At 36.4% G+C, this 57671-nt stretch carries 55 protein-coding genes (2 of these 55 only partly in view); 8 read left to right on the plus strand and 47 right to left on the minus strand.

Translation table 11 applies throughout. The features are described from left to right. The 3 genes from IGL15_RS09620 to IGL15_RS09630 all read right to left on the minus strand — a co-directional run. Positions 1 to 1380, minus strand: partial view of a peptide chain release factor 3 gene (locus tag IGL15_RS09620; protein ID WP_002298237.1) — the 5' portion only. 201 nt of this gene lie to the left of the window's left edge; 1380 of the gene's 1581 nt are visible here — the first part of the coding sequence; the start codon lies at positions 1378 to 1380; its stop codon lies off the left edge, out of view. Between the two features lie 400 nt (positions 1381 to 1780). After that, complete coding sequence (locus tag IGL15_RS09625) at positions 1781 to 3157, minus strand: hemolysin family protein (protein WP_002295395.1); 1377 nt, start codon at positions 3155 to 3157, stop codon at positions 1781 to 1783. Positions 3158 to 3284: 127 nt separating this feature from the next. After that, positions 3285 to 4403 carry an AI-2E family transporter gene (locus tag IGL15_RS09630; RefSeq protein WP_002290821.1) on the minus strand — a complete coding sequence of 373 codons (1119 nt, stop codon included), beginning with the start codon at positions 4401 to 4403 and terminating at the stop codon, positions 3285 to 3287. 141 nt (positions 4404 to 4544) lie between these two features. Here IGL15_RS09630 and IGL15_RS09635 point away from each other — a divergent pair, with 141 nt between their 5' ends. Further along, the gene (locus tag IGL15_RS09635) at positions 4545 to 4979 is read left to right on the plus strand and encodes a GNAT family N-acetyltransferase (RefSeq protein ID WP_002290819.1); all 435 of its coding nucleotides are present in this window, start codon (positions 4545 to 4547) and stop codon (positions 4977 to 4979) included. A 77-nt stretch (positions 4980 to 5056) separates the two neighbouring features. On the opposite strand, the gene ntdP is transcribed toward IGL15_RS09635, so the two are convergent. From ntdP to recX, 3 genes are all read right to left on the minus strand, one after another. Then, positions 5057 to 5590, minus strand: a complete 534-nt coding sequence (gene ntdP / locus IGL15_RS09640) for a nucleoside tri-diphosphate phosphatase (RefSeq protein WP_002290817.1) — start codon at positions 5588 to 5590, stop codon at positions 5057 to 5059. A 93-nt stretch (positions 5591 to 5683) separates the two neighbouring features. Continuing rightward, positions 5684 to 6862, minus strand: coding sequence for an A/G-specific adenine glycosylase (gene mutY, locus IGL15_RS09645; protein WP_438767413.1), 1179 nt, complete (start codon positions 6860 to 6862; stop codon positions 5684 to 5686). Then, positions 6855 to 7652: a recombination regulator RecX gene (gene recX / locus IGL15_RS09650; protein WP_002326064.1), complete on the minus strand. Its 798-nt coding sequence runs from the start codon at positions 7650 to 7652 to the stop codon at positions 6855 to 6857. Before recX ends, mutY begins: the two co-directional genes overlap by 8 nt. Before the next feature lie 106 nt (positions 7653 to 7758). On the opposite strand from recX, the gene rlmD reads away from it, so the two are divergent. After that, complete coding sequence (gene rlmD / locus IGL15_RS09655; RefSeq protein ID WP_002295399.1) at positions 7759 to 9141, plus strand: 23S rRNA (uracil(1939)-C(5))-methyltransferase RlmD; 1383 nt, start codon at positions 7759 to 7761, stop codon at positions 9139 to 9141. A 173-nt stretch (positions 9142 to 9314) separates the two neighbouring features. On the opposite strand, the gene IGL15_RS09660 is transcribed toward rlmD, so the two are convergent. After that, a complete protein-coding gene (locus IGL15_RS09660) occupies positions 9315 to 9893 on the minus strand; it encodes a lytic polysaccharide monooxygenase auxiliary activity family 9 protein (protein ID WP_002292856.1) in 579 nt (192 codons plus the stop codon). 321 nt (positions 9894 to 10214) lie between these two features. Between IGL15_RS09660 and IGL15_RS09665 the strand changes: the two genes are divergently transcribed. Then, entirely contained in the window at positions 10215 to 10685 is a 471-nt protein-coding gene (locus IGL15_RS09665) for a TspO/MBR family protein (protein ID WP_002292857.1), read from the plus strand. Between the two features lie 107 nt (positions 10686 to 10792). Here IGL15_RS09665 and IGL15_RS09670 read toward each other — a convergent pair whose 3' ends face one another. The 5 genes from IGL15_RS09670 to IGL15_RS09690 all read right to left on the minus strand — a co-directional run bounded on the left by IGL15_RS09670 (position 10793) and on the right by IGL15_RS09690 (position 15232). Continuing rightward, positions 10793 to 12019, minus strand: a complete 1227-nt coding sequence (locus IGL15_RS09670) for an LCP family glycopolymer transferase (RefSeq protein ID WP_002295400.1) — start codon at positions 12017 to 12019, stop codon at positions 10793 to 10795. A 753-nt stretch (positions 12020 to 12772) separates the two neighbouring features. Beyond that, positions 12773 to 12973 (minus strand): cold-shock protein, encoded by a 201-nt coding sequence (locus IGL15_RS09675; protein WP_002292860.1) that lies wholly within the window; start codon positions 12971 to 12973, stop codon positions 12773 to 12775. Between the two features lie 133 nt (positions 12974 to 13106). Next, the gene (locus tag IGL15_RS09680; protein WP_002298541.1) at positions 13107 to 13715 is read right to left on the minus strand and encodes a superoxide dismutase; all 609 of its coding nucleotides are present in this window, start codon (positions 13713 to 13715) and stop codon (positions 13107 to 13109) included. Positions 13716 to 13799: 84 nt separating this feature from the next. Beyond that, positions 13800 to 14270 carry a GtrA family protein gene (locus IGL15_RS09685; RefSeq protein ID WP_002292862.1) on the minus strand — a complete coding sequence of 157 codons (471 nt, stop codon included), beginning with the start codon at positions 14268 to 14270 and terminating at the stop codon, positions 13800 to 13802. Between the two features lie 47 nt (positions 14271 to 14317). Next, a complete protein-coding gene (locus IGL15_RS09690; RefSeq protein ID WP_104765421.1) occupies positions 14318 to 15232 on the minus strand; it encodes a cation diffusion facilitator family transporter in 915 nt (304 codons plus the stop codon). 145 nt (positions 15233 to 15377) lie between these two features. Here IGL15_RS09690 and IGL15_RS09695 point away from each other — a divergent pair, with 145 nt between their 5' ends. Both IGL15_RS09695 and IGL15_RS09700 read left to right on the plus strand, forming a co-directional pair. Beyond that, a complete protein-coding gene (locus IGL15_RS09695; RefSeq protein ID WP_002328609.1) occupies positions 15378 to 16181 on the plus strand; it encodes a DUF1189 domain-containing protein in 804 nt (267 codons plus the stop codon). 178 nt (positions 16182 to 16359) lie between these two features. Then, the gene (locus tag IGL15_RS09700) at positions 16360 to 17307 is read left to right on the plus strand and encodes a phosphoglycerate dehydrogenase (RefSeq protein WP_002328610.1); all 948 of its coding nucleotides are present in this window, start codon (positions 16360 to 16362) and stop codon (positions 17305 to 17307) included. 68 nt (positions 17308 to 17375) lie between these two features. Here IGL15_RS09700 and IGL15_RS09705 read toward each other — a convergent pair whose 3' ends face one another. From IGL15_RS09705 to mltG, 7 genes are all read right to left on the minus strand, one after another. Beyond that, positions 17376 to 17669, minus strand: coding sequence for a HesB/YadR/YfhF family protein (locus tag IGL15_RS09705; protein WP_002318627.1), 294 nt, complete (start codon positions 17667 to 17669; stop codon positions 17376 to 17378). Positions 17670 to 17696: 27 nt separating this feature from the next. Further along, positions 17697 to 18362 carry a potassium channel family protein gene (locus tag IGL15_RS09710; protein ID WP_002289151.1) on the minus strand — a complete coding sequence of 222 codons (666 nt, stop codon included), beginning with the start codon at positions 18360 to 18362 and terminating at the stop codon, positions 17697 to 17699. Positions 18363 to 18501: 139 nt separating this feature from the next. Then, on the minus strand, positions 18502 to 19134 hold the full coding sequence (locus IGL15_RS09715) for a response regulator transcription factor (protein WP_002295404.1): 633 nt from the start codon (positions 19132 to 19134) through the stop codon (positions 18502 to 18504). A gap of 6 nt (positions 19135 to 19140) precedes the next feature. After that, complete coding sequence (liaS, locus tag IGL15_RS09720; RefSeq protein WP_002318624.1) at positions 19141 to 20208, minus strand: two-component system sensor histidine kinase LiaS; 1068 nt, start codon at positions 20206 to 20208, stop codon at positions 19141 to 19143. Then, entirely contained in the window at positions 20205 to 20936 is a 732-nt protein-coding gene (gene liaF, locus IGL15_RS09725; protein ID WP_002295408.1) for a cell wall-active antibiotics response protein LiaF, read from the minus strand. The genes liaS and liaF overlap by 4 nt, the downstream gene beginning before the upstream one ends. 167 nt (positions 20937 to 21103) lie before the next feature. After that, positions 21104 to 21583: a transcription elongation factor GreA gene (gene greA, locus IGL15_RS09730; RefSeq protein ID WP_002295409.1), complete on the minus strand. Its 480-nt coding sequence runs from the start codon at positions 21581 to 21583 to the stop codon at positions 21104 to 21106. A 135-nt stretch (positions 21584 to 21718) separates the two neighbouring features. Then, the gene (gene mltG / locus IGL15_RS09735; RefSeq protein ID WP_002295410.1) at positions 21719 to 22894 is read right to left on the minus strand and encodes an endolytic transglycosylase MltG; all 1176 of its coding nucleotides are present in this window, start codon (positions 22892 to 22894) and stop codon (positions 21719 to 21721) included. A 164-nt stretch (positions 22895 to 23058) separates the two neighbouring features. On the opposite strand from mltG, the gene IGL15_RS09740 reads away from it, so the two are divergent. Then, on the plus strand, positions 23059 to 24219 hold the full coding sequence (locus tag IGL15_RS09740) for a serine hydrolase domain-containing protein (protein ID WP_104765420.1): 1161 nt from the start codon (positions 23059 to 23061) through the stop codon (positions 24217 to 24219). A 39-nt stretch (positions 24220 to 24258) separates the two neighbouring features. Here IGL15_RS09740 and IGL15_RS09745 read toward each other — a convergent pair whose 3' ends face one another. The 27 genes from IGL15_RS09745 to map all read right to left on the minus strand — a co-directional run bounded on the left by IGL15_RS09745 (position 24259) and on the right by map (position 54984). Then, positions 24259 to 25206 (minus strand): NAD-dependent epimerase/dehydratase family protein, encoded by a 948-nt coding sequence (locus IGL15_RS09745; RefSeq protein WP_002295412.1) that lies wholly within the window; start codon positions 25204 to 25206, stop codon positions 24259 to 24261. A gap of 201 nt (positions 25207 to 25407) precedes the next feature. Beyond that, positions 25408 to 26832, minus strand: a complete 1425-nt coding sequence (locus IGL15_RS09750; RefSeq protein ID WP_002328616.1) for a lipopolysaccharide biosynthesis protein — start codon at positions 26830 to 26832, stop codon at positions 25408 to 25410. 10 nt (positions 26833 to 26842) lie between these two features. Further along, positions 26843 to 27814, minus strand: coding sequence for a glycosyltransferase (locus IGL15_RS09755; RefSeq protein ID WP_002295415.1), 972 nt, complete (start codon positions 27812 to 27814; stop codon positions 26843 to 26845). A 65-nt stretch (positions 27815 to 27879) separates the two neighbouring features. Beyond that, a complete protein-coding gene (locus IGL15_RS09760; protein ID WP_002295416.1) occupies positions 27880 to 28704 on the minus strand; it encodes a LicD family protein in 825 nt (274 codons plus the stop codon). 35 nt (positions 28705 to 28739) lie between these two features. Then, entirely contained in the window at positions 28740 to 30173 is a 1434-nt protein-coding gene (locus IGL15_RS09765) for an O-antigen ligase family protein (protein WP_002330257.1), read from the minus strand. Between the two features lie 66 nt (positions 30174 to 30239). Beyond that, positions 30240 to 31211 (minus strand): glycosyltransferase family 2 protein, encoded by a 972-nt coding sequence (locus IGL15_RS09770; protein WP_104765419.1) that lies wholly within the window; start codon positions 31209 to 31211, stop codon positions 30240 to 30242. Then, on the minus strand, positions 31204 to 32271 hold the full coding sequence (locus tag IGL15_RS09775; RefSeq protein WP_104765418.1) for an NAD-dependent epimerase/dehydratase family protein: 1068 nt from the start codon (positions 32269 to 32271) through the stop codon (positions 31204 to 31206). The genes IGL15_RS09770 and IGL15_RS09775 overlap by 8 nt, the downstream gene beginning before the upstream one ends. A 7-nt stretch (positions 32272 to 32278) precedes the next feature. Next, positions 32279 to 32980 (minus strand): IspD/TarI family cytidylyltransferase, encoded by a 702-nt coding sequence (locus IGL15_RS09780; protein ID WP_002297058.1) that lies wholly within the window; start codon positions 32978 to 32980, stop codon positions 32279 to 32281. Next, positions 32977 to 33849 (minus strand): LicD family protein, encoded by an 873-nt coding sequence (locus IGL15_RS09785; RefSeq protein WP_104765417.1) that lies wholly within the window; start codon positions 33847 to 33849, stop codon positions 32977 to 32979. The genes IGL15_RS09780 and IGL15_RS09785 overlap by 4 nt, the downstream gene beginning before the upstream one ends. A gap of 179 nt (positions 33850 to 34028) precedes the next feature. Next, the gene (locus tag IGL15_RS09790) at positions 34029 to 35069 is read right to left on the minus strand and encodes a glycosyltransferase family 2 protein (RefSeq protein ID WP_010777076.1); all 1041 of its coding nucleotides are present in this window, start codon (positions 35067 to 35069) and stop codon (positions 34029 to 34031) included. Between the two features lie 19 nt (positions 35070 to 35088). Continuing rightward, on the minus strand, positions 35089 to 36480 hold the full coding sequence (locus tag IGL15_RS09795; protein WP_010727881.1) for a sugar transferase: 1392 nt from the start codon (positions 36478 to 36480) through the stop codon (positions 35089 to 35091). Positions 36481 to 36773: 293 nt separating this feature from the next. Then, positions 36774 to 38912, minus strand: a complete 2139-nt coding sequence (locus IGL15_RS09800) for a glycosyltransferase family 2 protein (protein ID WP_104765416.1) — start codon at positions 38910 to 38912, stop codon at positions 36774 to 36776. A gap of 38 nt (positions 38913 to 38950) precedes the next feature. Next, positions 38951 to 40537 (minus strand): class I SAM-dependent methyltransferase, encoded by a 1587-nt coding sequence (locus IGL15_RS09805; protein ID WP_104765415.1) that lies wholly within the window; start codon positions 40535 to 40537, stop codon positions 38951 to 38953. Then, the gene (locus tag IGL15_RS09810; protein WP_002289079.1) at positions 40527 to 41747 is read right to left on the minus strand and encodes an ABC transporter ATP-binding protein; all 1221 of its coding nucleotides are present in this window, start codon (positions 41745 to 41747) and stop codon (positions 40527 to 40529) included. Before IGL15_RS09810 ends, IGL15_RS09805 begins: the two co-directional genes overlap by 11 nt. Before the next feature lie 11 nt (positions 41748 to 41758). Further along, positions 41759 to 42565 (minus strand): ABC transporter permease, encoded by an 807-nt coding sequence (locus IGL15_RS09815; protein ID WP_002289081.1) that lies wholly within the window; start codon positions 42563 to 42565, stop codon positions 41759 to 41761. Positions 42566 to 42774: 209 nt separating this feature from the next. Further along, entirely contained in the window at positions 42775 to 44055 is a 1281-nt protein-coding gene (locus IGL15_RS09820; protein WP_010726385.1) for an EpaQ family protein, read from the minus strand. A 43-nt stretch (positions 44056 to 44098) separates the two neighbouring features. Next, complete coding sequence (locus tag IGL15_RS09825) at positions 44099 to 46132, minus strand: DUF7657 domain-containing protein (RefSeq protein ID WP_104765414.1); 2034 nt, start codon at positions 46130 to 46132, stop codon at positions 44099 to 44101. Positions 46133 to 46166: 34 nt separating this feature from the next. Next, positions 46167 to 47018 (minus strand): dTDP-4-dehydrorhamnose reductase, encoded by an 852-nt coding sequence (gene rfbD / locus IGL15_RS09830; RefSeq protein WP_002294531.1) that lies wholly within the window; start codon positions 47016 to 47018, stop codon positions 46167 to 46169. A gap of 97 nt (positions 47019 to 47115) precedes the next feature. Then, on the minus strand, positions 47116 to 48144 hold the full coding sequence (rfbB, locus tag IGL15_RS09835) for a dTDP-glucose 4,6-dehydratase (RefSeq protein ID WP_002294532.1): 1029 nt from the start codon (positions 48142 to 48144) through the stop codon (positions 47116 to 47118). A gap of 21 nt (positions 48145 to 48165) precedes the next feature. Then, on the minus strand, positions 48166 to 48738 hold the full coding sequence (gene rfbC / locus IGL15_RS09840) for a dTDP-4-dehydrorhamnose 3,5-epimerase (RefSeq protein WP_002286442.1): 573 nt from the start codon (positions 48736 to 48738) through the stop codon (positions 48166 to 48168). 13 nt (positions 48739 to 48751) lie between these two features. After that, complete coding sequence (gene rfbA / locus IGL15_RS09845) at positions 48752 to 49618, minus strand: glucose-1-phosphate thymidylyltransferase RfbA (protein ID WP_002286449.1); 867 nt, start codon at positions 49616 to 49618, stop codon at positions 48752 to 48754. Between the two features lie 99 nt (positions 49619 to 49717). Continuing rightward, the gene (locus IGL15_RS09850) at positions 49718 to 50425 is read right to left on the minus strand and encodes a glycosyltransferase family 2 protein (protein ID WP_002286451.1); all 708 of its coding nucleotides are present in this window, start codon (positions 50423 to 50425) and stop codon (positions 49718 to 49720) included. A 4-nt stretch (positions 50426 to 50429) separates the two neighbouring features. Then, positions 50430 to 51257, minus strand: a complete 828-nt coding sequence (locus IGL15_RS09855; RefSeq protein ID WP_002286453.1) for a glycosyltransferase — start codon at positions 51255 to 51257, stop codon at positions 50430 to 50432. Continuing rightward, entirely contained in the window at positions 51257 to 52057 is an 801-nt protein-coding gene (locus IGL15_RS09860) for a glycosyltransferase (protein WP_002286455.1), read from the minus strand. Before IGL15_RS09860 ends, IGL15_RS09855 begins: the two co-directional genes overlap by 1 nt. Then, positions 52050 to 53189, minus strand: coding sequence for an MraY family glycosyltransferase (locus tag IGL15_RS09865; protein ID WP_002286457.1), 1140 nt, complete (start codon positions 53187 to 53189; stop codon positions 52050 to 52052). The genes IGL15_RS09860 and IGL15_RS09865 overlap by 8 nt, the downstream gene beginning before the upstream one ends. 75 nt (positions 53190 to 53264) lie before the next feature. Beyond that, positions 53265 to 54188 carry a YihY/virulence factor BrkB family protein gene (locus tag IGL15_RS09870; RefSeq protein ID WP_002286461.1) on the minus strand — a complete coding sequence of 308 codons (924 nt, stop codon included), beginning with the start codon at positions 54186 to 54188 and terminating at the stop codon, positions 53265 to 53267. Positions 54189 to 54219: 31 nt separating this feature from the next. Then, positions 54220 to 54984, minus strand: a complete 765-nt coding sequence (gene map / locus IGL15_RS09875) for a type I methionyl aminopeptidase (RefSeq protein ID WP_002294533.1) — start codon at positions 54982 to 54984, stop codon at positions 54220 to 54222. 157 nt (positions 54985 to 55141) lie between these two features. Between map and IGL15_RS09880 the strand changes: the two genes are divergently transcribed. Then, positions 55142 to 55582, plus strand: a complete 441-nt coding sequence (locus tag IGL15_RS09880) for a flavodoxin (RefSeq protein ID WP_002297963.1) — start codon at positions 55142 to 55144, stop codon at positions 55580 to 55582. Positions 55583 to 55759: 177 nt separating this feature from the next. Here the strand turns inward: IGL15_RS09880 and IGL15_RS09885 are convergent, their stop codons facing one another. Next, positions 55760 to 56329: a TetR/AcrR family transcriptional regulator gene (locus IGL15_RS09885; RefSeq protein ID WP_002286467.1), complete on the minus strand. Its 570-nt coding sequence runs from the start codon at positions 56327 to 56329 to the stop codon at positions 55760 to 55762. Between the two features lie 255 nt (positions 56330 to 56584). On the opposite strand from IGL15_RS09885, the gene IGL15_RS09890 reads away from it, so the two are divergent. Beyond that, positions 56585 to 57671: the 5' portion of an aminopeptidase gene (locus IGL15_RS09890; RefSeq protein WP_002286469.1), read on the plus strand. 146 nt of this gene lie beyond the right edge of the window; the window shows 1087 of its 1233 coding nt (coding positions 1–1087); the start codon lies at positions 56585 to 56587; its stop codon lies off the right edge, out of view.

Below are 57671 nucleotides of genomic sequence, written 5' to 3' on the forward strand. Positions count from 1 at the left end.
GTTATACTCATTTAACATACGATATTGGAATACTTCGAATTGTAGCTGACCAACAGCTCCAATGATATATTCTTCCGTTAGATATGTTTTATAAAGCTGAATCGCTCCTTCTTGAACTAATTGATAGATTCCTTTGTGGAAGGATTTTTGTTTCATGACATTTTTTGCAGTCACTTTCATAAACAGCTCTGGAGTAAATGAAGGGAGTTCTTCATAAGCAACTTTTAGTTTTCCTTCGAACAATGTATCCCCAATCTGATAATTGCCTGTATCATATACACCGATGATATCGCCTGCTACTGCTTTTTCGACGTTTTCTCTCGAATCTGCCATAAATTGTGTGACATTGCTTAATTTCAGTTTTTTATTTGTACGTTCCAACCAGACATCCATTCCTCGTTCGAATGTTCCAGAACAGATTCGGACAAAAGCGATTCGGTCACGATGGGCTGGATTCATATTTGCTTGGATCTTGAATACGAAACCTGAAAATTCTTCCTCATAAGGACTTACCATCTGATCATCTTGTGTTTTGTGTCCATAAGGAGCTGGTGCCAATTCAACGAAAGTCTCTAAAAAAGTCTGTACACCGAAGTTAGTCAATGCAGAACCAAAAAATACTGGTGTCTGATCGCCACGAGCAATTTTTTCTTGATTAAATGCATCTCCAGCCTCTTTGATTAGTTCTACTTCTTCTAAGACTTGTTCATATAAGGAATTTTCAGTTAGAGGATGATTTTCGGGAAGCAGTCCATCTTCATCCAATTCTACTAATCGTTCATCCTGATAATTTTCCGGACGATAAAACTCTACACGATTATGGTAGATGTCATAAAGACCTTCTAGCCCTTTACCCATACCGATTGGCCAATTCATCGGATAAGATTCGATATCTAATAGCTCTTCTAATTCTTCTAACAATTCCAATGGTTCACGACCATCACGATCTAGTTTGTTGATAAAAGTAAATATCGGGATGCCACGTTTTTTTACAACTTGGAATAATTTCTTTGTCTGTGCTTCGATCCCTTTTGCACTATCGATTACCATGACCGCACTATCCACGGCCATCAAAGTACGATAAGTATCTTCAGAAAAATCTTCATGTCCTGGTGTATCCAAGATATTTACTCGTTTCCCTTGATAATCAAACTGCATAACAGAACTAGTAACAGAAATCCCACGTTGTTTCTCGATTTCCATCCAGTCTGATTTGGCAAAATTACCTGTTTTTTTGCCTTTTACGGTCCCGGCTTGACGGATAGCCCCACCAAACAATAGTAATTGTTCTGTAATCGTTGTTTTCCCAGCATCCGGATGGGAAATGATCGCAAAAGTTCTGCGATTGTCCACTTGTTGCTTTAATTCTGGATTATTCATAACCTAACTCCATTTCTTCCATTCAATTATTTATATTTTCTCTAGGCACAGATTGTCCGATCTCTTAAAGAAAGACAATTTCATATAGGGCTGTGACAAAAGCCGTGTAGCAGTCTCTTTTTCCGAGTAAACGGCGTTCTAGAGACAGCCTATCAGCAATAAGCCCACCCAAGCCAAAAATACGAAAAGCTGTTTTTGCTTGGCTGCTCTTATTACTTAATGCAGGATAGCTTTTTCACAACCTTTGTCAACTACTACAACTGAATCAGTATAGCATGGATTCAGCGAATGAAAAAGCCACCAAACCATAAGAGTCAAATATTTTTTTGTCAGCTGACTAAAAGAAAAGACGTGTTGCTTGTTTATTCAAGCAACACGTCTTTCATAACCAAGTTTCCAATTATCTTCTTGGCTCGTCATCTTCGAATTCTTTTCTGAAGTATCTTCGTTCTTCTTCAGGTTCCGCTTCTGTTTCTTCCGGATCATGAAAAATGACACGGATTTTAAGGATTCGAGAACCTTCCATTTCTTCAGAAACCAGCGTAATATTATCGACATCAAACGATAACTTTTCGCCTTCATCCGGAATCATGCCTAATGCTGTAATCAAATAACCAGCCATCGTATCTACATCACTCATATGCAGATCGCTGTCAAAAGCTTCATTGAACTCATCAATCAGCATACGTCCTTGGATGATATATTCGTGTTCATCGATTTTTTCATAAAGATTCTCGACTTCATCTGATTCATCATCGATTTCTCCGACGATTTCTTCTAAAAGGTCTTCTAGTGTTGCTAACCCAACGACGCCGCCATATTCATCTAATAAAATAGCCATCTGATTCTGCGTCTTTTTCATTTCATATAACAGATCATCAATAAAGACCGTTTCAGGAACGAATAAAGGCTCCTGCATGATTTTCTTGATATCTAAATTATCAAAGCCGAATTTATGGGCAGCTTTTAGTAAATTCTTTGTATGAAGGATTCCGACTACTTTATCTTTGTCTTCGTTATAAACAGGGATTCTTGAATAGTTTTCGGATAAAACTTCATTCACATTTTCTTCCACAGTGTCGTTGATATCAATCATAAATGCATCCGTTCGTGGGACCATGACTTCTCGGGCAACTTTCGTATCAAGAGAAAAAACCCCTTGGAGCATTTCTAATTCTTCATTATTCAATACGCCTTCGTTTTCAAGCATATAACGCATTTCATCTCTGGTCATTTTTGAATCTTCATCATCAAAAGTCATCGGCGTGATACGCGCCAATAAACTTGTGGAAGCAGAAAGCAGCCAGACGAAGGGCTTAGCTACTACACCAATCAAGCGTATCAGCCCTGAAGTGAACTTTGCGACTTCTTCTGATTTATTTAAAGCAATACGTTTAGGGTACAATTCTCCAAAAACAATCGATACATAGGTCAAAATAGCCAGCACAATGATATTTGCAATATTTTTTGCCGCTGTGCCGCCACCTAATACCGGAGCTAACCGTTCCGATAAAGTATTAGCTAGTGAAGCACCAGACAAAATGTTGACCAAAGTGATTCCTACTTGGATTGTCGATAGGAAATTATTTGGATTCTGCAATATTTTTAAAAGCTTTTGAGATTTCACATCTCCTTCATCAGCTTTTTGCTCGATTCGATTCTTATTGATCGAAACAACAGCAATTTCGGAAGCTGCTAAAAAAGCATTGATCAATGTCAAAACGATCAATAATAAAATCTGCGCTAACAGCGACTGACTCTCAGGGTCAGCATTCATAATCGCATTCTCTCCTTATAAAATTAATTTTTAGTTTACGATAGAAAAAAACGTGGCACTATAGCCACGTTAAAATGGTATCACAAAGCAATTTTCTTTGCAATAAAAACAAGTGTACTAAAACTACCTACGAGGTCGTAGCAATTTTCTTCTTGTTTTCATTTTGCTTGTCTTCTTTGACGATTTTGATTATATAGGAAATGATCGTCTTGCAGATTGCGTAAAAAGGAACACCTAAGAAGATACCAAGCAATCCGGCAATATTTCCAGCTACTAGAAGAACGATAATGATCGTTAATGGATGGATTTTCAGTGATTTCCCAATTACATTAGGATAAATGATATTCCCATCCAACTGTTGAACGATTAGCACAACCACACAACAAAGTAATGCTTTTACCGGATCATTGAAGACTGTTACTAGAAATGCAGGTGCTAGTCCTAGATAAGGTCCTAAATATGGAATTAGGTTTGTCAATCCCGCAATGACCCCAAATAAGAAAGCATAATCCACACCAATTACCATATATCCTAAAAATGTGAAGGTACCAACGAATAAACATTCGATTGCTTGTCCGCTAATGTAATTAGCCAATGTTTTATTCAGTTGCCCCAATAACTCCACAATTTGGTTTCTTCTTTTTTCTGGGAAAAACTGTTGGATGTTTGGGACTAGTTTTTCTCCGTCTTTCAACATATAGAACAAGATGAATGGTGCTGTAATGATTACTACGGTTGCCGAAGCGATCGTTCCAACGATCGAACCTAAACTATTGGATACTCCACTAAGGAATTGCTGAATGATTGTCCCGTAAGAAATGTCTAATTGCTCAAAATATTTATTGATATCTACTTCCTTGAACAAAGGCAATTCGGCTACCTCTTTTAACCAGCTTTCTACCTGTTTGATGAAATCAGGCATATTAGATGCCAATGAGGAAATTTGCTGTACTAGACTTGGGATGACACTAAGTAAAATCCAAATAATTGCTGCAACTAAAAGGAGCAGCACAATTGCGACAGCCCATATTCTTTTGATTTTTGCTTTCATCAACAGCTTGACAATAGGATTCAATAAATAGTAAAGAAAGCCTGCAATCAGTACAGGTGCAAATAACGTGGAAAAAAATGTCCCGATCGGTTCGAAAATAAAGTTTATTTCTGATGAAATCATGATCAATGCAGCTATGATCAATAATTCAAGCGACCAAAACATTAGTTTAGACTGTCTAAGTTTTTCAAACAATAGATTTCCTCCTTTCTTTCTTACTAGTATATATTATATTCGTTAAAAATTCTTTTATTCTTTTTTTATTTTTGAAAACTTGCCATACTTTTTATTTGTTTTATTTTCCAGTATACTATACGAAAGGAAGGTGGCTAGACCATGAAAGTTGTACAAACAAAAGATACAATGAGCAATATTTACTTAGATGCTGTACGGATCAGGCATCAAGTTTTTGTAGTCGAACAGGGTGTGCCTTTGTCTCGAGAAATAGACAAAGATGAAGCCCATTGTATCCACTTCGTCCTGTACTCAGATAAAAAAGAACCGCAAGGAACTGTACGTCTTTTGCCTTTAGAAAACGGAAAAATGAAATTACAGCGGATGGCGATTCTTTCTGAATACAGACACCAAGGGTTAGGAAAAATATTGATTGAAGAAGCAGAAAACTTTGCTAAGAATCAAGGCTATAATACGATTTTATTAGGGGCACAGTCCACAGCTGAAACTTTTTACGAAAAACTAGGATATACAGCTTACGGCGATCCTTTTGAAGATGCTGGCATGCCTCATATTTATATGAAAAAGACTTTATAAAAATTTATTTCGAAAAAAGCAAAAAACAGCAAGCTTTTGAGAAAAATCTCTCACTGGCTTACTGTTCTTTTTTGTGTTTACTTACGCGACAATTGCTTGTAACGGTTATACCAAATATCAATATAGCCTTCCGAGAACGGGCCATCTCCATTATTGATCCAGTCAACCAGAATCTTCACATTTTCTTTTAGGATGAAGTCAATATCGTTCGGATAATTCATCATTTTGCTGTGCATCTCATATTCATCGACATCCAATAGTCGTTTCTCGCCGTCAGGAAATACCTTGATATCCAAGTCATAGTCGATATATTTCAAGGCCTCATCGTCCAGCAAAAAAGGTGAAGCTAGATTACAATAATAGGAAACCCCCTTTTCTCTGATCATTGCTATTACATTGAACCAGTATTTTTTATGAAAATAAACAATCGCTGGTTCGCGCGTTACCCATCGGCGTCCATCAGATTCAGTGACTAATGTGTGATCATTCACGCCGATCATAGAGTGTTCGCTTGTTTTTAATACCATGGTATCTCGCCACGTTCGATGCAATTTGCCGTCGTGCTTGTAACTTTGGATCGTCACAAACTCTCCTTCTTTTGGAACTCCCATAGCAACCCTTCCTTAAGCAGCATTTTGTGCTTTGTGTTTGGGTGTTCATTACACCGACATCATAATTATTATATCAATAAAAATGAGCTTTGCCTAGAAAGGATTCCTATTGTTTCGATTTTTCTCTAACTGATCTACCAGTTTCATTTGGACCTTAGGAAAAACGACCGAATCAAATGCATCAGGCTTCAACCACTTCGAAGTTTTGTTCTCGGTAAATTCTTGTTCTGCTCCCTCGGTTGCCCGTCCGTAAAAAAGGAGAACATGCCATTTCAGATGACTAAAAATATGAGTAACTTCTCCTAAATGTCGTGTCTGCCAAACAAAGAGTTCCTGCTTTTCAAATGGGAGATTTTGCTCTTCTTCTGCTACTAGGTCATCAAACAGATCGATTTCTGGCTTTGTTTCCCATTCTTTTTTCAATCGCTCATACTCCTCTTGTGTCACTTCCATCATTGGAAATGTCCACATATTCGCCAGCAATTTTTGGCTATCTCTTTCTTCAAAATAATACGCTCCAGAATGATTTTGAAGAGCCGCACTGATATAATAAACGTCTTTTGGCTTTGCTTTTTTTGTTTTTACAGGAAAACTCGTTTTGATTCCTCGTTTGTTAGCTAAACAAAAGGCTTGGATCGGACAAGTCTCACACTTTGGAGAAGTTGGTGTACAGATAGCTGAACCTAGATCCATCATTGCTTGGTTGAATTCACCTGGATGCTTTTCATCAATGATTTTCCGCATCGCTTCATCAAAGATTTTCCTGCTAGAAGCTTTTGCGATGTCTGCTTCAATGCAAAACAATCTGCTGACTACTCGCATCACGTTGCCGTCAACTGCAGGTTCTGGAAGTCCAAATGCGATACTTGCAATCGCGCCTGTCGTATATGGTCCTATTCCCTTCAATGAGCTAATTTCTTCAGGCGTTTGCGGCATTTCCCCATCAAATTCTGACATGATCTGTTTAGCAGCAGCTTGGATGTTCCGGGCTCTTGAGTAATAACCAAGGCCCTCCCATGCTTTTAAAAGCTTTTCTTCTGGAGCATTTGCTAGCTCTTCAATTGTAGGAAACCATTCCATGAAACGATAAAAATAATCGATCACTGTGTCTACTCTGGTTTGCTGAAGCATGATCTCAGAGATCCAGATACGATAAGGATCACGATTATAGCGCCAAGGCAGGTTTCTTTTTTCTTGTTCATACCATTGAATGAACTGATCTTGAAATTCTTTTGTTTCTTTATCTGTCCATTTTTCCCATTCTTTATTCACTTTCCTCTTCCTTTTCCGTAATGAATCGCTGGATCATATCCAAATCAAATCCTTTTTGATATAAGCTTTGCTTTACTTTTAGATTTCTTTTTTTAGGTTCAAACCTTAAATTTCTTCGCCATAGTTTATCTCCTTGTTTGACTAAATAATCATATTCTATTTCTTGATCTGCTTCTTGCGGAAGATCAGCCATCGCTTGTTGGATCACTTCTTGAGAAAAGCCTTTCGTCATCAATGTTTGTTGGATTTTTCTCAATAATTCTTTTTGGCTTTTTCCGTGATTTTTTCCAAACGCTTTTTCGGCTGTCTGATGTGCATTTTGAACTTGGTCTTCAAATGTATATTGGCTGAGCGCTTGTTCAATGATTTCAGGTTTCAAACCTTTTTGCTGCATCTGCTGCGCTAATTTCTTTGGTCCTTTGTCACTTAAGCGCATATTTGTGCGCACATAACTTTCCCCATAGACCAAATCATCGACAAGGTCCAATTCTTTTAAGCGGGCTACGATTTTATTTCGATCTTCTTGAAGGATTTCCTTTTCTTTTAAGTATGTTCGGATTTCTTTTTCCGATCGCAACTGATAACTTAAGTAATTCATTGCTAGGTGAAAACCGAAATCAGCTCCGCTACTCTTCTTGATCTCTTGGATAGTTTCTTCGTCTAATTCCCGTCCTTTTAATAATCGATAGCGTACTAATACATCTTCAGATACTTGTAAAGCTTCTCCTTCAGATAAATCTACGCGATAGAAAGGGCCTTTGCCTTTACTGATTCTCGTAACGGTTAACATAAACATCCTCCTCGAACATATATTCTCTATCATACCACAGAAAATCCCCGTAATCAGGTATTATATGTTAGAATAAACCACAGAAAAAAGAAAAAGGGAGATACTTATGGCAGAAACAATTGTCAAAACTGGACAAACGGTTCCTTTGAAAATCAAGCGTTTAGGCATAAATGGTGAAGGAATCGGTTATTTCAAACGGTTGATCATATTTGTTCCATATGCACTACCAAAAGAAGAAGTACTAGTGAAAATCACGAAAGCAACTCCTCGCTATGCAGAAGGAGAATTAATAAAAGTCAAAAAAACAAGCAAAGATCGCGTAGTGGCACCATGTCCTGTTTACTATGAATGCGGTGGCTGTCAATTACAACACTTAGCTTATCAAGCTCAATTGGATTTTAAAAAGGATCTGCTTTTGCAAGCATTGGAAAAATTCAAACCAGCAGGCTTTCGATCTTATCAACTTTTGCCGACGATCGGGATGGATGAGCCTTGGCATTATAGAAACAAAGCACAATTTCAGTTACGAAAAAATAAGCAGACTCAAAAAATTGAAGCTGGTTTATACGAAGCAAACTCTCATCAGTTAGTCCCTATAACAGACTGCTTGGTTCAAGAACCTCGAACACAAAAAGTAATGAATACTGTTGTTCAACTATTGAATAAATTTGATGCACCCATCTATGATGAACGGACAAACAGTGGAATCTTCCGCACAATCATGGTTAGAATCGGTGTCAAAACTGGGGAGTTACAAGTTGTTTTTATTACTCGCAGTAAAAAATTCCCGCAAAAAAACGCAATGATCCGTGAGATCAATGAACGACTGCCCGAAGTTGTTTCAATCATGCAAAATGTCCAGGCACAAAAAACGTCTCTCGTGATGGGGGATGAAACGATCCACTTATGGGGAAAAGAAGCCATTGAAGAACAAATCAATGAAGTGACTTTCGATCTTTCTCCTCGTGCCTTCTTTCAACTCAATCCTCAGCAGACCGAATTGCTTTATGGCGAAGGAATCAAAGCATTAGATGTCCAGCCTAATGAAACGATCGTGGATGCTTATTGCGGAGTTGGGACGATCGGCTTAAGTGTAGCAAAACAAGCCAAAGAAGTACGGGGAATGGATACCGTTCCTCAAGCAATCGCTGATGCAAAAAAAAATGCGGAAAGATTAGGATATCACAACACTCGATATGAAGTAGGGACAGCAGAGCAAGTTCTGCCTAAATGGTTGAATGAAGGTTTTCAGCCTGATGGTATCATCGTAGATCCACCACGTACGGGTTTGGATAACGCATTGATTCAATCATTATTGAAATACCCTCCAAAAAAACTTGTTTATATCTCCTGTAATGTTTCTACACTTGCCAGAGATCTGGTTAATTTAAGTAAAAAGTTCAAGATTGAATATTTACAGTCTGTCGACATGTTTCCTCAGACTGCACGTTGTGAAGTTGTCGTGAAGATGACGAGACTCGCTGACTAAATGAAAGAGGTTGTGAAAAAGTCTGCCCTGTATCAAGTAATAAGAATAGCCAAACAAAAATAGCTCTTCATGTTTTATGAATACTGTACTTGTGACCGAAGAGTTAACAGGAGGTCACTATTTATTTAAAAAAAGGGTTGTGACATAGTTTTTGTCACAGCCCTTTTTGATTATTATTGGATATTCACGTCTATCACTTGATAAAATGCATTTGTCGTATCGCTGATATTCCATACTGCTAAAATCACATTATATCCTTTTCGATCCTGCGGAAGTGTGATCGTTTGGTTGACTGTTTTTGGTGGAACAGTTGCTTTGTCGTCTATTTTTGTGATCAATTCAAAATCACTAAATTTCAAAGGTTGATTAGGATTCCAAGTTGGTTTGGTAATGTAGTAATCCCAAGTACTTGTCCGATGTTGTGCTGTTAAATTCCAAGTAATATTTAATGTTCCTGGATTAACCATGTTTTTATGCCATCTGTTAGATGTCTGTTCATCTAAAGGCTCAAAGCCGCTGACTCCTGCACTAGCAATTTTTCCATCAATGAATGTATTTTTGGTAGCTTCGATACTTTGCGGTTCCCATTGTGCTCTTCCGACATTTTGATTTAAGTTTCCTGCTGCTGATGTTCCTAGGTATGCACGGCTTCCTGGAGAAGTAATATAACCATGCGCAAAACCTGGAATGCTAAAACCGAACAACCCTAAACTAACTAACCCAATAAACAATAACGTACTAATCTTTTTCATGTAGAAACCTCCTTCATTTGATAACCACATTGTAAACGCTTTATTGCATTAACACAAACATTATGCTTTTATAATTTTATGTTGAAGTAAAAAAGGTGAAAAAAGTAAGATGCAGATTATAACAGAAGTAGACGAGAAAAGTACAAATAGAAAACATGAGAATCAAATCATATGATCTTTTTCAAAAACATCATTCATATAAACAAATGTTCAACTTTTTAATAACAACAATCATCAATTTTTTTCTTACTTCACAAACTAAATACAGGTCTTGCTGTGAGCCTTCATGGTAAACTAATATTATAGAAAGGAGTTAGTAAAATGAAGATGATAAAAGATATTCGTTTTTGGGTTTGTGTTATAGGAATTGTCATATTAGGCTTTTTATCAGGGTTGCTTAGCGGAAATCCCGGAGAATATTACTATTCTTTGCAACTTCCACCATTTGCACCACCTAGCTGGATATTTGGGCCGATGTGGACCTTACTGTATATATTGATGGGTATTTCTCTTTATTTGTTACTTAATCACAACAACAAAAAACAGCGAAACAATCTTGTCGGTCTTTTTGTGATTCAGTTCATTTTTAATTTTATATGGTCTGCTCTATTTTTTAATTTAAGAAATATTTTCATTGCAGCAATCGATATTACACTTTTAGTTATTTTCTTGTCAGTGCTTATGTATCAGTTGTGGCTGCATCATCGCCTGGCAATGTGGCTCATGATTCCTTATTATTTATGGGTACTATTCGCAACTCTATTGAATTATTCAATTTATTTTTTAAACTAAGCGTTAAAAAGAGACGTCCTGTAATTTAACACATAGAAAAAGTGCCACCTAAGTTAGATTTTTTGTCTAATTTAGGTGGCACTCTTTATTAACCAAACTATTTTTTTCTAGTACCCACTTGTTGTTCCATACTCATTATTCTGGTCATAACCATAACCATTTTGTTCCTGTCCAGCGTAAGGATCATAACTTTGAGTATCTTGACTTGGTGTATAGTACTGACTTGTATCTTCTGTTTGCTGATAATAGGTATTCGGATCTTGGTACTGATCATATGTGTTTTCTGAATAGGAAGAATAATCGGTGTACCCTTCACTATTCGATCCATCACCGTTTGTCGAATCGCCATCTTCCGAATCATCAAAGAACATCATTGAAGCATTCTCATTTTTCAAATTAGGTAATGTATCGCTTGTTTTTATATTTAATTGTTTCTTCAGTTCATTTTGGATCGAAAGAAGATCATTTTTTCCTAAAATTTGATAGTAGATATCATTGATCATTTGTCCTTCGCCTTGCAACTGGTCTTGTTTGATTGTTTCAAACGCCGGGGTGTAGTTCGTCGCTACATCAAGCATGTCATCCCAATCTAAGTCCGTCGTCACATTGTTCTCAACTGCTTTTAAAATTTTTCTATAATTGCTTACGCCATCTAAACTTAAAACTTTATTGACGATTTTCGTCACTACTTCCCGCTGACGACGTTGTCGACCGATATCGCCTTCTGGATCTTCGTGTCGCATTCGAGAATAGGCTAAACCTTTTTCTCCATTCAATGTTTGTTCACCTACTGGTACATGGACACCATCCAAAGTAAAGTCAATTTTATTATTCACTTTGATGCCACCGACCGCATTGATCAAATCTTCCATGCCATCCAAATTGATCGTTACATAATGATCAATAGGAATATCGAGCAGTTGCTCAATTGAATCCATGGCCATTTCGACACCACCAAATGCATAGGCATGATTTAATTTATCTACCGTTCCATAACCTACGATATTCGTATAAATATCTCGGTCCAAACTGATGATCGTTGATTTTTTTTGTTTCGGATTAACTGTTACTACCATCATCGTATCAGAACGTCCTTGTTCCGTTCTTCCTAATCCACCGGTATCTAAACCTAATAGCAAAACCGAAAAAGGTTCTTTGTCATCAATGCTTACTCTCTCAGAACGTTTGGAGGATATTCGATTAGAGTTTTTAGAAATTTTGTTTACTGTTTGGCTCGCTTCTCCCATAAATCTGATTCCGTATGCTGATAATCCGGCAATCAGCAAAACGAATACCCCTAACAAGGTTAATAGAACTTTTTGCCATCGCTTCATAATACACCTCTGTTTCACATTTTCTAAAATATTGTCTCATATAACTGTTCAATCAGCAAATTCACTTTTTAATCATAAGAAAACTTTAAAAAACATTTTTGTGTAACGATTATTATTTTTTAAAATTTCTCAAAATTCTTAACTATCATACCATACCGTGAAAAAGATCGAAAGACCGAATACACGCAGTTCGCAATCGTTTTATCTTTTTTTATGTATTTTTTCCAGAAAAAGCGAACAACAAGGTATTTTCCAAATAATCGTGCAGTAAAATGATCGCACATACCTTTCCCATCTTTTTAACAGTCTTTGCCTACCGTTCAGATTATCATTCGATTTCACGAAAATTTCTTCCTATGACTGGTCCTTTTGTTAAACCCATCTTCTATTCGTTTTATTTCCAGCTCACTGCATGGCTCTTAAAATGACTCGAACTAGTGATTGCATTACCATCATCTTTTAATGGATAGATATGCTCCTCTTCAAAGTAAAACGATTTTCTTTTAAAGTAATAGAATTGACATGGTAATGAGTATGTATACTAGTGGTTTCACAAATGGTCTTTTATTCAACATCCAAAAACTGAAATTTCTTTAAAATCCATTACTAACGAAGAAAATGTTCCTTGCTTGATAATTAGTTAGGACATGTCAAGTGAACAAATGCATTTACTTAGCCAAAAAATCTAAAAACTTCATAAATAGACAAAAAGACACGACTCTCTAAGAAGTCGTGTCTTTATTCAACAAATTATTATAATTTAGTCACTTCAGCAGCTTGAGGTCCGCGTGCACCTTCAACAATCGTGAATTCTACTTCTTGACCTTCTTCTAGGCTCTTGAAGCCGTCTCCTTGAATTGCTGAGAAATGAACAAATACGTCATCTCCGCCGTCTACTGTAATAAACCCAAATCCTTTTTCATTGTTGAACCATTTAACCGTTCCGTGTTCCATAAATGTATAGCCTCCAAAAAAGTTCTTGCAAGTAACCTTGCAAGAACATTATACCCAATTTAGAAAACGCTAGCAAGCTTTCGCTCTTTTATTTTCCAAATTATTTTTAAGACTGATATGACGGAGGAAATGGTTATTTTGCTGCTTCGAAACGTTTGTTTACTTCATCCCAATTAATAACATTCCAGAATGCTGCAATATAATCTGGTCGGACATTTTTATATTTCAAATAATAAGCATGTTCCCATACGTCCAAACCTAGAATTGGTGTCTTTCCTTCCATCAATGGAGAATCTTGATTTGCAGTAGAGGTAATAGCTAATTTTCCATTTTCCATTACAAGCCAAGCCCATCCAGAACCAAATCGTCCAGCGGCTGCTTTTTTGAATTCTTCTTTAAAAGAAGAAAAATCACCAAAAGCTTCATTAATCGCTTCTTTTATTTCTCCTGTAGGTTCGCCACCAGCATTTGGTGCCATGATTTCCCAGAAAAATGAATGGTTAGCATGTCCGCCACCATTGTTACGTACAGCTGTCTTGATATCTGTTGGAATAGCGTCCATATCAGATAATAATTCTTCTATTGTTTTTTCGCCTAATTCTGGGTATTTCTCAATTGCTGCATTTAAATTCGTCACATAAGTATTGTGATGCTTATCATGATGCAGATGCATCGTTTCTTCGTCAATATAAGGTTCCAATGCGTCATATGCATAAGGTAGATCTGGTAATGTGTAAGTCATAAAAAAATTCCTCCTCAATGTTTTCTTAATAATGTCTACATTACAAAGAGTAACAAAGAGAAGGAAATTCTTCAATTGTTATGCCTAGTCGTCTTTTTCACTTTGACCTACTTCTTCTTCAAAAACCTCAGTTTCTTTAAAAATAAACAACTTGCTGAAAATATAGTTCGCTAGGATAACAATAATTTGAGTGATGATTTTCGCCACATACTCATTGCTGTTCATAACATTGATCAACAATACCATTGCCCCCATGTCCAATCCGTAAGAAAGGATACGGTAGAAGAAGAACTTACCGCATTCAATAAGTGCATGTGTAAAATTCGGTGATTTTGAATGGAATACCCAAAGTTTGTTCGTTACAAAAGCAAACAATACAGAACAAAACCACGAAATAGAATTGGATAAGGCCATACTTAAATCAAAATATTGGCGTGCGAGAGCAAAACTAACAAAATTTACAATCGTAGCCAAACCACCAAAAAAGAGATAGACTAGTATCTCCCAATATCCTTTTGCTTCTAAATATCCTTTTAACTGTCGATACTGCTTCATGAGCCAACCTACCTTATTAAAAATTCTTATTTATCATACTCTATATTTCAATAACTTTCATCTTTATTTAAAAAAATTAATTTTTTTTGATCCTTTGCCTTTGTCTCTGCTTGGATCGTCACATGTGTAATGCCATATTTTAATTTTAATAAAGAAATTATACGAGGATATATCTTTTCAATCTCGCTTAGTAGCTGATCTTCAAAATCAATATGTCCGTCGAAAATAATTATCTTTTCGCTATACTGCCAAATATGGACATGATGAACATCCTTTACCCCATCGATTGCTTCAATTTCTTGTTCCATTTTTTCATAGTCGATAGCAGGTGCACTTTGTATCAAAATAGCGCCAGCTTTTTTGATCACCATTATCGCTTCTATCAATATATATATCGAAATGATCAGTGTAATAACTGGATCGATCCAGTAGATATCGAAAAAACGGATCAAAATTGCTCCGATAATCACACTTACCGAAGACAGTGTATCACTTAACAAATGCAAATAACTAGATTTTATATTCAAACTTTCATCTGCTTCTTGTCGTAATAATAATACTGAGAACAAATTCGCGAGCAATCCAATAACTGCTACTGTTAGCATCAAATGACTATTTATCTTTTCTGGTGAAGTGAACCGCTTGAATGCTTCAACGGTTAAAAACAAGGATAATATGATCAATATGAATGAGTTGATGAAAGCACTCAATATTTCTAAACGCTGGTAGCCATACGTACGTTTTTTATTTGCTTCTTTTCGGGCCATTTTTTGTGCCCCGTAAGAAAAAATAATTGCCAATGTATCACTAAGGTTATGGAAAGCATCTGAAACAAGAGACAAACTCCCTGACATAATCCCTCCAATAAATTCTGATAAAGTGATCACCGCATTCAAAACCACTACTCCAAATAGTTTTTTTGATGATCTCTGTGGCTGTGTAGGCACTATTCCTTCCTCCATTTTATTTATATTGGATAGTCTTTAGACAAGAATAACATTTTTTTGATATTTCACCAATCATTCAGCTGTTTCCCTAAAGCACTTGTATTTCACTTGATACTTCGCTAGAATTGCAAGTGATGACACTACTAGATGAGGAGTACTTATGACAACAAAACAATTAATTATCAGTTCCTTTATACGATTCAAAGACCTAAAGGAGGCGAGAAATGTCCCATTTTGGAAAGCCATTGTCTATCTTTTAGTTTTGAGTATAATTATGGCTTTGCCAATCTCTTTTCAAGTTTTTCAAGTCTTAAACAACATTCAATTGGATGGGCAAAAGATTGCTACTCGCATTCCTGATTTTACAATCCAAAACGGGCAGCTTCAATCCGAAGAAAAAGAAGGATTCATTTACCAAACAAACTCCATTATCTTCACATTTGATCCAGAGGGAAAACGAACAGAACAGGACATCTCTACTGATTTGATGGGGAATTTTGTTAGTGTCGGGATGTTAAAAAACAAACTTATCATAGCTCTTCCTAATACAGGCACGACTTCTGCTTTGTTGAACAATAACCAATTAGAACTTCCCTACACCAATGAATCTTTAAAAAACTTAACAGGTAAGCAGCTCCGTTCTTTTTTAAGTGAAGCATCTATACCACTTTGGATAAAAGTCCTGACATTTATATTTTCTATTTATCCTAGTTTTCTGAATCTGCTGATCACTTTGCTATTTACCAACATTGCTGCTTTTCTCTATGCACGCTTTCGACTAACAAAAGCTACTTTTCTTGATTGTTTAAAAACATTGATCTATTCAATTTCATTGCCTACTATAATTGCAACAATCTTGATGGTCTTTCTTCCTTCTTTTGACACTAGCGCCTTCATTGCTTTTGCAGGAATCTTTATTTTTGCTCAAGCTGTCAAAGGATGGGCAAAAATATCGATCAATTAAGAAATAAAGACAACTCGTTATTTCTACTTCAATAGACCCTTTTAGAGGTTGTGACATTTTTTTTGTCACAGCCCCTTTTTTATTTGAAAAGTATTTCTTTCTCAAAAAACAAGCAAGGCGCTTCAAAGTTCTTCTTGTATGCGCTACACTTAGAGTAAAGAAAGGCGGGAAATTAACTATGTCAGAAAGAATCATTTATGCAGATCGTCCATTTCGTGATGAATTTATCGAAGAAATCCATACTATAGCGCCTGGTTATATCTTTAAAACAGAATTACAACCAGAGGATCTACAAAATGTAGAGATCAGTTTGGGCTGGAACTCAGACTACCAAGAAAAACTATTAGCCTCTTCTACCTTGAAATGGGTCCAATCTATCTCAGCTGGTGTTGATCAGCTACCCCTTGAGACTTTTTCAAAGAAACATATTTTACTTTCAAATGGTAGTGGCATCCACAGTGAATCGATTACGGAGCATGTCTTAGGAATCATCCTTGGGTATTCTCGTGGTCTTTTTCAAGCACAAAAGGCACAGAGTGACATGAAATGGTTAGGTTCATCGGTCCATTACCAATCTATCCAAGGAAAAAAAATACTAATCATTGGAACTGGACATATTGGAAAAATGATTGCAAAAAAATGCAAAGCATTAGACATGAACTGCTATGGAATCAATACATCCGGTCATCCAGCAGAAGGAATGGAAAAGACTTTTTCTTTAAATCAATTAAAGGAAGTTCTTCCTGAAGTAGATTTCGTAGTCAATATCTTACCTCTAACGGAGGAAACAACTGGGCTCTTTGATCAGCATATGTTTAAACACTTTGATCCAAAATCTGTATTCATCAATGTTGGCCGTGGTGCTTCTGTTAAGACACAAGATCTGGTGCAGGCTTTAAATAACCAGCAACTTTCCTTTGCAGCATTAGACGTTTTTGAGGAAGAGCCTCTTCCACAAGATCATCCTCTTTGGAAAATGGACAATGTACTGATTACTTCCCACATTGCAGGTTTGACACCTGATTTTCAAAAGAAATTAATGGCTATTTTTTTAACCAATCTGAAAAGCTACTTTGCCACCCATGAGCTTCAAACCAATCAAGTAAAATTGTCTGCAGGATATTAATAGCTGAAAACAATATTTTCAAAAGAAAAAAGAGAAGGTGACAAAAATTGTGTCACCCTCTCTTTTTTTTATTGTTTTTTAAAGTGATAGGTTGGCTCCTCCAGGTTGGGATCATAATCAACAAGTAAATCATATCCTTTAAAGAACCATTCATCTGCTTCCTCGATAAAAAAAAGTGTCCCATCCATTTCCACTTTCTTTACAGGATGTTCTGGCTGTTCAACTGACATTCCAATCGAAAAACCATCATGAACCTCTGTTTTGCCGTAGACTTTTCCAAAAAAACGTATTCCGTAAGTTTCTGGCAGATCAATTTCTGAGTCAAACCACTTTTGTGCTTTTGGCGTTACCGTTAATTCCATCCCAACAACCTACTTTCTCTTTTCTTTCTATTGATTCATCTTATCGTCTAGAATATCCACATCGCCTGTCTCTCCAATCACCAGTAGATTATCATTTTCACGAACATATTCATCTGCTGCAGGAGAAGCGATAACCGTTTGATCTACTCTTCGTATGGCGACTACTGTTAAGTCAAAACGTTGTCTGAAATTTAATTCAGCTAATGTTTTGTTGAAAAATTTAGGATTGGAGACTCGGATTTCTGCTAAAGAATATTTATCTGACAGCTCTAAGTAGTCTAGAATATTCTTTGATACTAAGTTATGTGCAATCCGTATCCCCATGTCTCGCTCAGGGTGTACGACACGATCTGCTCCGATCTTCTCTAGTACACGGGCATGGTACTCATTTTGGGCTTTTGCTAAAATATTCGGTACGCCCATTTCCTTTACCATCAGAGTAACTAAGATACTGGCTTGGATATCTTCTCCAATAGCGACAATTACATGATCGAAATTTCTTATACCTAATGAACGAAGTGTCATCTCATCCTGTGCATTTGCCACAACAGCATGAGTGGCTATATTCATATATTCATTGACTCGATCTTCATTACTGTCAATAGCCAGTACTTCTTGTCCAGCTTCGATCAGTGTACGGCAGATGCTTCCGCCAAATCGTCCAAGGCCTACAATTGCAAAATTTTGTTTCACCATTTTCCTCCTTTAGTATCTTCTTTTCTCAGTATAACAAAGCCTTTCCAAAAACAAAAGCAAGCATCATTATTGTAAAAAAGCCAAGAAAAATAATAGTTATTTTCTCAGCTTTTGATTATCCTCTTTATCATCGTTTTTATTTCACCAAACCATGTTTAAATGCATAGATAGCTGCTTGAGTTCGGTCTTCTACCTCTAACTTAGCTAATATATTCGACACATGCGTTTTAACTGTTTTCAGTGTGATAAACAATTCATCCGCGATTTCCTGATTACTTTTCCCTTCAGAAATCAGCATCAAAATTTCATTTTCTCGATTCGTTAATTCTTCATGCAATACTGGATCATTTCGCCGACTCATTTTTTCCATCATTTTTGTTGTCACTTCAGGTTCCAATACTCGCTCGCCGCGTTGCGTAGCCCTTATAGCATCAGCTATTTCATGTGCGGTAGACGTCTTCAACAAATATCCTGCTGCTCCTGCTTCAATTGCAGGATAAACTTTTTCATCATCAATAAAACTTGTGACGATAATGATTTTGGCTTTTGGCCAATCTTTTAAGATTGCTTTTGTTGATTCGATGCCATCCATTTCTTCCATGACTAGATCCATTAAAATGACATCTGGTCGAAGTGCCATCGCCTTTTCATAGCCTTGACGTCCATTTTCAGCTTCTCCAATCACTTCAATGTCTTCTTGGATAGATAAATAAGAAGAGACGCCTAAGCGTACCATTTCATGGTCATCTACTAATAAAACTTTTATCATCTTTATCTATGCCTCCTTCATCAAAGGGACCTTGATCTCCACGCTCGTACCTTGCCCTTTAAAACTAATGATTTTTACTGTTCCACCAATACCAGCTACTCGTTCTTTGATATTGTTCAATCCATAACTTCCCGTTTTGGTTTCATTCATATTAAATCCTGTCCCGTCGTCAATGATACGTAATAAAAGATTGTTATCTATTTTATGCAAATAGACTTCTAATTCATTAGCCTTAGCATGTCTTAATGTGTTTGATAACAATTCTTGAACGATTCGGAACAAGTGATCCTCAATGGAACTAGTTAATTTTACATCTTCTACATCCCATTTTAGCGAAATCTGGATTTTATTCTGCAATTCCTTCAATAACTGCTCAATGCCTTGTTTTAAACTTTTTTCTTCTAAATTGACTGGACGCAGATGAAGAAGCAGCGCACGCATCTCAGACTGGGAAGCGTTGATGATCTCTGCCACCATTTTCAACTGCTTACGGAACATTTCTGGTGTCTCACTTTTTTCTGCTTGCTCCGTCAATGCCGACATCATCATCATCGCTGCAAATAATTGCTGTGAAACTGAATCATGAAGCTCACGAGCTAATCGATGCCTTTCTAATTCTAAAATCTCTTCTTTGGTTTGTCCATCTACATATTGAGGACGGCTAGTCATAATCTGTAATTCACTGGATACTTCGATCATTTTTTCTTTTATTTTAGTAATTTCCATATCAATATCTTTGATGTACAGATCATCCGACGCGCTTGGGATCGGCTGATGCAAAAGTTTGGATTCATAATTGCCAGAAGAAAGTGCACGAAGCTTTTCTTCGATTTTCCCGTATTTTGCCTTTTGAATAAGTGATAACAATAGAAATACGATCAATCCTACACCTAATGAAATTGCCATCAAATGGAAGATAAGCGGAACGTATAATAAACGCGCACGCAGCAATTCTCCCCACCAATGACTTTGGTTACTGGCATAAAAATAAGTGAAAAGTGAAAATAGAATAATAAGGAAAGCCGCAATCCCCGAATAAACAGCTAGCATTGCTTTGGATATTCTTCCCATCATATTCGTATCACCTCGACATCTCCAACCAAGGTATTGGTAATGATCTTCAATCTGCGAGGATTTTCATCATAATCACTGCTGCAGATTTTGATCTGTTCGTTTTTTAAGGAAAACTGCTCTTCTTCAAACAAGACATTTCCTACTAATGTCGCATGCTCTAAACGAATAGCCACTCCCAGGGGTACTAAGATCCGTGTTCTGCCTATCCCTTTTCTTACAATCACAATATTATCATCTTTTGGCAAAAGTGTATTGCCCAAATCGATGATAGTATCACCAGAAATGATGGCAATGTTGATATCATCCCATTCATAGACGTCGTTTCCAATACGTTGGTTACCAAATAATTGCTGTCTTTTACGCTCATTATTATGTGTTTTTAATTGCTCTGTTTGGACCATCATGATCTGTTTTTTTCGCCAAAAAGCATTTTTTGTCAAATCTATTCCTGAAATCTCTACACCTTTCAGCCCGATAAATAAAACGGCCAATACAACCATCATCCATAAAGCAGGACTGTTGACTAAGCTAAAAAAAATGACCAAGCTCCCTAAGATCAATTGAAAATTTTGAAATTTAGTACGAGGATATTTGCGCATAGCTAGATATATATTGAAAATACCGAATATTACTAAAAGCAAAAGTCCAGTATTGTTTACGATTTGCCAAACAGCAAATAACAGCAGCAGTGCTTCGACTACCACAAAAAAACGCCAAGAACTATTCATCGCTTTTTCTCCCTCCTGACACATTCTCATTTCATCATACCTATTTTTTTGACTGTTGGCTATAGGACTTTAGATGTAAGATCGTTCAGTGAAACCTGCAATACTCAAAGAGAAAAGATCTAGAGTGCGTCATCAGTAAGATGAACTCTCTAGATCTTTCAGTCAGACTACGCTTGTTCTACTTTGACGATTTTAACTAACATATCGCCACCTGGTGTAGCAATGGTTACTTCATCATTTTTACGTTTGCCAATCAATGCTTGCGCGATAGGAGAATCATTGGAAATCTTTCCAGAAAACGGGTCTGCTTCAGCACTTCCGACAATCGTGTACTCTTCTTCATCTCCATCAGGCAACTCGATGAACGTAACTGTTTTACCGATCGATACCTCATCTGCATCTACGCCGTCATTATCGATGATTTGTGCAAAACGGATCATATTTTCAATTGTTGTGATTCTTCCTTCAACAAATGCTTGTTCATCTTTAGCTGATTCGTATTCGGAGTTTTCGGAAAGATCTCCGAAACCGCGAGCGATTTTGATTCGTTCAATGATTTCTCCGCGTTTAACTGTTTTTAGTTCTTCTAATTCTTTTTCTAATTTTTCTTTACCTTCTAGAGTCATTGGATAAACTTTCTCTACCATGTGTAACGTCTCCTTTTTTCGATAAAATACCGCAAAAGGTAATCTTTTGAGGAATATAGTCCAAAAAAGATTACCACGCTTTTCTTAAAATGTAAATGTTTTTCTAAAAATGATCAATGACTAGCCCCTGTTTTTCTAAGAATTATTTACATATTTTTGCACTAGTTCCATATGTTCTTCATACGTTTTAGCGAAATAAACATTTCCAGTGCTCGTATCTGCTACGAAATAATAATAGTCATTTTCTGCTGGTTCTAATACTGCCTTGATTGCCTCTTCGCTTGGATTGTCAAAAGGACCAGGCCCATAGCCGGTATTGGTATACAAATTGTATGGTGAATCTACAGCTGTATCTTCATACGTCACCAATTCTTTATGTTCTCCTAATGCATATAAAACAGAGATATCTGACTGAAGTGGCATATTTGCCTTGATTCGGTTAAAGAAGACTTGTGCAATATTTTTACGATCATTTTCTTTTACGCCTTCTTTTTCAACTAGAGAGGCCAAAGTTAAAACTTCTTGTACAGTCAAATTTTTCTGTTTGATAGCTGAATAATAGTTTTGCATGACCGTATTTGTCTTGTTCACCATCTCAATCACAAGATCCTTAAGCGAAGTACTCGTGTAGTAATCATAAGTAGCTGGGAATAAGTAGCCTTCCAAACGGTATTTTGTGTTCTCAGCTTTAGAGGCACTTTCCAACAATTCTGGGAATTTTTGATACAACTCGTTAAAGAAAGTCTCATCATTTACTAAATCTAAAAATTCTTTCTTGTCTTTACCAGTTACCTTCGCTACCCGCTCAGCAATCTGATCGATGTCGTAGCCTTCTGGAATGGCAATTTTCCCATCTGCAACTTTTGTTGGCTCAGATGTGCCGCCTTCTTGCAACTGCTTGCCAATCTCATCAAGAGTCATATTAGGCGCTAACTGATAATAACCAGCTTGAAAGCCAGTTAAGTTTTTAAATTTTGTATAATAATTGAAAACAATCCCACTTTTAATAATATTGTCTTTCTCCAAAATTTCGCCAATCTGCTTATTAGAAGAGCCGCTTGGGATTTCCACTTGGACTAATTGGTCGTCCGATTTATCTAAAGGCTTCAACCCGCTATCTACATAACGATATACGGTAAACCCGAGAAATCCGCCAATAATCAATAATGTAAGAGCGATCACTAAAATGATCTTCCTCACGATCTTATCTTCTTTTTTACGCAGATTTCTCCGCTTGTCGATTATATCTGCTGTAGCTGCCTTACTGGCTTCTTTTTTGTCTTTGCTTGGGTGTTGTTTGTTTCCTGACAAAACAACTCCTCCTTACTATCATCTTCGTAACTCTGTTTATTATACATGAAATTTCTACTGCCGTGAATTATTTTACCAAATATTATGTCAAAATTGTAAGTGGCAAATGCTCTTTTTGAGGATTACAATGAAAAATAGTTAAAAATGGATAGAAAGGAATTAACATGGCAAAAGGAAAACATCAAAAAAAACAGCAGATCTCTCTTTCTTTTCTCGCAGTTTTGTTGCTGGCTGTCAGCTTCTTTTCAACAGGCATCATTACAGGATGGCAATTAACAAAACAACCTCAACCACAAATTTATAAAACGGAACCCGCACAACTTGCTTCCAATTTAACATCTAATGAGCAGATGCTTGCCAGCAAAATTGATCAATTACTGCAAAAATCAGATTATATCGGTTCGATTTATGTACGCAAAAATAATCGAGTGATATTAGAAAAAGGATATGGGTACGCAAATCTACGCATAAAAGAATCGAATTCTCCTTCTCTTTACTATCAAATCGGTTCGATCCAAAAAGCGATGACTGCTTTACTTATCCTAAAACAAATTCAATCTGGCAAGATAACTTTTGACACAAAGCTATCTGAATTTTATCCTCAGATTCCTGGAAGTCAGCAAATCTCAATCAAAAATATGCTTTACATGCGCTCTGGTCTTCATCGAACCGCTTCTCCAAAAAAACCTATGTCAGATAGTGAGATCATTCAGTTTGCCCTTCATCATTTGAAATTTACTGATTATGATACGTATCATTATGAACCATTAAATTATACATTGCTTACAGGGGTATTGATCAAACTAACGAATCAGCCTTATGAAACTCTTTTAAAAAAAGAAATCATTCGGCCACTCCATCTAGAACATACAGATTTTTATGAAAATGTAAAAAATTCCCCTCAGCATGCTGTATCTTACCAAATGTCTGCAACTGACGATTATTCAAAAGCATTGGTCGAGCCTGAAACAGACATCCGAAATGAATTAGGCACAGGAAATATAAGTATGTCTGTTTATGACTTGAACAAATTCTTTACCAGTGTTCTGTCTGGCGATATTATACCAAAAGAACTACTTTTCTCATTGTGGCAAAATAATGGTGATAAACATCCTTACAGCGGCGGTGTTTACAGTGGAAATGATTATATCCTTGCTCAGGGAAATATCAATCGATTCCATGCAGTAGCGGCGATGAAAAAAGACACAAAAGATGCAATCGTCATGGAAAGTAATATCCAATCTGATAAAAACATCAAATTGCCGGCCACTGATTTAAGAAATCAGATTTACGAACTGATGGACGGTGTTAATTTAAAAAGCTAAGTCGAAACAAAAAAACCAGCAGGATGCTGGTTTTTTGTTTTAATCGATTTCTGTCTTTAAATAACGTTCCATTCCGTTCAATATATCAAATTTGGGTTGATAACCTAAAGAACGGATCTTTGAAATATCCGCTAAAGAATCACGAATATCCCCTGAACGCTCCGCTTCATATTTAAGCGCTAGCTCTGTTCCTAAGATTTGATCAATTGAATGAATCAATTCAAGTAGCGTAGTGCTTTTTCCTGTACCGACATTGAATTGCTGTCCTAAAGCTTTTTCTTCCTTAGCAACAAGTAAAAGTGCTTGTATAACATCTTCTATATAAACGAAGTCTCTAGATTGGCTACCATCACCAAATAAAGTAAATTCTGTTTTTTCTCCTGCCAATTGTTTTTTGTATCGGTCCACTAGAATCGAAATAACTCCGCTATATGGAGAGTTAGGATTTTGATTTGGACCATAAACGTTAAAAAATCGGACAGCACTAGTCGGAACATCATATAAATGACAGTAATCCAAAACATATTGTTCTGCTGCAAACTTATCGATGGCATATGGTGTTAAAGGACGGATGACCGATTCTTCTTTTTTTGGCAACGTTGGTTCATCGCCATAAACTGCAGCTGATGAACTAAATACCAATCGTTTTAAACCAGATTGATATTTTCGTACCAATTCAAGCAATAAAAGCGCACTGTCAAAATTTACACGATGAGTTTCTAGAGGACGTTCTACAGAATCTGCCACACTAGCTACAGCAGCTAAATGAAAAATATAGGCAAACTGATACTGTTTCATGATTCTTTCCATCAATTGAGGATCTGATACATCCCCCTCAATGAAAGTCACTTGTTTCTCCATATCCAAGTTTTCTTTTTTTCCCATTGATAAATCGTCGACTACTACGATTTTGTTTTCTTTTCCCAAATAATTCGCTAGCGTTGAACCGATAAAACCAGCTCCGCCAGTAATCAATATAGTATCCATCAAATTCACTCCAATTATGCATTCTCATACTTAATACAGTTAGTTTACCATTTTTAACCAGGAAAAACTATATAAAGAATATACTGCCAGTATGTGCTGATTGCCGAATTTAACAAATTAATCGCTTCAAAAAATAAAAACAGCAGAGTAAATCCTAATCGGACTTACTCTGTATTATTTTATATTTCAATATAGCTTAGCTTAACGATCTTTTAGTAGAGAGCGGAATTCACCAAAGCTAGCAAGGAAGCTGCGATGTACATATAGCAAATAAATCACATAAATCAAGCTATAGATACCTAGACTAATAAAGTTACCGCCAAACCAGATGTTACTAAAGATAAAAGCAATCGTTAGAATCGTTTCTACCAATTGTCTGTATCCAACAGGTAATTTCATTCCACGACAAAGAAAATATTCTGCTAAATTACATCGAAACGCTAGACTCAACAATATCAAGCCTACTGCTAAATTCAAGTTACCTATCACAAATATAATGACTAATGAAGCCACTAATGAAAAGGATAGCGTCATCACATTGACCATCAATATCGTTTTTTCTTTACGCAAGCTCTTTAAATACGTATTGATAAGTAAAGACATTCTTCCTTCATAAATGACGATTGGAAACAAGATTCCCATAAAATTCAGACTTTCCGTATATTCGGGTAGCCACATGGTCAAAACAATTTTTGCTGGGACGTAAAAAATCAATAAACCATAGGTTAAAGGAACAAATAAGTCCCGTAAGATACGGAAGAGTTCAGGGAGTCTTTGCTGATTTGTCCTTCTTAATAATGGAAACATAACAATTCCTACTGCATTGACAAATGTTAGGAACATATTTGAAATACTCAATGTAAAGGATAGTTTACCAAAAGTTTCAATTGACCATCGTTGTTGTACGAAGAATCGAATAGTTCCAAGAATGAGCATGCTAGCAATACTACTCAACATTAACTTACTACCAATATTGATATTATCAAAAATTTCAGGGACAAGTTCTTTTAGACTAATCATATTGACTTGCAACATATCTTTGATTCGAGACATTCCCCAAAGTGTCACGATCAATTTAGAAGCGATATCCATAATGATCAGCCAATAAAAATCTCTGCCGCCTAAAGCAAAGTAAATAGCAATAAACAAGACATAAAGATAGCGATCATTCCTAGAAAGCTGTGCATATTCTTTTATTCGATTCGTCGACTGGAAAATATACAGAATAAAAGTTTTAACGATCGTAATCACTGAAACAACAGCTGTCAATATTAAAATAAGTGATTGGGAACTGTTTGGCATAAAGAAATAAGCCCAAACAACTATAGCTATTGAAACAAAGAACTCAAAAATCGTTAGATACCAAAACTGTGATCCGAGCGAGCGTTTATCAAGTTTATTATATTCTTCCCCTCCTATTTTTAAATAGATTCCATCAATCCATCCAAAATGCAAAAAGCCTACGTATGAAGAATAGAACACATACAACTGCCAATAACTATACTCTGTTACTCCCAATAGTTTTGGTACAAATAAATTAAGCAAGATTGAGATACCTAATGTAGCAAAATTTGCGGCTACTGTATAATAAAGATTTTTTATAACTGATTTTGCTTTAGTATTCATATTGATATCCTCACTTTTTATACTTATGTTTTAGAAGATGATAGATATCAGTTCCAAAATAAAATTTATGTTTGTATTTCCAGAACGAGAAAATAACTGTTCGTATTTTTTCTTTTTCTAACATGTAAATACGCATTTCTAACTCTTTAATCAAATTATCCAGTAATTTTTTCTTTTTGTCATAATCTACTATAGTCACATTATTTATCAAGTAATTTCTGGCAGCTTCAACACGTTGCAATCTTCTTTGCAAAGTCATGAGCCTTTTGTAGTATAATTGCTCTTTATTTGACTGATCTATTTCTTTTTTAAAAGAACTTTGTCCATGTTTTCTCCATTCTATCAACGGTTTTCTCAATAAATATAAACCATTTGTTAGAACCGCGCTCCCCCACATCGACATATCATGAACCGGGTTTTCCATGTTAGACGCATAGAGATTAACTTGTGGGATAAATTCTTTCCTAACTGCATAGACGCACCCTGGTCTTCGGAGAAACAAATTATTCTCATTAAAAATGACTCGCTCTTCTATTTGTTGCTCATTTTTTTCTGTATCAACTTTTTTCAGTTCTTCACATAAACCGCCAAGTTCTACTAATTCATGATAATCCGTAACTAATACTTGAATTTTCTTATTTCTGAAGAGGCTACTCATCTCTTCAATTTTTGTTTCGTGCCAAATATCATCTTGATCACACGTAAATATGATATCCTGGCTAGCTAAATTTAATAAATGAAAGAAATTTTTTCTCCATCCTAGATTTTTTTCGTTAATTTTTAAATGCCAAGTTGATGACAAATTGTTTTTCTCAATAAAACTACTGATAATATCAACTGTATTATCAGTAGAACAATCATCACAAATCAGTACTTCATTGATTTTTTTTGTCTGGCTTAGTAGTGAATCTAATTGTTCCAAGATATTCTTTTCACCATTGTATGTAGCCATTACAACAGACGTACTTAGTTGCTCATACATAAAATTTCACTCTCTCTAATTTTTAAAAATCTGTGGTTTGTATTTAGATAATCAAATCAGTTGGATCACTTTTCATAAAAATCATAAGGATGGTGTGTTACTCGCTCTTTTTCAGGAGGCATTTCCATGTAGTTTCCATAACGCAACTTCAAGAATTTTTTTCTATCTTTGATAGCCATGACTTTATGACCTTCAAATTCTACATCTTCAAATTCATGAAACCATTCTGTTGGAAAAACACCCCAGTTAATATGAATCCATTCCATATAACCACATGTTTTAGTTTCCCCAAAAGGAATACTTTTGGCCATCTCTTGATACTTATCTCTCCAATATCTATCATTTCCTTCTTTTAATAATTTTCGGTGATATGGATACCGCATAATAAGTTTTATTAAAGCTTTTGAAAAATAAAAACTCCGAGCATAGCACCATTTAAATGTGTCCATCAGATTCAAACGATATTGCTCTGTAATTTCTCTCAATTTTTCTCTTTCTTTTTCTGTATCTGGTATTCCATCAATAGGAAATATATCTACAAAGACACCTAAGTCAGGGTCTTCCCCACCAAAATATTGTTTTGTTTTTGCAATTGTATTGGGATCTATAAGTTTCGCAAAAGGGTAGCGATAGTGTGTTCTAGTTTCAAAAGCTAATAACGTATAATTTTCATCTGTTTTCAATAAATCAATCAGCTTGTTGTAGTCTGGCCTTGGCATAACTATATCAATATCATCATCCCAAGGAATAAAACCTTTATGTCTTTCTACCCCAATCAAACTGCCGTAAAAAATTGTATATTTCAACTCATTTTTTCGACAAATCTTATCAATATACATCAAAATATTCACTGCTCTTTGCTGTACCTCTATCATCGTTAATTTTTTCATTTTTGTACTCTCCTAAAGCCGCCTATATCAAACAACTATTTCTTATTACGTAATTTCACTTTCATCAAATCAAAAGTGTGCTGAAGTTTTCCTAAATACAACCAAAAGACAAAAGTTGCTGTACGCCGTGTAAGAACAATTTCTGTAATCAGTAGGCTTGATACCAAAATAACCAGTACAACCTGATTATCAATAATGAATTCAATATAATCTTTATTGTTATTAGAAAAAAGGATTCGAAGAGAATTCACCATTTTAGTGATTAAAAATACTACGAAAATAATCGTTCCTGTAATACCAGTGGCTGCTAGCAAATAGAAAAAGGCACTGTGCGGTGTTTGCCCAGTTCTTGCTATATGAGTCTCAGGAATTTTTTCTTTAGCAACATCTACAAATCCTTTTGGCGTAACTCCGAATAATGGGTTTAACCTCATAAGTTCTGTTGCACTTTTCCATAATTTAAATCGACTATTTGAAATATCCGTATTCTCTTCTACATCGGGTCTTTTAGCAGACAATTTATTATTTTCTGTGTTAGCTGGCGTTCTTTTTTCAAAACTATCTAACATCTTAGGACTGCTTACATGGATTTCATTCCCCAAAAAAATGTAACCGGATTGAACAAACGACACTCCACCATAAGCAATAGCTGAACAGACTATTGCTGATAATACAGCTTGAACGAGTTTGGTAGCAACAAATTTACGATTTGTAGGATTCTTATATAAATAAACAAAAAAAACACCAAAGAAGGTTGCAGCCATTAATTGTATAATACCTGATCTAGATCCTGAAAGAGCTACATAACTGAATTGAATCAAAGCTATAAACGAGTATAGTGTTCTTTGAATAATTTTTTTATTTTTAATTATGTTTCTTATAGCAAATAATATACAGATTAAAGAAATAGTGCAGGCATAATTTGGATCAACAAAGATCCCATATAATCGGTTTTCATAAAATCCTATTCTCATTCCGTAATACAATGTTTTTACAGGCATTGAAAAATTGACGTGTGCGAAAAACAAATACAAGGCAATACTCGTAAGAACTGTCCAAACGATAAGCAAAACATATTCAAAAATTTTAAAAATACGCTGGTTATTTGTTCTTCCAACTTCAAATACACAAAAGAAAAAAATACATTGCCAAATAATAAGTTTGATATTTTCTGTAAATGCATAAGAGTGATTGATTAAAGTAGTTATAACCAATATAACTATAAATAAGACTAACCAGTATTCAATTTGTATCTTCTTTTTTTTTAGTATCATAGGAAAAAAATGACAAAAAAATACTATTCCTGAAAATACAATGATTATCAATGTAAAAATTGAATCAATTTTTGTTGGAAGTGTCGAATAGACACTAACCATTCTTGCTATTAAAACCAACTCGAAAAAAATGATGTATGGTAATGATAGTTTATTCCCTATTTTTTCTATTCGTTCTAAAACATTACTAGACATATGAACCTCCGATAATCTATATTTATCCATGAAATTTAAAAATCTTTTAGTTAAAATCCAACATTGCTATTTATTATTGGCCAATTTTTTTCTTCTCAACTCCACAGGAAATTTATATAAATGAATACTAAATAGCAATAAAAGCATGGAAAGTTTGCGACTTCTCGTAAAAATTCGATTTCTCATAATAAATAGGAAATTATTTCTTAGATAATGAACGATTTTTTTGGTCTCTGGCAAGTTGGTTGCCTTGGCTGTTACAATTTTATCTAAAACTAAAAAATTGGCAAAACAGACTCTTTGGTGCGCAGCTTCTTCAATTTTTTTGCCTCTTCCTCTTAGCTTATTCTCGTTTATCACCCATGCTTCAATGAACTCAAATTGTTTGGCAGAGAATGTTTCCGTATTTATACTATCTAAACGATGATAGTAATAATATTTTTGCTTTGAATCTATTGCTATTTTTTTGCAACGGTCTAAAAGATCAACAATAACAAAAGAATCTTCATGATATTTTCCCTCAGGATAGCGGAGTGTAGAAAACAGCTCTCGTTTGTATAGTTTATTCACAGCATGAACAGAAATAATATTTCCATGTAATATTAATAACAATCCTTCCGTTGCAGTTACCGTTTTTTTGATAGTTGGTTTATTTACTGGTTTTTTCCCCTCATATACATCATAAATCCCACAAATAGAAAGATCTGCTTGTTCTTTGACAATGTTGTCGTACAAAAGTTCATACATATCTTTTTCGATATAATCATCACTGTCAACAAAACCTAAATACTTTCCTCGTGCCACATCAATCCCGGCATTTCTTGCACTACTTAATCCGCCATTTTTTTTATGGATAACACGGACACGACTGTCTTTCGATGCATATTCATCACATATTTTACCGCTATTGTCAGGAGAACCGTCATCTACTAATATCACTTCGAAATCAGTAAATGTTTGTGCTAAGATTGAATCTACACATTTTCTTAAATAAGGTTCTACTTTATAGACAGGAACAATAATACTAATCTCACACATTTTGCTTCTCACCTTTAACTAATTCTACTGTGTGTATCAATGATTCTTTCAATTCAAATATTGGATACCAACCATTTTCTTTGATTTTCTTGTTATCAAGTATCGCTGTGCTAGCTTTTGAGAAACCTTTTTGTTCAATCTCATCCGGCAATTCAAAAATTACTTGTTTGCCGCTGATATCAGCTAGCTGTTGGGCTAATTCTTTTAGTCGTAAATCAAAGTTTTCTGAAGAAACGTTGTACGCCTCTCCTTTTTCTCCTTCAAGCAGTAAATGAAGAGTAGCAGAAACAGCATCTCCAACATATACATACGAAAAATATTGGTTTCCTTCACTTTTTAAAACAATATCTTTTTGTTCGACTGCATTTAAAATAAATTGTGAGGATGCTTTCGTATCAGATAAAAGCATCGTCGGACCAAACGTACGGCAAAGCCTTGGAATCACGATGTCGAGGTCGTGTTTTGCGATGTAGGCTTGGCATAATGATTCACTGACTCTTTTTCCTTCAGGGTAGCCTGCTCTCAGTGTATTACAATCGATGTATCCACAGTAATCTTCTGTGAATTTTTCTATATCGCCTCGATTTTCGCCATAGATTTCTACTGTTGATAAAAATAATACTCTAACCGGTTGGGTTGCTACTGCATGTTTCAATACTTGCTCTGTACCTGCAAGATTAGTCATGATCGTACCGATTGGATCAGTTGCGTAAGCCTTAGGATGTGTGTTACTTGCACCGTGTATCAAATAGTCAGCTTGAATTTCTTTTGGTAAGGGTTCTGTGACGTCACCTTCAACAATTTCGAAAGTATCTAATTCAAGATAACTGGCAAACCTTTTTTCAAGCTTCTGACGGTTTCTGCCCATTGCATAAACTTTGATTTTGATGCCTAGTTGTTCATTAGCAGCCATCAACGTATCAATCAAAAAAGAGCCAATCATTCCAGAAGCACCAATCATCAGAACGGATTTTCCATGTAGCTGTTTTATTTTTGGTGTATGATTGATTACTTTTGCCAAATCTTCTTGGTACATTGGTTGTTTAATCAACGTCATCATCTTTCACCTAGTCTTTCATTTTTAAATATGCTTTGAACAATTCTAGATCATCTGTTGTTGTCAATTTGATATTTTTATCAGAACCAGCAGCAAAATATAAAGTTTCTCCCAAATCTACCATCATGGTATTCGTATAAGAAGAATCAGTCATACCGATGTCTTCTTTCACTGCCCGGTCATATGCTGCCCGTAGTTTTCCGTATTGATAAGCTTGTGGAGTTGAGACACGCCTCAATGTGTTACGATCGACATACTGTTCCGTCGTTTCTTCTGTTTTCTTGATAAAAATTTGTTCGTTGTAAGGTAGAGAGGTTACACCGTTACCAAATTCTTTACATTTAACGATTACATCTGACAATACCAGTTCGTCTACTAGTGGACGGATTCCATCATGGATGATGATCGTATCATCATCTTCAGAATAGTCTTTCAAAAACTGAACACCATTATTGATCGACTCTTGTCCTTTTGATCCACCTGTAATGACCCATTTGACTTTGCTAATATTGAATTCTTTGATATACGCCCACATCGTTTCTTCCCAACCAGATTTGCAAACGACTAAAATCCGGTCAACTTGAGGATGGTGTTGAAATGATTCTAAAGTATAGATAATAATAGGTTTTCCTTCAATTGTAATGAACTGTTTTGGGATATCTTGTCCCATTCGTTTACCCACACCACCGGCAATAATAATAGCTGTAATCATTTTTTTTCTGCTCCTTTAGTTAAATAATATTTTCCTTTGTACATTGTGTATGGATGTTCTGGATCAATATAAACTGCTTCATGATGAGAAACCTGATCTTTTTCAGGCGGAAGCTGCATATAGTCACCAAAAACTTGACTTAAATAATTATCATAACCAATCGGTACTGGCATCTCTGTATCTTCGAATGGCACCCACACAGCAGATTCAAAGTCTTTTGCAGGATAAACATTCCCCATATATCGAGGTCCGACACAAAGTTCTGTAACGAAATTCGTTGGATTATCATTGTATTTGGTCATCTGCTTTTCAGCATATCTCCATATTTTATACTTCGTTTTTGCAGATACACTATTTAACAATAGCTTTCCAGCTAATTCCATCGCTTTCCCATGGTTTTGCGGTACTTGCTGACTTCGATAAATCGCATAGATCATTGCCCATATCTTTTGCTTTTTCCGTTCAGTTTGCTTTTCAGGTGCAGTATCTAATGGAAAAATATCTAATTGGATACCATGAGGGATATCTAAATCTTCCTGATACGTTTTGATAAAGGTCGTATGGACGTTACGGATAGTTGTAAAGGAGTTCCGATCGTGATTCGTCAGAGCTGGTCTTAATAAAACAAATTTATCTTTTTGTGGGCCGGTTTCCCATAATTCTGCTAAACGATCATAATCCCTTCTAGGCATGAAAAAATCTAAATCATCATCCCATGGGATAAAACCTTTATGCCGGATTGCTCCGATTGCGCCGCCACCACAAAAATAACACAACAAATCGTGACTTTTACAAAAATCTACAAAGTATTGTGCCATTTCGAGATTTACTTTTTGAATTTTTTTTAATTCAGGATCTGTACTGTACATTATAGTTGCCTCAACCATTCTTTTATTAATCTTCCCTATTTTCTCATAAATAGAGGCGGTTTTCAATCTTATGCAAATGGTTCTTTCTTTACTGACTGAAAACGGATAGATAAATAGCTATTTTTTGTTTTTAAAAGGGTTGTGACAAAAGACAGTCACAACCCCTTATTCCGACTTTTTTAATAAACTCTCTTCAACAATGCCATGATGCTTGGCATTTTCACTTCCACAAAGCTGCCAGCTTTCACCGCAGATAATAAGAGAGGAGCTGGCAAATTATACAGCCATTTTGTTACTTTTTTCGCGCTAGAATCAGTCAATGCAATCTTTTTAGCTTCTTGGATGGCTGGATCATTCAAAATATGCATGGCTTCTTCTCTTTTTTCTTTAGCAGTTCGCTCAGAATTCTCATAAATAGAAAAAATCACAGAGGTTGTTCCTTTTAAAAGAAGAGAAGCCATACCTGGTTTATCTTTATCACTTGTCACGACATTTGCTAATTCATAAAATTCTTTAAAGGTTTCAAATTTATTCGGTTTATATTGGTTGGTTATCCCTTTTCCACCTTCAAAATGATAGATATACTCGATTCTTGGATTCAATACTACTTGCTGACAATGTTCATAATAGTTCAAATTGAAGATACGGTCTTCACAACTGCTGTAATTTTTGAATAAAATCTGTTTTTCCATCAAGATTTCCCTCTTGTAACATTTGTTCCAAACCACATACATCAGCTGTTGATTCATCAGTTGATACATATCATCCACGAACTGTTTATGATCTGTATATTGGTATTCTGGAACAAGATAGTCCTTTTCCGAAATAATTTCTTCCCCGCTTAACGTACGGAATGTAAAAGAACTGATAAGCAAATCTGCTTCAGGATGCTGTTCAAACAACTGCTGATAATCTGCCAAAATTTCTTTGACTGGCTCATCGTCTGCATCGAAAAATAATACATATTTCCCTGTAGATTGCTTGATGCCTTCATTTCGAGCAAGTCCAGGGCCTTGGTTTTCGGTTGTAAAAAGTTGAAAATGACTATCTCCTTGGATAGCTGATTGAATCAGCTGTTCTGTTTTGTCCGTTGAACCGTCATTGACCAAAATCACTTCATATTCTTCGAATGCCAGATTTTTTAAAACTTCTATTGTATGAGCAATCGTGTCTTCTGCATTATAAATTGGAATAATTATACTAAATATCGGATGGCTCATTTCATTTCTTTCCTCCAGCCTAGCGATAAATTTTCTCTTGTGAAAAGTCGATTTCTGCTAATGAACTAATATTTTCATCTTCATCTAGTCCTTGAGATGACATCTTATCAAATAAGATTTTGATTGTTTGAAGTAAAATCTTCAAATCTAATAGTAATGAATATTTTTTGATATACAACAAATCAAAACGTAGTTTACTGTTATAATCTGATACATATTTTCCGTATACTTGTGCATATCCGGTAATTCCCGCACGTACATTGTGTCTTAAATAATAATAAGGATTTTCTTCATTGAACTGATCAACGAAAAATGGTCTTTCTGGCCTTGGACCGACAATCGACATATCGCCTTTCAATACATTAAAGATTTGAGGTAATTCGTCAAAACGTACAGCACGGATAAATTTACCTACTGGTGTCACACGTGCATCGTTACTTTTAGCCAAGACTGGTCCTGATTTTGCTTCAGCTGTCGCGCTCATGGAACGGAATTTATAGATTGAAAATTCCTTTTGATTTTTCGTAATACGTACTTGTTTATAGATGATTGGTCCAGGTGAAGTTGTTTTTACCAAAATCGCTGTGATTAGCATAAAAGGTGAGGCGAGGATCAGTAAAATAAGCGAAACGATGATATCAAAGAGACGCTTGAATAGTTCGTATTCTGGTTGGATTCTGAACCCAGAAGCTTCAATGATGCTTTCATCTTCAAAATTCATAATATTCGGATTTATCATTGTCAGATTCTCAAAAGTCGTATTTAAAAATAACTTCTTCTCTTTTTTAGTCACTAATTGATAAATGCTGATTTTTTCATCTTCTGGGATTTTAGAAGCCAAATAGACGATATCCATATCATCGATCAATTTTTTTGTATTTTCGTAATAATTATCGATTGCCACTGCTTCAACCTTATGTTTATTGTTTTTCTTAGATTGAAAATTTTGGATAGCTGGTGCGACATCTTTCTCCAAACCTACGATAAGGACTTTCTTATCACGACTGACTCTTAAGTACAGTTTGTAAACGACTATCCGGTAAACACTAAGTAATATCGTACCTAGGATAAACGAGATCAAAATGACGCCACGCGGAAATGCAAACCATCGGCCAGCAAAAGTAACTACCATGATCCCCAATGCTATTAGTACTTGTCCAATAACAGTAATGAAGACAATATCACTGATCATTCGGTTATAGAATACATAAGCTCCTAACAAAATATTCAACGCAATAAAGATGATGGAAATAAAAATTGCTGAATGCTGAAAGGTCTCTAAGTTTCTCACTGGTACTTCTCCCTGGAATTTCAGCAAAAAACTAAGATAGATCGACACATTTAATACAAGTACATCCATAAGAATAATGAATATTCTGCGTGCCGCATTCCACTCCCCATTTTTATTCATATATACACTCCTAACCATAAAATAATGCCTCTATCATCTTACCATAGCAAAGTTTAAAAACCTAGTGAATAACCAAATTGTAAAGGAAATTAAAAGAAACGGGGAAAAGCGTTTATTGTCTGTTTATATGTGTATTTCTGCATAACAGAAAGTTGTCTCAGAAGTCCCATCACTTCCTTTATGCTGAACTAGTATTCTCCTGCTAATTCCTTATTCACAAGTTACAATATTCATATAATTAAATTAAAAGAACTGTATTTTCATTAATAAAAATGAAAATACAGTTCTTTTAATCAATCAGGTCTCAACGAAAAATCGCCGATTCCTTCTTTAGTTAGATTATCGTTATAAAATGGGTCATGAGCAATATAAGAAGGCCACTTATCTTGCATTTTTTTGATTTCCCCAGCAAAACGTCTTTGTTTTTCTGGTGTATCTTCATAACCTCTTGATTTAGATTCGAAATGGTACAATTCTGCTTGATGTGCATAGACATTGTAACGACCCAGTTCATAAACTTTCAAGCACAAGTCAACATCGTTGAATGCTACTTCTAATGTTTCATCAAATCCATTGACAGCATTGAAGTCAGCTGCCTTGACCATCATACAAGCTGCAGTGACTGCTAAGTAATTGACGTCAATGACCAATCGGCCAAAGTAACCACAATGTGTTCGATCATAGTTATTCAATGCATGTCCTGCAACGCCACCGATCCCTAATAATACACCTGCATGCTGCGTTGTATCATCCGGATAAAATAATTTTGCTCCTACACAGCCGATTCGATCAAACTGTGCATAAGAAACCATCGCTGTCATCCAGTCAGGTTCAATCACTTCTGTATCGTTATTCAAGAATAAAAAGTATTTGCCGTTTGCTTTTTCTGCTGCCAGATTGTTGATACGTGAATAATTGAATGGAATGTCAATTAATTCGACGATAAATCGGTCTTTCAGCTGATGCTTGTATTCTGCAAATAATTCTTGCATTTTAGGATCTGTACTTCCATTATCTGCAATAATGATTTCATAATTTGGATAAGACGTTTTTTCGATGATCGAATCCACACAAGTTTTTAGATCTTCATAGCCATTCTTAGTTGGAATGATCACACTGACCAAGTCTTCTTGCAAAACATCATAAGTGATTTCATAAAAACCAGAAATTCTGCCAGGATGTACGCTTCCCTTGATATTTCTTCTAGATAGAGCATCTGTCAATGCTTTCACTCCAGAATCATAGATGTAGCTTTTAGCTTCTCCATTGCTTGCAGTTGATCCCGGGATCGTCCGCCAATGATACAAGACACGGTCAATGTGGTAAATGTGTTCTGCAGGAATTTGTTCTGTCACACGAAGAACCAAATCATAATCTTGAGAGCCTTCATATCCTTTACGGAAACCGCCAAGTTCCTTAACAATGCTTGTCCGATATACGCCTAAGTGAGAGATATAATTATTTCCCATCAATGTATCGGGAGACCAGTCTGCTTTGAAGTGCGGGTCAAAGCGATTCCCATCTGCATCGATTTTATCTTCGTCACTGTAGATCAAATCCAGTTCTGGATGTACGTTTAGCACTTTTGCCACTTCATATAAGGCAAATGGAGGTAATTCGTCATCATTATCTAAGAGCGCTATAAACTCTCCTTCTGCCATTTCCAATGCAGAATTAGTTGCCAGACTGATGTGTCCATTTTCTTGTCGGAAAACGACTTTGATTCTATCATCTTTTGCTTGATAGGATTCTAGACACTTTCGGATAGCTGGATCAGTAGAAGCATCATCACTAATACATAGTTCCCAGTGATCATACGTTTGATCAAGTACTGAATCAATGCATTTTTCGAGCCATTTGATTTCAACGTTATAGACAGGCATAAGTATGGAAATCAATGGGCGGTAGGCAAATCCTTGTACTTCTTTCCTTTGCTCTTTCAGATCAGGTTTCTCATGACGACTGATCCACTCTGCATAGTCGATCGATCCTGGTTTCAATTCCAGTTTGACCCGGCGGATTGCTTTTTTTACGCCATGAGTCCTTGCATAATTTATCCCTTTTTTCAGTAATCTTTTTTTTCTTTCCCATGAAGATTCAATGCCGTCATCATAAGGATATTTACCGTTTAATTTCACAGCTATGCCATTTTGATGTCTTGCTGTTTGGAAGTCTAAGATTGCTTTTCCTCTCATTTTCCCTGATAAACGTACCTTAAAACCGCTTTGGGTCTTAACATCAAGATTATATAAATGATTGATATCCAATCTTACGACATGTGTTGCTTCAGCAATCACATTTTCTTTTTCTACCTTTATCGTAGGGATTTTTTTGGTCACTTCATCAATTGCCCAGCCCACAATAAGCAAATCGCCAGTGGCCCGTTCACGAGTGATTTGATCGATAAATACGGCAATTTCTTTTTTTTGCACGATTCGTTTACTCCTTATCTTTATAAGTTAATCATTATTTACATTTCAATGATCCATGATTGACCATTTTGAGCCACTGCTTCAACTAAGAATGAACGTTCCTTCTCGCAAAGGATCCGCAGTTCAAATCCTGCTTTTGCTCCTTCAGCTAGCTGTTTTGCTTGATTGACTTCTTCTCGTAAAACAGGAATTGCTTCAAAAAATGGTGATTGGTCGGCTGATAACTTATAGGACAATGGTTGGCGATCCGAATTAGCGATTCCCCACCCGATGATTTTCAATATCTTTGTTTCTGCATCCCAGATTTTTTCGTCAATACATAGAGAAAGCTCTTTTTCTTGGATTTTTTTCGATGTTTCTTTCTTACGTCGCCCTAATCTATGTTTGATTGTCCATTCATCACTTTCCAACAACGTGCAATAGCGATTTATGGTTGTTTTCAACGTCTGATCTAATCTTGTATTATTCTCAATAAGATGATGATTTTCTCTTTCTAATTCATCATTTTTCTCAGAAAGCTGCTTTGTAACTTCAGCCATTGGACGGATCGTTTCCAGCAATTCTTTCATTGTTGGTGTCAATTCTCCAATAAAACGATAGTGACAATGGATAGTCACTTCTTTCCCTGCAATATCCGTTAAAAAGAACTCTGGTAAATCTTTACCATCAAACAAATAACAATCATTTACTGTTTTGACTACAGCATTTGAATCGATAAATGTGAGTTTTTCTCCAGCAGCTTCTGCGCTGAATTCGATAAAGCTAGGTTGCTGCGCGAAGCGAAACACCATTCGTTCTGCTAATTCTGATACATGGAAACTTAGTGTCTCATTTTCCCCTGTGAAATTATTGAATGGTATTTGTTGAATTATTTCATCTTGTTTCGTTTGCTGGATTACTTCTAATACTTTCACATAATTAGAATTTTGTGGCTGCGCAATGGAACTTTGTGCTACTGGATGTTTCATCAATGAGAAGAAGTATTGGTAGACTTCGCCAAATGGTCGCATTTTGAAATCATAACGTACAGCTTCCGGCAATTCTTCATAAGTTGATTTTAATTCTGTATCACCTACAGCTAAGTACAAATAATCTTCAATATTGATGTATAATCCTGCTTTTTCAAAAACTTTTTGGAAGCCATCATGAGTATAAAAAGAATTATGAGTTTCATCTAGCAAACCATAAGAAGCCCATGGCAATTGATTATTGAACAAATCAATCATGACAGAATTATGCGCCAAGTTAGGGAATGTAATTAGAATTTCTCCTTCTTCATTCAAAAATTTTCTAACTTTCTTCAACGTTTTTCCAGGATCTACCAAATGTTCTAAAACATCGGCAAACAAAACGTAATCAAATGTTTGTCCAGCATAATAGTTTGCCCATTCAAAACTTTCGATATCTCCATAAAATCCATCTTGGGCAAACTCGCTGACAAAATCGAACAATTCCTTATCTAGCTCGACAATGCTCACTTCACATTGTTTTGCTCCGATCAAATGTTTCGTTAATCGGCCGTTTCCAGGACCAAACTCTAAAACTTTACTTCCTGGTTTGATCTGTGCGGCAATTTTTCCCACACTGCTTTGTTCATCTAGGTCCATTTCAAAATCATATTTCATTGCTATGAGTCCCTTCTTCCCATTTATGGTCTAAGACCACGATGCCTTCTCCGATATAAGAACCGCTGACAAACAAGTTCATGTATTTTGTCTTGTATACCAAAGGAACCGTTGCATTTTCTTCAAAGACCGCAACGTCAAAATAATATTCACCAGCTAACAAACCTAACTTTTCATACTCCAGATAAAAGATATTCTCACCTTTTTTCCAAGGGATCTTGATACCATCTAGTAGAGTATTGAGTCCGCACACATAAAAATTGTCGACTGTACGCAGAGCAATTCCTAAAACTGGATTTTTGATTGTATCGTCTTTTACTTCATAGGTTACTTTAACGTATAGTTTTTCTCCTTGTTCCAGCATATCCACTGGATTTTTATCTTTATCCAACAATTCGGCTTTCGTCACGTCTACGATATCTGGAGCTGCGAAGCGTTCTACTTGGTTTTTATTTCGATCTACTGTTTTAACTGATTTTTTCTTCAAAAAGTTTTCGTAATTCGTCGTTACTTCCATCGTATCACCATATTCGACAACTTCTCCATTTTTCAACCAATAGGAACGATCACAAAAACGGCGAATCGAACTAATATCATGAGAAACGAATAAAATCGTTTTTCCCGAGTTCTTAATTTCTGTAAATTTTTCCATACATTTCAGTTGGAATTCAAGATCTCCTACTGCCAATGCTTCATCCACAATCAAAATATCAGGATTCACATTGATCGCTACAGCAAAAGCTAGACGAACGAACATCCCACTTGAATAGGTTTTTACAGGTTGATAAATATGGTCGCCAATATCAGCAAATTCAATGATATCATCGACCATTTCATCGACTTCTTCTCTTGAAAATCCTAGAACCATTCCATTTAAATAGATATTTTCATAGCCAGAATACTCAGGATTGAATCCTGATCCTAGTTCTAGCAAAGCTGAGATTTTTCCTTCGATTTCCATCGTGCCGGATGTTGGTGTCAGTACTCCCGTAATGATTTTCAACATTGTAGATTTTCCCGATCCGTTTTCTCCCACGAAACCGATCATCTCACCTTTTTTTATTTCTACATTCACGTTTTTCAACGCATAAAATACATCATGATAGGATTTCTTAAAAGGATTGAGGGCTTCACGAAATCGATCCGAAGGTTTTGCGTACATATTATAAGATTTTGTGATATCTTTTAGTCTAATTGCATATTCTGTCATAGCTATTCTCCTTACAGCACATCTGAAAAATGTGGTTTCAATCTACGGAACACTGCAGAGCCGATTACGAACATTACTAACGTGAAAACCCAGAAATACAAAGTATATGTTCCATGCTCCCAGAACCAAGCTTCACTTAAAAATGACTCACGATAACCTTGAACAACATAGTACAGCGGATTTAATTTCAATATGCTTACAAGACCTGAATCAAACTGATTAGGGCTCCATAATATCGGTAGTGTCCACATGATCAACTGCAGCACGATCGTAATTAATTGCATGATATCAGGTAGAAATGGTTGGATCGATGCCGTCAGCCAAGTCAATCCTGTCAAGAAAGCACACATGCAAAATAAATAATAAATCAGCTGTAAAGACATTGCTGAAGGATATATACCATTTATAAGCGCGACAGCTATGCCAATCAGAATGAAGAATAAATGGGTGTACAGATTGGATAGGATTTTCGTCGTGGGCAAGATACGAATATTGAATACGACTTTCTTTACTAAATAAGTATATTCCCGAAAAACAACCGTAGTTGATGCAAATGCATCTGAGAAGAAGAACCAGGGAATCATCCCGGTAACTAAATATACGATAAATGGGTATTTTGCATCGATCATTTGTGCTTTCAGTCCAACACCAAATACCAGCCAATAAATCAATACAGTAAATAGCGGATTGATAAACGCCCATAAGATTCCTAAAAACGATCCTGCATATCTTGATTTGAAGTCATTGATCGAAAACTGTAGCAGTAATTTTCTGTTCTGATAAATGTCCTTCATAAATAAATACAAATCTTTAAACATTTGTGTTCCTCCAAGCGATTTTCAGTGAATTACAGTCAAGTGCCATTTTACCATATTTTTGGTACCGAGCTGCGTTCTTATTTCTTTCTTAATTTTCTATGATACAAGATTTTCTCTAACGTTTCTATTTTACAGAAGATGCTAGACAATTGCAATAAACCAAAAAAGGCTGCGACGGTTGTCACAGCCTCTCTCGTATTTTGTGCCTATCAATGATAGCGTTGGATCCTGGAAGAATGAGCGCTATCTGGTTGTTCCTCATAAGATGTATCATCATAAGTCATATCGTCATATGCCTCTTCCATAACATAGAATTCCTCCGCAACTTCTGGTTCATCATATCGATGAACGGCCATAGCCAACAGGATATAAATAATCGGAACCCATGGGTATGAAGTCAATGTATCCTCCATAAATGACTGCATCATCACCGCAAAAAAGGCCCAGATAAAAGTCATCTGCCCGTTGGATAAATCTGCTTTCAACGTTAAGCGACCAATAAAAAGGATAAGCAGCAAAGCAGCAATCCCAAATCCTATCAATCCATAGATATTCAAAATAGAATTATAACTATTGTGGTTTCCTAAAAATTGGTTTCCTCGTTGGAAGATAAATGTTTTCATTCCTAGTAAAACTTGTTCAGATTTTTCTCCTAGCGTCTGATAGAATTTATGCCAAATATCTTCTCGACCGGTAAACAAATTGACTTTTTCAGAGACAGCCGCCAAATAAGAAATCGGCAAAGCTAAAAGAATCGTAACCGTGTAGGCAATAAATGGCGCACGAATGACACGCATCAACGATTTAGGTAAAAGATCCAATATCGCAAAAACAATCAACGCGACTAATGCACCTCTAGATTGGCAGACCCAAATACCTAAAAAGGCTGCAACAACTGCTACTGCACCGATGATTCGTACATACCATCGTTCAAAAGAACTGGCAAATCCACTGATCAATAAAGCAAGAGTCATCAAAGAACTTCCGATTGTATTCGTATTGATCCAAATATCAGAAAGCGAATTGCCTGGAGCCCAGATGCTTTGTCCTTCTGGTACTTGGATCTCTGTAAATACACGATATAACGTGATTCCGAGGAAGACCGTAAAGACAATCAGATAAATACCGCGATCCCATTTTGTCCACTCGATCCATTTAATTACTAAACAAAATAAAATAATCAAAGGAAACAGTAAATCTCCAAATAAAGACTCATTTCTTAATTCCCGAAAGTAAGAAAAGAAAATGAAAAGGGCAAGCGCAACACCTAGATAAAGAAAATCGACGCCTTTTGCTTTATAAACATTTAAAATGAGCAAAATAGCCACACTAAAAGCGATAAGTAATGAACTATTGTTATATATAAACAAAGTTGCTGGAAAACCTAACCCTGCTGTCCAAACAAAAAAGACTAGCGTCAGCAACAAAAGCAAGAAACCGACACTCATTTTGTTGACAAATTTTTGTACGATTGCTTGAATTATCTCCACTCTCCTTTCTACTAATATTTCAGGATTATTCTCAGCTAGCCTATTACTGTACGACTAGCTGATTTTCCTGAGTTTGTGTTTGTGGTACATCTGGATAATCCGGATATTCTACTTTAAAAATCATATAACCGTCTTTATCCGGTCCATATAGCTGCGTGAACTGCGCTTCATATAATTGGTTGTAATCAGTTAATGGTCGTTTACTGATCACATAGTCGATCCCTAATTTTTCTGCGTCTTCAAAATTCAACGTGACCGAAAACATATCTGGACGATCTAAAATGAACTTTGTATCTTCCTTAGCGATAAAAGCTCTTGTATGAGCATACCGATTATAATACTTCTCGTATTCTTCTTTCGGATCGATTTTCTTCCATGCAGCTATATCTGGATAAAAGCGTACTGTATTGAAGGATTTCACTCCCAATGTTGGGGTGAAGTTATATAATTCATCTTCAGACAACCAAACTTTACCAGGATCTTGTTGATCGATTTTTTGGATTTCTTTTGCCAGTGTTTTTTCAAAAATCGCTCCTGTACCTTCTACGACTGGATTGACGAAAAAGCCAGATACGATAACTAAGGCGGCAAAAGCGAGGTAAAACAAGCGTCTCCAGCCAAATAATGCAAAAGCTAAAATCACTGTTCCCAACACAGCAACTGCGATGGTTTCAAAATCCGAAAAATAATTATCTATTTTCGAATGCGTAATCGCATAGAAATAAGACCATGCATTTACTGCCAACAAAATGAATTTATACCAAATAGGAATAACATCTTCTCTCCAAATATAAGCGATAAACCAGATCGATAATAAACAAGCCGCAAAACTAAAAGTAAGGATGGCTCTTAATGGAGGAACATAAGACAGCAGAGTGATTTCTGCTAGCCATTTTGGCAACCCAACGGTAATCCAAAAGATAGAAAACAGACAAAAAATCATCAAAATACGTCCCAGTAACTTTTGTTCGCTATCTTTTTTGCCAAATAACACAAATGGACTTGCTAGGAATACAGTTGGAAAAAAGTGATAGAACAGGGCCACTTCAGAGTTATTCGAATAGTTGATATCTTCAAAAGGAATTTTCCAATTTGTAAGGAAAGAAAAAAATTCGCCAATCGTCCACTTTCCTCCAGTACTTACCCGTTTTCCTGGATATAAGGTATTCAAAGAAGCTAACAATGCGTCTTTTGACGTTAGCCAGAAATGAACCATGACTCCGCCAATAAATAAAACTGCCCCTCCAATCAACACTACATCCAACAGATCCCATGAAACTTTCTTGCTATAGTAAATAAGCAGGCCAACAAAATAAAAAATCAGCAAGTACGACAGCATCACTTGATGGGCTGGGTAAATCACTAAAATAAACCCAATACCGAAAATAACCACCAAAAGCATCATCAACGTTCGTAGCCATTTTTTATCATGATTGTAGAAATAATGATAAAAAGCAGTCATCAGTCCCAAAGTAAAGAAAATCAAATCGCCCACATGTTGCATGAACCACCACTGGACTGCTGGAGAAAATGTCAGCGCAAATGCACCGATTAGCGATAGAGCTTTTTTTCTCTTCGTTAATATCATCAGTACTTCGAATCCAAGCAAGACCATGACGACTAATTTCATCGCCCAATAAAAGGAAAGTCCTCGATCTCTTCCGAGGAAAAAGAATCCCCAGTTGAATGGTTTTCCGATAACCGTAATATCCTTTACAGGAGAATTATACGCAATGATCATGTTTTGTCCGTTTAATGAATAATCCTCGTTCACCAACGGAAAGTCCTCTTCAGCTTGTGAGAGGTAAAAAGGTGTCTGCACCAGCCATTCGTCTGACCGCACTTCCCGATTCTGTCCAAAAATCACATCAGTTTTTTTCCCATCGTCTCTTTGCGACACATATTTATCCCAAACACCAAGTGAACTTCCGTTTAAATTAAAAGTAACGATGACCACGATGACTAAAACGCCAATAAGATAGCGGAGTTTTAGAAACAGGTCAAGCACCAAATTCGAACCTGCCTGGTTCGCTTTTGGCTTTTCTTTTCGTCGTGCACTTCTTGTTTGTTTTTCCATATCATGCTCCAAATTCTATTTGATAAAAAGGAAATTACTTATTCATTTTTTTGGCAGCTTCCAGCATTTGCGCAAGTGCTTCTTGCCAAGTTGGTATGACAAATCCTAACGCTTCTGTCTTTTTCAGGCTCATGACTGAATACTGCGGACGTGTTGCTTTTTGCGGAAATTCTTCTGACGTAACAGGTGCAACTTCTACATCTGTATCTTTCAATATTTCTTTTGCGAATTCATACCAAGAACAGCTATTTTCGTTCGACAAATGATAAATACCAAATGGTGCTTTTTCTTCGATGACATATACCATAAATTCTGCCAAAGTACGTGTCCAAGTTGGTCGCCCAAACTGGTCATTTACTACAGTCAGTTTGTCGCGGGTTTCCGCTAGGCGTTGCATCGTGAAGACGAAATTGTGTCCATAGATCCCGAAAACCCAAGAAGTTCGTATGATATAATAGTCTTCTAAAATCTCTTCTACTGCTTTTTCGCCTAATAATTTCGTACGACCATATTCATTTAGTGGATTCGTTTGGTCGTCTACTTCGTATTCTACATTTTTGTTTTTTCCATCGAAAACATAGTCTGTACTGATATAGACGAATTGAGCATTCACAGCTTTTGCTGCAAGTGCTACATTTCTTGTACCATCAACATTGATCTTCTCATCTAATTCTTTTGCTTCTTCTTCTGCTTTATCTACTGCTGTGTAAGCTGCACAATGGAAAATAACATCAGGTTTTAATTCTGTGATGTAAGCCATTGTTTTCTCGGCATCTGTGATATCCAAGTCTTTTGCATCTGTTGAAACATATGGCAGATTTTTTTCATCTAATAAATGGCGCAATTCTGTACCTAGTTGCCCATTTCCTCCAGTTAATAAAAACATATGATTATCCGCTCCTTGATTTTTATTTTAAAAAAGAGACAGGCGAGCGCCTGCCTCACATGTGTTTTTCCATTAATACAGTGACATTTTCTCTGTATTATTGTCCATTTTTGGCATATGCTGCTTCAACGGCCTCTTTTTCTTTTTTCCACCAGTCTTCATGTTCTTCGTACCATTTGATCGTGTCAGCCAACCCATCACGGAAGTTCGTAAACTCAGGCTTCCATCCTAACTCTTCCCGTAATTTTGTCGAATCGATTGCATAACGCAAGTCGTGTCCTGCACGGTCGTTTACATGGTCGTACGCATCTTTTGGTTGACCCATCATTTCTAAGATCAATTCCATCACGGTCTTATTATCTTCTTCACCGTCTGCACCGATCAGATAGGTTTCGCCAATTCTGCCTTTCGTCAAAATCAGCCACACTGCTGAAGAATGATCATTCGTATGGATCCAGTCACGAACATTCTTTCCTTCGCCATATAATTTTGGACGAATACCGCTTAAGATATTCGTTACTTGGCGAGGAATAAATTTTTCAATATGCTGATAAGGACCATAGTTGTTTGAACAGTTTGAAATGGTTGCACGTAAGCCAAAAGAACGCACCCATGCTTTTACTAACAGATCTGAACCAGCTTTTGTAGAAGAATATGGACTTGAAGGATTATATGGTGTTTCCGCAGTGAATTTTTCTCCTTCGCCTTCCCCATGTCCTGGCAGGTCTTCACGTAATGGAAGATCGCCGTAAACCTCGTCAGTAGATACGTGATGATAGCGTACATCATACTTGCGGCAAGCTTCTAAAAGTGTATACGTACCAATGATATTCGTTTGTACAAATGGGAAAGGATCTTTTAATGAATTATCGTTATGGGATTCTGCCGCGTAATGAACAACTGCGTCCGCTTCTTTTACTAGACGGTCCACTAATTCTGCATCTGCAACATCTCCTACGACCAATTCTACGCGATCGCTAGGAAGTCCAGCCAAGTTCTCTTTGTTTCCTGCATAAGTCAGTTTATCCAAAACAGTGACATGCACTTCTGGATGATTGTTTACCACGTAATGAACGAAATTAGAGCCGATGAATCCGGCACCTCCGGTAACAATGATGTTTTTCATAAGAAAATTTCTCCTTAATTCTTAGATTTCTCCGTAAACAAATGGATTTTCTGCTTCAAATTCTTTTAATGTCGGATGACGGTGATCTTTTTCCGACATAATCGCTCTTGATGGATCAATTGGCCAATCAATCGCTAAATCTGGATCATCAAATGCGATGCCCCCATCTGCTTCTGCATTATAGTAATTATCACACTTATAAAGGAAGTTCACATTTGGTGTCAAAGTAACGAATCCATGGGCATATCCTTTAGGTACAAGCAACTGTCGATGATTATGTTCAGATAAGATAAATCCGTCCCATTGACCATAAGTCGGGCTACCTTTGCGGATATCCACTACTACATCTAAAACTGCTCCAGTGACTACCCGAATCAATTTTGTCTGTGCAGCTTCTCCTTTTTGGAAATGAAGCCCCCGAAGGACACCAGCTTCAGCTGATAGTGAATGGTTGTCTTGAACAAAGTCATATTTCAATCCATGTTCTGCAAATTTTGCTTTTGAATAACTTTCTGTGAAGAAACCGCGATGATCGCCAAAGACGTCCATTTCTACGATTTTGACATCTGTTAATTTTGTATCTGTTACTTTCATCTGTAAGGACTCCTTATTCAGCGGCCAAATTCAATAAATATTGACCGTATTGATTTTTTTTCAATGGCTGTGCAAGGGCCAGCAATTGTTCCTTATCGATGTAGCCCATACGGTAAGCAATTTCTTCCAAACAAGCCACTTTTAAGTTCTGACGTTTTTCAATTGTTTCGATAAAGGTAGATGCTTCAAGCAATGATTCATGTGTTCCTGTATCAAGCCAAGCAAATCCGCGTCCCATAAGTTCTACGGATAGTTTTCCTTTATCCAAATATGCTTTATTGACATCCGTAATCTCTAGTTCTCCACGTTCTGAAGGTTTGATACCTTTAGCGATAGAAATTACCTCATTGTCATAAAAATAAAGGCCAGTTACAGCGTAATTTGATTTTGGCTGAGCAGGCTTTTCTTCAATCGACAAAGCTTGCATATTCTCATCAAATTCTACTACACCAAAGCGTTCTGGATCATTGACATGATAGCCAAATACTGTCGCGCCTGTATCTTTTGAAGCTGCTCGTTGCAACATTTTAGACAGACCGCCACCATAGTAAATATTGTCCCCTAATACCAAGCAGACACTATCATCTCCAATAAATTCTTCTCCAATGATAAACGCTTGTGCCAATCCATCTGGACTTTCTTGTACTGCATATTCGATCTGCAGTCCTAAATCATTTCCGTTTCCAAATAATTCCTTGAAACGTGGTGTATCTTGTGGCGTTGAAATAATCAGAATTTCTTTGATTCCCGCCAACATCAGAGTAGACATTGGATAATAAATCATTGGTTTGTCATAAATCGGCATCAATTGTTTCGATGTTGCCTTTGTTAAAGGGTACAGACGTGTTCCGCTGCCCCCAGCAAGAATGATTCCCTTCATGGATATATGCTCTCCTTTTTGATTTCAAATTTCACTTTGTTATTATCTCATCAATTGTTATATTTGTCATGGAAATATTAAGGATTTAAACATCTTTTATCAACGTTTAAACCATTTTCGTTTGATCAACGCCGTAATCAGATGAACACGCCAAGAAATTTTTTGCCGTAATTTAGAATGTGTTTCAATCTCACTCGCGTTTAAATCATGTCTTCGGTACAGAGTTAACGGTTCTCTTAGGAACCCAGTCTTCTTTCCTCCCAGCAAACCAATCCACATATCATGCATCGGCACTTCTGACGGGATCGGCAAAATATCGGGTTTTAAAGAAGACCGGAAAGCCATACCAGCACCAATATAGTGACTTCTTATCACATTATTAAGCCATCCTTCTTTGGAATTTCGAAACGAAAAATACGAATCATGGATCTCTTGCAGCTCGCTGTCCACAATGATTAAATCAGAAACTACTACTAGCTGATCCGGATTCTGCTCAAAATAGTCAGTGATCTTTTTCACTTTTGTCTCCAACCAAACATCATCTTGGTCTGCCAAAAAGATTAGATCTCCTTTCGTCTGCTGGATCGCATAACCAAAATTAGCGATCAATCCTTGACGAGGCCCCGAAAAAAGCTGGATTCGCTTATCTTTTTCTGCGTATTCAGTTAATATATCCCATGTATCATCTACTGACCCATCATCAGAAATGACTACTTCATCTTCTGCTGAAAGCTGAGATAAAATACTATCTAACTGCTCTCTTAAATATCTGCCTCCATTAAAGGTAGCTATACAAACCGAACGCACGAATTCACACCTTCCAATTCTTAACATATGAGCGCAAAGTCATCCGCCAGATATGCCGGTTTTTGACGGTCAAGAACTGTTTAGCTGTTCTTAACAATAATTGTCGTCGGTGACTGGATAAATGCCTTTGATCATATTCATGATAAAATCGATTTTCTGCTTGTAAAATAGAACGGTATCGATTACTTGAAACTTTTTCATAGTCTAAAACCGAAAGATCATGTTCCATTCGTACAGGAAGGATCTCCACAGTTTTTTCCAACTGATCCACTTTCCAAAACAGCCAATGATCCAAAAAATCTAAAGAAAAAGCAGGATTAAACCCGCCAATCTTTTTTAGAAATTTGACAGACCAGGCAACACCTGAATTGATTGCCATGATTCGTTCAGCTGTTGGGCCTTCAACTTCTACTGCTTGAGCTGTACGATTGATATAACGATCTGAATATAGGGGAGAAACTTGTCGGCTCCCAGAAAAAATCATCGGAACTGCAGCAACACATTCATCTGTAAAGGTTACTTTACGCAATAGTTCAAAATAATCGTCGACTAGCCTCGTATCCTGATCCAGAGTGACGAGACAACGTGTTCCTTCATCTGCTTGAGACAACGCAAAATTATAAGCCACCGCTAAACCAGGATTTTGCGGATCATGATGATAAACGATATTTTCTTTTTCAAACAGCTCATTTTGCTGCCTTTGAGGACTATTATCGTAAATAATAAGCTGAATTTGCTTTTCGCTAAGTGCTTTGCTTAATGGTCCATAAGCTGGAGATTGACTGAATAGTTGCTGATAAAGCACAACGACTACTAATATTTCTGGTTTCATCAGAAAAAACGCCACCCCCACTTATTGAAAAATTTCATCATAGAAGTCAAAAACACGCGAAACAGTTTTGCATTTCGATGCGCACCCTTCCCGTAAAAATGGATAACTGCATAAAAGGGTGTGTACAATAACTTGTAACCTGCTTTTTCAAAACTCAAACACAAGTCGTTGTCTTCAAAGTACATGAAGAAACGCTCATCAAACCCCTTTATCTCTTTAAATTTATCAATATCAGCTACCATAAAACTACCTGAGATCATCCGTACATAACTATTAGCATCAGTAGGCAATCCTCGGCATTCAAACACAGCCAGTCGTTTGTCAAACTTTTTTTTGACCCATTTGAAAGGCACAAAGCGCAAAACGTAATCAAAAACAGCCAGCTGCTCACGGATGAGGTGCTGAGTTGTTCCATCTTCATTAAGAATCTTAGGTGCTAACATCGCACATTCCGGATGTTCTTTCAATAACAAGACCAATGCTGTAACTGTCTCTTCATCCACTAAAATATCTGGGTTACAAATAATGCCATAGCGAGAATCGCTAGCTATCAGATTGTGATTATGTCCATAACCAAATCCGGAATTTTCATCATGAAAATAGATATCGATGTAGGGATATTTCCTATACTCTGTTAGTCTTTTTTTGTACTCGGGAAGTGAATTGTTGTCAAAAATTCGGATTTTTACTGCTGTTTCATCTTTTACAGTTGAAATAAAATTATCTAGTGTCCGAAAAATTTTATCACTGTTTGCCGTCACAATACTAATAAGGATCGGCTGGTTTAATTTGTTATTCATCTATATGACGGTTCCATTTCTTCAAATATTTCTGTTTTACTTGCGTACGGTACTCTTTATTCCCTAAAAATCGCAATGTTTTTAAAATAAACTGATGTTTTTCATTGATCAGACCAATCAATTCAAATAATAAAATTGCAGCAAACAACATGGCAATAATCAATATGATCGTTCCGATTCTTCCAGTATAATTCATGACCATAGCTGTGAAAGAAAACATCAAAGCCATCGCATAAATCGTCAGGACAGCACCTTTATGAGTAAAGCCTAAACTGATTAGTCGGTGATGAAGATGTTTTTTATCTGCTGTAGAAAAAGAAACACGGTTTGCTTTTCTCCTAATGATAGCAAAAAACGTGTCTGTTACCGGCACTCCCATGACGATCAGCAAAGAAATCGATGAAACAAAAGTCACGTTCTTCAGCCCTTGTAGTGAAAGGACGGCCATCATAAACCCTAGGAATAGAGCTCCTGTATCGCCTAAATAAATCTTTGCCGGATAAAAATTGTAAGGAAAAAAACCGATAATACTTGCTACAAGACAGAAAATAACAACTGGAATATACACTGTAGAAGCATGGAGGAAAAAATATCCAATGATTCCTATCGTAATTAAACCGATCAATGAAATCCCTGCCGCCAGCCCATCCAAACCGTCAATCAGATTGACCGCATTCGTGATACCGAAGATCCAAAAAATCGTTACGGGAAAACTAAGCCAGCCTAGTTGGATATATCCAATAAAAGGAAGCGTGAAGGAATCAATACGTATATCTGCTACAAAATAAATAATAAGAGAAGCAATCAAGATCCCTATACTTTTTTGTTTAGGTGTCAGCTCATATTTATCATCGAGCACTCCTGTGACTATGATTACTAAAGAAGCAATCAAGATCGGTACAATATACGATTGAGGGATAATTTTACGGAATAAGAATAAAGTCGATATAACAAATGAAATAAAGATAGGCAGTCCGCCCGCTGAAGGCATTGGAACTTTATTTATTCTTCTTTCATTTGGTTTGTCGACCATACCTGTTTGTACTGAAATGATTTTGAATACAGGTGTTAATATCAGTGATAATAAAATTGTCAGAAAAAATCTTATAACCATACTAAAAGAAACAAGCATATGGGCACCTACTTTAATTAAGAGTCATAATTATTATAAATTACTGATATAAATTTACAATAAGAACTCTTGTTTCTACTTTTTTTTATGAGAAAATTTAGTTTTCAATTTATTGAACCATTTTCGGCTTGGATCTCGACGTTTTTTGATTTGATGACCCGTCACGTATTCTTGAACAACTGCATTGATGATTCCGCCCAAAATGATGATCGTAGCAGCAAAATTAAGCCAAAGCATGAGTACAATAAAACTTCCTATGATCTGATAACCGCTGATCCTCGTTGCAAAATACCTAGCATAGATACTAAACACTTGTGATAACAGCATCCAGCCGACAGTAGCGAAGATCGTGCCCGGAATGATCGTCTTCAACTTCAACTGAGCATTAGGGACAATTAAATAAATCAAGAACATGATGACAAATAAAGCTACCAATGTGATTGGCCACTTCAAAGTTTGGAACTGATCGATAAAGTTCACGGGTATTTGTACGATTGGCTGAATAGCATCCAAAATCAGCTGTCCCAACCCAAGAACGATAGTTACCCCACTAATAGCAATCATGAACAAGACAATGACAATTAGTGAGAAGAAACGGACGATCAAAAAATTTTTTCTATTTTCTACGCCATACGCTTTATTCATCGCAATTTGCAAAGCATTGATACTTTGACTTGCAGACCATAAAGCCGCTAATGCAGAAACGGATAACAAGCCTCCTGAACTTTGTGTCAAAAGGTCTTTGATTGCAGGACCGATAAACTGGTAAACGGTCTCAGGAATCACTTCTCGTAAATAGGTCAGTACAGTCTCTTGATCGATGTGGAGAAACGGTAAAATATTACCAAAAGCAATAATCAATGGAAATAAAGACAAGAGTAAATAATAAGCAACGACGACAGAGGTCGTACTCATTTCTGAATCAGTGATGCGCTTTTGAGTCGTCTCAATAAAGCGCATCAGATTTTCATTTTGTTTTATTTTGTTCCAAACTTTCATGTACCTCTCCCGTACCTATTGACTGGCTAGATCAATAAGTGCCTTCTTCTCCTTGTGATGTCAAAATTCTTGGACCATCTTTAGTAATAGCCAATGTATGTTCATATTGGCAAGAAAGTCCGCCGTCTCTTGTATACGCAGTCCAGCCGTTAGGATCCATTTTCATTTTCCAAGTTCCGGTATTAACCATAGGTTCGATCGTGATAACCATGCCTTCTTTCAACCGCAACCCTTTTCCAGCTTCTCCGTAATGAGGAACTGCTGGTTCTTCATGAATCGTAGGACCAACGCCATGACCAATAAAATCACGAACGATCGCTAGATTTTCGCCTTCTACATAAGTTTGGATAGCATGACCGATGTCACCAATCCGATTCCCTACTTGTGCTTGCTCAATACCGATGTACAAAGCTTTCTTCGTTACTTCCATCAATCGGTCGATCTCAGGTGTAGATTCTCCAACTACATAGGCCCAACAAGAATCAGAAATGCCGCCTTTCAAATCGATACACATATCGACTTTTACCAAATCACCGTTTTTCAAAGGCTTTTTACGAGGGAATCCATGACAAATTTCATCATTTATACTGATACAAGTCGCATATTCATACCCTTCAAAGCCAATTTGCGCAGCAATTCCGCCATGACTCTCGATATAGTTTCTGACAAATACCTCAATATCCCAACTTGTGATTCCTGGTTTTATAAAATCACGCAGATTTTTATGTACATCTGCTAATAAAGCTCCAGATTCTGCCATCATTTCAATTTCACGTGCTGATTTTAAAGTAATCATATTTTCGTCTCCTTTTTACAAATCCCTCTCATTTTAACATAGCGGCATACATTTAGCCAAATGACATTCCCCAGGTGTCTCTAGGTTTTATTTTCTTTTCAATGATGTTTTGGTATAATTCATAATTGTTAAATAATTATAAACGAGGAGGCACATCATGGCTTTAGCAAAAATCGTATATGCTAGCATGACAGGAAACACTGAAGAAATCGCCGATATTGTTGCAGAAGCATTTGAAAATCTGGATATCGAAGTCGAAATCAACGAATGTACCCAAGTAGATGCAGATGAATTCGAGGAGGCAGATATTTGCGTAGTAGCTACTTATACATACGATGATGGCGATCTGCCTGATGAGATCGTAGACTTTTATGAAGACTTGCAAGAATTGGATCTATCGGGAAAAATTTACGGTGTCTGCGGATCTGGTGATACTTTTTACGATGAATTCTGCAAATCGGTGGATGATTTCGATGCTGCTTTTGCAAAAACAGGCGCATCAAAAGGAGCCGAAAATGTTAAAGTGGATCTGAATGCTGAAGAAGAAGATATCGAAAATTTAGAAGCTTTCGCTAAAGAACTAGTCGCAAAAATTTAATATACTTGCAATAAAAGAGCCATCCAGATTTATTCAATCTGTATGGCTCTTTTATTCATTGCATTCATGGAAGAGTTCTTCGGGAGTTAAAAATGCATACGCTGTAAGAAAAACGAACTTTTCCTTATTTTGACACATCTCTTGTTACCTACTGATTTGTGGAACTTTTGAGTATATTCAATCGATTTCGATTGGTTCTTTGAATTTCAAGATAGCATCTATACTGTCTTGGATCATCTTTTCAATCTGTTCATCAGTTGGATGGATGATGCTTGAAGACATCAAAGCTGCGATCCCAGTAGCTATGATCCATGTCCCATTATACAAAGATTCGATCTGCTCTTCTGAAAGATTCACATAAGCTGGATCGCGTTTCACTGTATTCACAAAGTAAGTATAAGAGAAATTCTGCATCTCTTTTCCTCCACCATATTCTTCTAAGTACAGTGAACGATACAACTTCTTCTCTCTTCTTGCAAAATGGATATAATTAAAAGCAAGATCGATAATCGTATTCCCTGTATGCTCAACAGTGAACACTTCATATTGTAAATGATCATAGATCTGCTCAAAAAGAGCTTGTCTCAAGTCATCCATATTTTTAAACTCAAGATAAATCGGTTGCGTGGAACAATTCATTTTGTTCGCGATGTTTCTCGCAGTAAATCGTGTAAATCCATCGGTGGCAGCTACTTCATAAGCAGCTGCCAAAATCTGTTCTCTAGTAATCGTCTTTTTTCTTGCCATATTTTTTTAATCTCCTTAATTTTTTTATAACGCTTCCACCATTGATTAATTTCATTGTAACATGTTTTTTTTGATATGCAAAATTAGTTTTTGATTTTCTTCACAAGCTGAAATAGCAAGTAGTAACATATATCATGAAACTTAACCTTAAAAAAATAACCTCCTTTTTTTATTTAAAGCCTCATTGTTTGAATCATAATTAAATGGTATCATGCTAATAGTTACCAGAAAAAATGGTGAGGAGGAATTTTTATTATGTTATCTGATTTTAATGAACTTCTAAAAAAATATGCACGCTTAATTGCAGAAACTGGCGTAGCCACAGAAAAAGGACACACAGTTGTTTTACAGATCAGCGTGGAACAGGCACCCCTTGCTCGATTGATCACACAAGAAGCTTATAAACTAGGAGCCGCTGAGGTTATCGTTCAATGGACTGACGACCAGATCCAAAGAGAATTTCTTTTACATGCTGCAACGGATCGTATTGAGAATGTACCACAATCTAAAATCGATCAAGCGGATGAATGGCTTGAAAAAGGAGCAAGCAGGATCAGCGTTGTTTCTGCCGATCCCGATGCATTTGCTGGTGTAGATAGCCATCGAGTAGCGTCTTATCAATCAGCGAATGGCAAAGCACTAATGAATTTACGCAAGGCAACTCAAGCAAATAAAGTCAGTTGGACTGTCGTGGCTGCGGCTGGTAAACAATGGGCAGCAAAAGTCTTCCCAGAACTGCCAGAAGAAAAACAAGTTGAGGCATTATGGGATCAGATTTTCAAAACGACTCGTGTCTATGAAGAAGACCCTGTCTTAGCATGGAAGAAGCATGATGAAAAATTAGCAAAAAAAGCAGAAGAATTGAATCGAGAACAATTTTCTGCCCTTCACTATACTGCTCCCGGTACAGATATCATTATCGGATTGCCTAAAAACCATCTTTGGGAAGGCGCTGGAAGCTATAATGCTCGTGGAGAAAAATTCATGGCAAATATGCCGACGGAAGAAGTGTTCACAGCACCTGACAGTCATCGAGTAGATGGTTACATTTCAAGTACAAAGCCACTGAGTTATGCTGGCACCATCATCTCGGGTATGAAATTTACTTTTAAAGATGGAAAAGTTGTTGATTTTTCTGCCGAACAAGGAGAAGATGTCTTAGCAAAACTGCTTGATACAGATGAAGGTGCGCGTCGTTTAGGAGAAGTCGCACTTGTACCTGACCCTTCACCTATTTCTCAATCTGGCATCATCTTTTTCAATACATTATTTGATGAAAACGCATCGAATCACTTAGCACTAGGTTCTGCTTATGCCTTCAGTGTGAAAGGCGGTACAGAAA

The sequence above is a fragment of the Enterococcus sp. DIV0436a genome, assembly GCF_051711605.1.
Taxonomy (GTDB): domain Bacteria; phylum Bacillota; class Bacilli; order Lactobacillales; family Enterococcaceae; genus Enterococcus_B; species Enterococcus_B faecium.

What these genes read in the sequence shown, in the direction of transcription:
- IGL15_RS09625 (WP_002295395.1), bottom strand. Translation starts at nt 3,157, where the DNA reads ATGAATGCTGACCCTGAGAGTCAGTCGCTGTTAGCGCAGATTTTATTA.
- IGL15_RS09635 (WP_002290819.1), top strand. Translation starts at nt 4,545, where the DNA reads ATGAAAGTTGTACAAACAAAAGATACAATGAGCAATATTTACTTAGAT.
- ntdP (WP_002290817.1), bottom strand. Translation starts at nt 5,590, where the DNA reads ATGGGAGTTCCAAAAGAAGGAGAGTTTGTGACGATCCAAAGTTACAAG.
- recX (WP_002326064.1), bottom strand. Translation starts at nt 7,652, where the DNA reads ATGTTAACCGTTACGAGAATCAGTAAAGGCAAAGGCCCTTTCTATCGC.
- rlmD (WP_002295399.1), top strand. Translation starts at nt 7,759, where the DNA reads ATGGCAGAAACAATTGTCAAAACTGGACAAACGGTTCCTTTGAAAATC.
- IGL15_RS09660 (WP_002292856.1), bottom strand. Translation starts at nt 9,893, where the DNA reads ATGAAAAAGATTAGTACGTTATTGTTTATTGGGTTAGTTAGTTTAGGG.
- IGL15_RS09665 (WP_002292857.1), top strand. Translation starts at nt 10,215, where the DNA reads ATGAAGATGATAAAAGATATTCGTTTTTGGGTTTGTGTTATAGGAATT.
- IGL15_RS09670 (WP_002295400.1), bottom strand. Translation starts at nt 12,019, where the DNA reads ATGAAGCGATGGCAAAAAGTTCTATTAACCTTGTTAGGGGTATTCGTT.
- IGL15_RS09675 (WP_002292860.1), bottom strand. Translation starts at nt 12,973, where the DNA reads ATGGAACACGGAACGGTTAAATGGTTCAACAATGAAAAAGGATTTGGG.
- IGL15_RS09680 (WP_002298541.1), bottom strand. Translation starts at nt 13,715, where the DNA reads ATGACTTACACATTACCAGATCTACCTTATGCATATGACGCATTGGAA.
- IGL15_RS09685 (WP_002292862.1), bottom strand. Translation starts at nt 14,270, where the DNA reads ATGAAGCAGTATCGACAGTTAAAAGGATATTTAGAAGCAAAAGGATAT.
- IGL15_RS09690 (WP_104765421.1), bottom strand. Translation starts at nt 15,232, where the DNA reads ATGGAGGAAGGAATAGTGCCTACACAGCCACAGAGATCATCAAAAAAA.
- IGL15_RS09695 (WP_002328609.1), top strand. Translation starts at nt 15,378, where the DNA reads ATGACAACAAAACAATTAATTATCAGTTCCTTTATACGATTCAAAGAC.
- IGL15_RS09700 (WP_002328610.1), top strand. Translation starts at nt 16,360, where the DNA reads ATGTCAGAAAGAATCATTTATGCAGATCGTCCATTTCGTGATGAATTT.
- IGL15_RS09705 (WP_002318627.1), bottom strand. Translation starts at nt 17,669, where the DNA reads ATGGAATTAACGGTAACGCCAAAAGCACAAAAGTGGTTTGACTCAGAA.
- IGL15_RS09715 (WP_002295404.1), bottom strand. Translation starts at nt 19,134, where the DNA reads ATGATAAAAGTTTTATTAGTAGATGACCATGAAATGGTACGCTTAGGC.
- liaS (WP_002318624.1), bottom strand. Translation starts at nt 20,208, where the DNA reads ATGATGGGAAGAATATCCAAAGCAATGCTAGCTGTTTATTCGGGGATT.
- liaF (WP_002295408.1), bottom strand. Translation starts at nt 20,936, where the DNA reads ATGAATAGTTCTTGGCGTTTTTTTGTGGTAGTCGAAGCACTGCTGCTG.
- greA (WP_002295409.1), bottom strand. Translation starts at nt 21,583, where the DNA reads ATGGTAGAGAAAGTTTATCCAATGACTCTAGAAGGTAAAGAAAAATTA.
- IGL15_RS09740 (WP_104765420.1), top strand. Translation starts at nt 23,059, where the DNA reads ATGGCAAAAGGAAAACATCAAAAAAAACAGCAGATCTCTCTTTCTTTT.
- IGL15_RS09745 (WP_002295412.1), bottom strand. Translation starts at nt 25,206, where the DNA reads ATGGATACTATATTGATTACTGGCGGAGCTGGTTTTATCGGTTCAACG.
- IGL15_RS09750 (WP_002328616.1), bottom strand. Translation starts at nt 26,832, where the DNA reads ATGAATACTAAAGCAAAATCAGTTATAAAAAATCTTTATTATACAGTA.
- IGL15_RS09755 (WP_002295415.1), bottom strand. Translation starts at nt 27,814, where the DNA reads ATGTATGAGCAACTAAGTACGTCTGTTGTAATGGCTACATACAATGGT.
- IGL15_RS09760 (WP_002295416.1), bottom strand. Translation starts at nt 28,704, where the DNA reads ATGAAAAAATTAACGATGATAGAGGTACAGCAAAGAGCAGTGAATATT.
- IGL15_RS09765 (WP_002330257.1), bottom strand. Translation starts at nt 30,173, where the DNA reads ATGTCTAGTAATGTTTTAGAACGAATAGAAAAAATAGGGAATAAACTA.
- IGL15_RS09770 (WP_104765419.1), bottom strand. Translation starts at nt 31,211, where the DNA reads ATGTGTGAGATTAGTATTATTGTTCCTGTCTATAAAGTAGAACCTTAT.
- IGL15_RS09775 (WP_104765418.1), bottom strand. Translation starts at nt 32,271, where the DNA reads ATGATGACGTTGATTAAACAACCAATGTACCAAGAAGATTTGGCAAAA.
- IGL15_RS09780 (WP_002297058.1), bottom strand. Translation starts at nt 32,980, where the DNA reads ATGATTACAGCTATTATTATTGCCGGTGGTGTGGGTAAACGAATGGGA.
- IGL15_RS09785 (WP_104765417.1), bottom strand. Translation starts at nt 33,849, where the DNA reads ATGTACAGTACAGATCCTGAATTAAAAAAAATTCAAAAAGTAAATCTC.
- IGL15_RS09790 (WP_010777076.1), bottom strand. Translation starts at nt 35,069, where the DNA reads ATGAGCCATCCGATATTTAGTATAATTATTCCAATTTATAATGCAGAA.
- IGL15_RS09795 (WP_010727881.1), bottom strand. Translation starts at nt 36,480, where the DNA reads ATGAATAAAAATGGGGAGTGGAATGCGGCACGCAGAATATTCATTATT.
- IGL15_RS09805 (WP_104765415.1), bottom strand. Translation starts at nt 40,537, where the DNA reads ATGAAATATGATTTTGAAATGGACCTAGATGAACAAAGCAGTGTGGGA.
- IGL15_RS09810 (WP_002289079.1), bottom strand. Translation starts at nt 41,747, where the DNA reads ATGACAGAATATGCAATTAGACTAAAAGATATCACAAAATCTTATAAT.
- IGL15_RS09815 (WP_002289081.1), bottom strand. Translation starts at nt 42,565, where the DNA reads ATGTTTAAAGATTTGTATTTATTTATGAAGGACATTTATCAGAACAGA.
- IGL15_RS09825 (WP_104765414.1), bottom strand. Translation starts at nt 46,132, where the DNA reads ATGGAAAAACAAACAAGAAGTGCACGACGAAAAGAAAAGCCAAAAGCG.
- rfbD (WP_002294531.1), bottom strand. Translation starts at nt 47,018, where the DNA reads ATGTTTTTATTAACTGGAGGAAATGGGCAACTAGGTACAGAATTGCGC.
- rfbB (WP_002294532.1), bottom strand. Translation starts at nt 48,144, where the DNA reads ATGAAAAACATCATTGTTACCGGAGGTGCCGGATTCATCGGCTCTAAT.
- rfbC (WP_002286442.1), bottom strand. Translation starts at nt 48,738, where the DNA reads ATGAAAGTAACAGATACAAAATTAACAGATGTCAAAATCGTAGAAATG.
- rfbA (WP_002286449.1), bottom strand. Translation starts at nt 49,618, where the DNA reads ATGAAGGGAATCATTCTTGCTGGGGGCAGCGGAACACGTCTGTACCCT.
- IGL15_RS09855 (WP_002286453.1), bottom strand. Translation starts at nt 51,257, where the DNA reads ATGAAACCAGAAATATTAGTAGTCGTTGTGCTTTATCAGCAACTATTC.
- IGL15_RS09860 (WP_002286455.1), bottom strand. Translation starts at nt 52,057, where the DNA reads ATGAATAACAAATTAAACCAGCCGATCCTTATTAGTATTGTGACGGCA.
- IGL15_RS09865 (WP_002286457.1), bottom strand. Translation starts at nt 53,189, where the DNA reads ATGCTTGTTTCTTTTAGTATGGTTATAAGATTTTTTCTGACAATTTTA.
- IGL15_RS09870 (WP_002286461.1), bottom strand. Translation starts at nt 54,188, where the DNA reads ATGAAAGTTTGGAACAAAATAAAACAAAATGAAAATCTGATGCGCTTT.
- map (WP_002294533.1), bottom strand. Translation starts at nt 54,984, where the DNA reads ATGATTACTTTAAAATCAGCACGTGAAATTGAAATGATGGCAGAATCT.
- IGL15_RS09880 (WP_002297963.1), top strand. Translation starts at nt 55,142, where the DNA reads ATGGCTTTAGCAAAAATCGTATATGCTAGCATGACAGGAAACACTGAA.
- IGL15_RS09885 (WP_002286467.1), bottom strand. Translation starts at nt 56,329, where the DNA reads ATGGCAAGAAAAAAGACGATTACTAGAGAACAGATTTTGGCAGCTGCT.